44 protein-coding genes and 1 pseudogene (2 of these 45 only partly in view) are annotated in these 57,671 nt (G+C 71.3%); 20 read left to right on the top strand and 25 right to left on the bottom strand.

Annotated elements, in window-relative coordinates:
• Positions 1 to 223: the 3' portion of a methylmalonyl Co-A mutase-associated GTPase MeaB gene (meaB, locus tag ACFY9V_RS14920; RefSeq protein ID WP_391161534.1), read on the top strand. It extends 752 nt beyond the left edge of the window; 223 of the gene's 975 nt are visible here — the last part of the coding sequence; its start codon lies beyond the left edge, outside the window; the stop codon is at positions 221 to 223.
• Positions 224 to 265: 42 nt separating this feature from the next.
• Here the strand turns inward: meaB and ACFY9V_RS14915 are convergent, their stop codons facing one another.
• From ACFY9V_RS14915 to ACFY9V_RS14895, 5 genes are read right to left on the bottom strand one after another with little or no spacing between them, the layout of a single operon-like run.
• Complete coding sequence (locus tag ACFY9V_RS14915; RefSeq protein ID WP_355349659.1) at positions 266 to 754, bottom strand: MarR family transcriptional regulator; 489 nt, start codon at positions 752 to 754, stop codon at positions 266 to 268.
• 55 nt (positions 755 to 809) lie between these two features.
• Positions 810 to 1,589, bottom strand: coding sequence for an AIM24 family protein (locus tag ACFY9V_RS14910; protein WP_391161739.1), 780 nt, complete (start codon positions 1,587 to 1,589; stop codon positions 810 to 812).
• A gap of 11 nt (positions 1,590 to 1,600) precedes the next feature.
• The gene (locus tag ACFY9V_RS14905) at positions 1,601 to 2,251 is read right to left on the bottom strand and encodes an AIM24 family protein (protein WP_355349656.1); all 651 of its coding nucleotides are present in this window, start codon (positions 2,249 to 2,251) and stop codon (positions 1,601 to 1,603) included.
• Entirely contained in the window at positions 2,251 to 2,889 is a 639-nt protein-coding gene (locus tag ACFY9V_RS14900) for an AIM24 family protein (RefSeq protein ID WP_355349653.1), read from the bottom strand. Before ACFY9V_RS14900 ends, ACFY9V_RS14905 begins: the two co-directional genes overlap by 1 nt.
• Positions 2,890 to 2,895: 6 nt before the next feature.
• Positions 2,896 to 3,720 carry a DUF2127 domain-containing protein gene (locus ACFY9V_RS14895; protein ID WP_355349651.1) on the bottom strand — a complete coding sequence of 275 codons (825 nt, stop codon included), beginning with the start codon at positions 3,718 to 3,720 and terminating at the stop codon, positions 2,896 to 2,898.
• 210 nt (positions 3,721 to 3,930) lie between these two features.
• Here ACFY9V_RS14895 and ACFY9V_RS14890 point away from each other — a divergent pair, with 210 nt between their 5' ends.
• Together ACFY9V_RS14890 and ACFY9V_RS14885 are read left to right on the top strand one after the other, a co-directional pair.
• Positions 3,931 to 4,275, top strand: coding sequence for a DUF3817 domain-containing protein (locus tag ACFY9V_RS14890; protein WP_188281912.1), 345 nt, complete (start codon positions 3,931 to 3,933; stop codon positions 4,273 to 4,275).
• The gene (locus tag ACFY9V_RS14885) at positions 4,272 to 4,565 is read left to right on the top strand and encodes an MTH1187 family thiamine-binding protein (RefSeq protein ID WP_391161533.1); all 294 of its coding nucleotides are present in this window, start codon (positions 4,272 to 4,274) and stop codon (positions 4,563 to 4,565) included. The genes ACFY9V_RS14890 and ACFY9V_RS14885 overlap by 4 nt, the downstream gene beginning before the upstream one ends.
• A gap of 85 nt (positions 4,566 to 4,650) precedes the next feature.
• Here ACFY9V_RS14885 and ACFY9V_RS14880 read toward each other — a convergent pair whose 3' ends face one another.
• Positions 4,651 to 5,637, bottom strand: coding sequence for a DUF5937 family protein (locus ACFY9V_RS14880; protein ID WP_355349647.1), 987 nt, complete (start codon positions 5,635 to 5,637; stop codon positions 4,651 to 4,653).
• A 70-nt stretch (positions 5,638 to 5,707) separates the two neighbouring features.
• Here ACFY9V_RS14880 and ACFY9V_RS14875 point away from each other — a divergent pair, with 70 nt between their 5' ends.
• A complete protein-coding gene (locus tag ACFY9V_RS14875) occupies positions 5,708 to 7,054 on the top strand; it encodes an MFS transporter (protein WP_391044621.1) in 1,347 nt (448 codons plus the stop codon).
• A gap of 83 nt (positions 7,055 to 7,137) precedes the next feature.
• On the opposite strand, the gene ACFY9V_RS14870 is transcribed toward ACFY9V_RS14875, so the two are convergent.
• Positions 7,138 to 8,253, bottom strand: a complete 1,116-nt coding sequence (locus ACFY9V_RS14870) for a peptidoglycan bridge formation glycyltransferase FemA/FemB family protein (RefSeq protein WP_355349677.1) — start codon at positions 8,251 to 8,253, stop codon at positions 7,138 to 7,140.
• Positions 8,254 to 8,573: 320 nt separating this feature from the next.
• Between ACFY9V_RS14870 and murJ the strand changes: the two genes are divergently transcribed.
• The 8 genes from murJ to ACFY9V_RS14830 all read left to right on the top strand — a co-directional run bounded on the left by murJ (position 8,574) and on the right by ACFY9V_RS14830 (position 16,637).
• Positions 8,574 to 10,274, top strand: a complete 1,701-nt coding sequence (murJ, locus tag ACFY9V_RS14865; protein WP_391044624.1) for a murein biosynthesis integral membrane protein MurJ — start codon at positions 8,574 to 8,576, stop codon at positions 10,272 to 10,274.
• A 42-nt stretch (positions 10,275 to 10,316) separates the two neighbouring features.
• Positions 10,317 to 10,982, top strand: coding sequence for a SigE family RNA polymerase sigma factor (locus ACFY9V_RS14860; RefSeq protein ID WP_391161532.1), 666 nt, complete (start codon positions 10,317 to 10,319; stop codon positions 10,980 to 10,982).
• On the top strand, positions 10,975 to 12,042 hold the full coding sequence (locus ACFY9V_RS14855) for a hypothetical protein (RefSeq protein WP_391161531.1): 1,068 nt from the start codon (positions 10,975 to 10,977) through the stop codon (positions 12,040 to 12,042). The genes ACFY9V_RS14860 and ACFY9V_RS14855 overlap by 8 nt, the downstream gene beginning before the upstream one ends.
• A gap of 98 nt (positions 12,043 to 12,140) precedes the next feature.
• Positions 12,141 to 13,412: an Ig-like domain-containing protein gene (locus tag ACFY9V_RS14850; protein WP_391161530.1), complete on the top strand. Its 1,272-nt coding sequence runs from the start codon at positions 12,141 to 12,143 to the stop codon at positions 13,410 to 13,412.
• Between the two features lie 46 nt (positions 13,413 to 13,458).
• Positions 13,459 to 13,968, top strand: coding sequence for a MarR family winged helix-turn-helix transcriptional regulator (locus tag ACFY9V_RS14845; RefSeq protein ID WP_188282203.1), 510 nt, complete (start codon positions 13,459 to 13,461; stop codon positions 13,966 to 13,968).
• Positions 13,969 to 14,046: 78 nt separating this feature from the next.
• Positions 14,047 to 14,388, top strand: a complete 342-nt coding sequence (locus ACFY9V_RS14840; RefSeq protein ID WP_355349631.1) for a DUF3817 domain-containing protein — start codon at positions 14,047 to 14,049, stop codon at positions 14,386 to 14,388.
• Positions 14,389 to 14,591: 203 nt separating this feature from the next.
• Entirely contained in the window at positions 14,592 to 16,292 is a 1,701-nt protein-coding gene (locus ACFY9V_RS14835; RefSeq protein ID WP_391044635.1) for a methylmalonyl-CoA mutase family protein, read from the top strand.
• Positions 16,293 to 16,445: 153 nt separating this feature from the next.
• Positions 16,446 to 16,637 carry a DUF397 domain-containing protein gene (locus tag ACFY9V_RS14830; protein ID WP_355349625.1) on the top strand — a complete coding sequence of 64 codons (192 nt, stop codon included), beginning with the start codon at positions 16,446 to 16,448 and terminating at the stop codon, positions 16,635 to 16,637.
• 40 nt (positions 16,638 to 16,677) lie between these two features.
• Here the strand turns inward: ACFY9V_RS14830 and ACFY9V_RS14825 are convergent, their stop codons facing one another.
• Complete coding sequence (locus ACFY9V_RS14825; RefSeq protein WP_391161529.1) at positions 16,678 to 17,325, bottom strand: TetR/AcrR family transcriptional regulator C-terminal ligand-binding domain-containing protein; 648 nt, start codon at positions 17,323 to 17,325, stop codon at positions 16,678 to 16,680.
• Between the two features lie 227 nt (positions 17,326 to 17,552).
• Here ACFY9V_RS14825 and ACFY9V_RS14820 point away from each other — a divergent pair, with 227 nt between their 5' ends.
• The 4 genes from ACFY9V_RS14820 (at position 17,553) to ACFY9V_RS14805 (ending at position 21,888) form a co-directional block, all read left to right on the top strand.
• Positions 17,553 to 18,536, top strand: a complete 984-nt coding sequence (locus ACFY9V_RS14820) for a tetratricopeptide repeat protein (RefSeq protein WP_355349619.1) — start codon at positions 17,553 to 17,555, stop codon at positions 18,534 to 18,536.
• A 673-nt stretch (positions 18,537 to 19,209) separates the two neighbouring features.
• Positions 19,210 to 19,836 carry a DUF6230 family protein gene (locus tag ACFY9V_RS14815; protein WP_355349616.1) on the top strand — a complete coding sequence of 209 codons (627 nt, stop codon included), beginning with the start codon at positions 19,210 to 19,212 and terminating at the stop codon, positions 19,834 to 19,836.
• Positions 19,837 to 19,934: 98 nt separating this feature from the next.
• Positions 19,935 to 20,537: a DUF6114 domain-containing protein gene (locus tag ACFY9V_RS14810; RefSeq protein ID WP_355349613.1), complete on the top strand. Its 603-nt coding sequence runs from the start codon at positions 19,935 to 19,937 to the stop codon at positions 20,535 to 20,537.
• Positions 20,527 to 21,888, top strand: a complete 1,362-nt coding sequence (locus ACFY9V_RS14805) for a hypothetical protein (RefSeq protein WP_391161528.1) — start codon at positions 20,527 to 20,529, stop codon at positions 21,886 to 21,888. Before ACFY9V_RS14810 ends, ACFY9V_RS14805 begins: the two co-directional genes overlap by 11 nt.
• A gap of 95 nt (positions 21,889 to 21,983) precedes the next feature.
• Here ACFY9V_RS14805 and pyk read toward each other — a convergent pair whose 3' ends face one another.
• From pyk to pta, 3 genes are all read right to left on the bottom strand, one after another.
• The gene (pyk, locus tag ACFY9V_RS14800; protein ID WP_355349607.1) at positions 21,984 to 23,402 is read right to left on the bottom strand and encodes a pyruvate kinase; all 1,419 of its coding nucleotides are present in this window, start codon (positions 23,400 to 23,402) and stop codon (positions 21,984 to 21,986) included.
• A gap of 75 nt (positions 23,403 to 23,477) precedes the next feature.
• Complete coding sequence (locus ACFY9V_RS14795; protein WP_391044645.1) at positions 23,478 to 24,626, bottom strand: acetate/propionate family kinase; 1,149 nt, start codon at positions 24,624 to 24,626, stop codon at positions 23,478 to 23,480.
• Complete coding sequence (gene pta, locus ACFY9V_RS14790) at positions 24,623 to 26,704, bottom strand: phosphate acetyltransferase (RefSeq protein WP_355349601.1); 2,082 nt, start codon at positions 26,702 to 26,704, stop codon at positions 24,623 to 24,625. The genes ACFY9V_RS14795 and pta overlap by 4 nt, the downstream gene beginning before the upstream one ends.
• Before the next feature lie 178 nt (positions 26,705 to 26,882).
• Here pta and ACFY9V_RS14785 point away from each other — a divergent pair, with 178 nt between their 5' ends.
• Positions 26,883 to 27,881, top strand: coding sequence for an NAD(P)-dependent oxidoreductase (locus ACFY9V_RS14785; RefSeq protein WP_391161527.1), 999 nt, complete (start codon positions 26,883 to 26,885; stop codon positions 27,879 to 27,881).
• Positions 27,882 to 27,990: 109 nt separating this feature from the next.
• Positions 27,991 to 29,016 (top strand): ATP-dependent 6-phosphofructokinase, encoded by a 1,026-nt coding sequence (locus ACFY9V_RS14780; protein ID WP_355349595.1) that lies wholly within the window; start codon positions 27,991 to 27,993, stop codon positions 29,014 to 29,016.
• Between the two features lie 57 nt (positions 29,017 to 29,073).
• Here the strand turns inward: ACFY9V_RS14780 and ACFY9V_RS14775 are convergent, their stop codons facing one another.
• The 5 genes from ACFY9V_RS14775 to ACFY9V_RS14755 all read right to left on the bottom strand — a co-directional run bounded on the left by ACFY9V_RS14775 (position 29,074) and on the right by ACFY9V_RS14755 (position 38,497).
• On the bottom strand, positions 29,074 to 30,090 hold the full coding sequence (locus ACFY9V_RS14775) for a chitinase (protein ID WP_391161526.1): 1,017 nt from the start codon (positions 30,088 to 30,090) through the stop codon (positions 29,074 to 29,076).
• A 200-nt stretch (positions 30,091 to 30,290) separates the two neighbouring features.
• Positions 30,291 to 32,828 (bottom strand): 1,4-alpha-glucan branching enzyme, encoded by a 2,538-nt coding sequence (gene glgB / locus ACFY9V_RS14770; protein WP_391161525.1) that lies wholly within the window; start codon positions 32,826 to 32,828, stop codon positions 30,291 to 30,293.
• Positions 32,825 to 34,372 (bottom strand): maltokinase, encoded by a 1,548-nt coding sequence (locus tag ACFY9V_RS14765; RefSeq protein WP_391161524.1) that lies wholly within the window; start codon positions 34,370 to 34,372, stop codon positions 32,825 to 32,827. The genes glgB and ACFY9V_RS14765 overlap by 4 nt, the downstream gene beginning before the upstream one ends.
• Positions 34,373 to 34,814: 442 nt before the next feature.
• Complete coding sequence (treS, locus tag ACFY9V_RS14760; protein ID WP_355349586.1) at positions 34,815 to 36,515, bottom strand: maltose alpha-D-glucosyltransferase; 1,701 nt, start codon at positions 36,513 to 36,515, stop codon at positions 34,815 to 34,817.
• On the bottom strand, positions 36,512 to 38,497 hold the full coding sequence (locus tag ACFY9V_RS14755) for a maltotransferase domain-containing protein (protein WP_391161523.1): 1,986 nt from the start codon (positions 38,495 to 38,497) through the stop codon (positions 36,512 to 36,514). Before ACFY9V_RS14755 ends, treS begins: the two co-directional genes overlap by 4 nt.
• Before the next feature lie 721 nt (positions 38,498 to 39,218).
• On the opposite strand from ACFY9V_RS14755, the gene glgP reads away from it, so the two are divergent.
• A complete protein-coding gene (glgP, locus tag ACFY9V_RS14750; RefSeq protein WP_355349580.1) occupies positions 39,219 to 41,828 on the top strand; it encodes an alpha-glucan family phosphorylase in 2,610 nt (869 codons plus the stop codon).
• A gap of 578 nt (positions 41,829 to 42,406) precedes the next feature.
• Here the strand turns inward: glgP and ACFY9V_RS14745 are convergent.
• The 6 genes from ACFY9V_RS14745 to ACFY9V_RS14720 form a co-directional block, all read right to left on the bottom strand.
• A complete protein-coding gene (locus ACFY9V_RS14745) occupies positions 42,407 to 43,951 on the bottom strand; it encodes a DEAD/DEAH box helicase (protein ID WP_391161522.1) in 1,545 nt (514 codons plus the stop codon).
• A 51-nt stretch (positions 43,952 to 44,002) separates the two neighbouring features.
• On the bottom strand, positions 44,003 to 44,206 hold the full coding sequence (locus ACFY9V_RS14740) for a cold-shock protein (RefSeq protein WP_188279682.1): 204 nt from the start codon (positions 44,204 to 44,206) through the stop codon (positions 44,003 to 44,005).
• A gap of 277 nt (positions 44,207 to 44,483) precedes the next feature.
• A complete protein-coding gene (locus ACFY9V_RS14735) occupies positions 44,484 to 46,832 on the bottom strand; it encodes a M4 family metallopeptidase (RefSeq protein ID WP_391044828.1) in 2,349 nt (782 codons plus the stop codon).
• A 571-nt stretch (positions 46,833 to 47,403) separates the two neighbouring features.
• Positions 47,404 to 49,365, bottom strand: a complete 1,962-nt coding sequence (locus ACFY9V_RS14730; RefSeq protein WP_391161520.1) for an ABC transporter transmembrane domain-containing protein — start codon at positions 49,363 to 49,365, stop codon at positions 47,404 to 47,406.
• The gene (locus ACFY9V_RS14725) at positions 49,362 to 51,350 is read right to left on the bottom strand and encodes an ABC transporter transmembrane domain-containing protein (protein WP_391161519.1); all 1,989 of its coding nucleotides are present in this window, start codon (positions 51,348 to 51,350) and stop codon (positions 49,362 to 49,364) included. The genes ACFY9V_RS14730 and ACFY9V_RS14725 overlap by 4 nt, the downstream gene beginning before the upstream one ends.
• 1,120 nt (positions 51,351 to 52,470) lie before the next feature.
• The gene (locus ACFY9V_RS14720; RefSeq protein WP_391161517.1) at positions 52,471 to 52,953 is read right to left on the bottom strand and encodes a hypothetical protein; all 483 of its coding nucleotides are present in this window, start codon (positions 52,951 to 52,953) and stop codon (positions 52,471 to 52,473) included.
• 120 nt (positions 52,954 to 53,073) lie between these two features.
• On the opposite strand from ACFY9V_RS14720, the pseudogene ACFY9V_RS14715 reads away from it, so the two are divergent.
• A pseudogene (locus ACFY9V_RS14715) lies at positions 53,074 to 53,368 on the top strand (transposase family protein); the annotation flags it as partial.
• A 9-nt stretch (positions 53,369 to 53,377) separates the two neighbouring features.
• Here the strand turns inward: ACFY9V_RS14715 and ACFY9V_RS14710 are convergent.
• The 3 genes from ACFY9V_RS14710 to glgX all read right to left on the bottom strand — a co-directional run.
• Positions 53,378 to 53,758: a hypothetical protein gene (locus ACFY9V_RS14710; protein WP_391044665.1), complete on the bottom strand. Its 381-nt coding sequence runs from the start codon at positions 53,756 to 53,758 to the stop codon at positions 53,378 to 53,380.
• A gap of 327 nt (positions 53,759 to 54,085) precedes the next feature.
• A complete protein-coding gene (locus tag ACFY9V_RS14705; protein ID WP_391161738.1) occupies positions 54,086 to 55,357 on the bottom strand; it encodes an MFS transporter in 1,272 nt (423 codons plus the stop codon).
• A gap of 319 nt (positions 55,358 to 55,676) precedes the next feature.
• Positions 55,677 to 57,671, bottom strand: partial view of a glycogen debranching protein GlgX gene (glgX, locus tag ACFY9V_RS14700; RefSeq protein ID WP_391161516.1) — the 3' portion only. Its footprint extends 243 nt past the window's final position; only the last 1,995 of its 2,238 coding nucleotides appear in the window; the start codon falls outside the window, past its right edge; it ends in the stop codon at positions 55,677 to 55,679.

Genomic DNA, 57,671 nt, shown 5'->3' with positions numbered 1-57,671 from the left:
GGAGGAGCGCGGCGTCCTGGCCACCCGCCGCCGGGCCCGCGCCGCCACCGAGGTCGAGCACATCGCCGTCACCGCCCTGCGCTCCCGCATCGGCGACCTCCGCGGCGACCAGCGCCTGGACTCCCTCGCCGAGCGCGTCACCGACGGCACCCTCGACCCCTACGCGGCGGCCGACGAACTGATCGCCGGCCTCACCTCGAACGAGCCCCGGGGCCTCTCCTGAGAACTGAGGCGCTGAGCCCCTGAGGCGCTGAGGCCCGCGGGGCTACTTCTCGCGGACCGTGCGGAGGTGGTCGGCCACCGGGGCCATGGCGCGGCGGTAGGTCGCGAGGTCCTCCGGGGCGATGAGGTCGATGAAGTGCGCGCGGACCGCGGCGACATGACGGGGGGCGACCTGGCGCATGGTGGCCCAGCCCTGGTCGGTGAGGACCGCGTAGAGACCGCGGCGGTCGGACTCGCAGTTCTCGCGGCGGACGAGACCGGCCGCCTCCATGCGGGTGATCTGGTGCGAGAGGCGGCTCTTGGACTGGAGCGTGGAGCGCGCCAGATCGCTCATGCGCAGCCGCCGCTCCTCGGCCTCGGAGAGGTTGACCAGGATCTCGTAGTCGTTGTTGGTCAGGCCGAAGGACTGGAGGTCCCGCTCGAGTTGGTACATGAGCAGCCGGCTGACGTCCAGATGGATGCGCCAGGCGCGCTGCTCGTCCTCGGTGAGCCAAGCCGTAGCGCTTTCAGCTTCTGCTGTCACGGTCTCCATAGAGTGAATTCTACCGGCGGTCACACCGCGGATGATCGTCAGGGTAGCGGGACGGTCACCGTCCGAAACGGCCCTGCCCGGGTGCGCCCGCGCCGGGGACGCCGGGTCCGGCCTGTCCCGGCACTCCGCCGGTGTCGACCTCGGCCATCAGCGTCTCGGTGGACTGGAGCAGCACCTGCCCCGCGCCGACGAACTCGAACTGGTGCTCCTCGCCCGACGCCCCGCCGATCCCGGTCATCGCGCGGATACCGCCGAGGACACCGCGCAGATACGCGTGGTCGTAGTGGTGGCAGGGGGACGGGCAGTCCGCCCAGCCGACCAGCGCCTGCGGGTCGACCCGGATCGGCGGCTCCACGAAGTGCACCGCGCCGTTCGACGCGGCCACGAACTTCCCCGTGCCGATCAGCGTCAGAAAGCCGGGAATGATCGACTGCTTGAGCGCCAGCGTGGGCTCGAAGGCCAGCAGATTCCCCGACCTGATGGTCAGATTGCCGTCCTCCAGATCGTACGAATTGATGTCGTACGACCGGTCGGCGAGCAGCATCTTGCCGCGCCCCTGCGCCACCACCCAGTCCGCGGCGTGCAGCGGCGAGTGGAAACTGGTGGCGACCAGCCGGTCCAGCGGGCCGTGCCCGATCGCGTGGAAGTCGACCTGCCCGTAATAGGCGATCATCTTCCCCTTCTGGAGGAACCACTGCCCGTCCAGCTCCACGCAGAAGGCGTACGGGTTGACGTTGTCGTTCACCGGCAGCGTGTACGGGTCGTACACCACGGGCCCGCCGCTGTCGCCCGGCGCGCCGCCCGGTACGCCGCCCCCCGGAGGGCCCCAGCCCATCGGACCGCCGCTCACAGCTTCTCCTCCGACGCCTGTACGTAGACCATTCCCTGCCCGGACAGCTCCAGTTGGAACGCCTCGCCCGAACCGCGCCCGACCATCTCGCGCCAGCCGAGCGCCGCGGACAGCTTGTTGCGTACGTCGCCGCGGTGGGCGACATACGCCTGCGGGTCGACGTGCACCGGGCGCTGCGGGGCGATGGGCAGTTCGATGACACCGCCGTGCGCCATGACGGCGACCGACCCCTTGCCCTGGAGCGTGGTGGTGAACAGGCCCTGCCCGGTGACCTGACCGCGTATGACGCCCATGACACCGCCCTGCGAACCCATGAACATGGTGCCCTGCCGGAGCGAGCCGTCGAAGGCGAGCAGCCGGTCGGCCTCGACGTACAGCGTCTCGCCCGCGAGGTCGATGGAGTGGATGTGGTGCCCGCCGTGCCCGAACATCACCGAGCCGTCGCCCTCGATGGTCATCAGCGGCGTCGCCTCGTTGGCGACCCGGCGGCCGATCATCGACATCACACCGCCCTGGCCGCCGGTGATGCTCGGCGTGAAGGAGACCTCCCCACGGTACGCCAGCATCGCCCCGCGCTGGCTGAACATCCGCTGACCCGGGGCGATCGCGGCCTCCACCATCTTGGAGTTGATCCTGGTGAACGGCATCAGAGCTGACCCCCGATCGTGGTGCGCTCGCTGGGCTGCACGTACACCAGCCCCTCGCCCTCGAAGCGGATCTGGAAGCTCTCGCCCGACCCCTCGCCGATCACCGTGCGCCAGCCCACCGACTGCTGGAGCTGCTGCCGCAGATTCCCGGTGTGCGCGATGTACGCGCCCGGGTCCACGATCAGCGGCGTCGCGGCCGACACCCGCAGCACGATCGCGGGCCCGTCGGACATCACGGCCGCCTGCCCGGTGCCCTCGACGGTCGTGGTGAACAGGCCGTTGCCCTGCGAGGCGCCGCGCAGCCCGGTGAAGGTGGTGCCGGTGCGCAGCGCGGAGTCGGTGGCCAGCAGATTGCTCGCCTCGACGTACAGCTTCTCGCCGTTCAGCCGGACCAGATTGATCTCGGTGGCCCGGTCGGCGAAGTAGCACGTGCCGTGCCCCTTCACCTCCATGACGGCCATCGACTCACCGGTGATCCGGCGGGTGACCAGGCCGCGCAGGCCCTCGCCGCCGCCGGTCATCTTCTTGAACGTCATCTCGCCCTCATAGGCGACCATCGCGCCGTTCTTCGCCTTGACGGTGTCGCCGGTGAGGTCCACGGCGAGCACCCGGGTGCCCTGGAGCCGGAAGCGTGGCATCGCGGATCAGACGCCGTCCGCCGTGGACCGCTGCCGCACCGGCAGCGGCGGCTTGGGCGCGTGGTCGCCCGGCACCTCGCCCGCGGCCTCCTCGACCTCCAGCAGCGACGCGCTCCGGCGCTCGGCCTCGAACGCCTTGTGGCCGCCGCGCAGCCCGAACAGCCGCTTGCCGAGCAGGATGTAGAGGACGGCCAGCACATTGAGCGTGATCGTGGCGACCTTGAACCAACTGACCCGCTCGGTCAGCTCGTAGCCCTCGATCGGCAGGAACGCGGCGGTCGCCACCACCGCCAGATACTCCGCCCAGCGCTTGCCCCACCACAGGCCGAAGCCCTCGATGATCTCGATCAGCGCGTACGCCAGCAGCAGCGCGGCGACGAGCTGGAGGGTGGAGTGCTTGTAGTCGAAGGTCTTGCGGATGGTGTCGACGACCGGCGAGTGGTCCAGGTCGTAGTGGAAGTGCTCGGCGACCGGCTTGAAGACGGTGAGGTCCTTCTCGAACAGGTCGCGCACCGCGTTCTGCGAGTTGCTGAACCGCCAGACCGCCCAGGCGGCGATCAGGACCAGCAGGCCGCGCAGGATCCGCTCGACGGCGAGGAAGCGCAGGATGAACAGGTCGCGCAGCGCCCGGCCGCGCGGCACCTCGGGGGCGCGGTCGGCGGGGCCGGCGCCGTGCGGGTCGCCGAGGACGAAGTCGCCGCAGCGCAGACAGCGCCACACCGTGCCGACGGCGGTGCTCGCGTGCAGCTTCTGCCGCAGGTGGTTCTCGTCGGGCGCGTAGGTGATGTGCCCCTTGCGGGCGCAGTGCCGCCGGTCCCAGTCCATCGTCATCGTGTCTCGGTCCCCGTTGGGTGGTCGGTCAGGTCGTGCGGATCACGTCGTGCGGGTGGTGCGTACGGGTCGTGTCGTGGACAGGGACGCTATCGCCCGTCCCGCGGTTTCCTACCCCCGGGGCGGACCATCGATACGGGCCGGTGATAATGGGGTGGTCTTGTGATCACGTTCACAAGCCTGTTTCCCGCCACCGACAGTGAGGTTCTCGTGGACCTGAAGACCGCCACCGCCCTGCGCAGACTCCGTCTGATCTCCGCCCCGGAAGCGGTGTCGTTCCTGCTGCTGATGGTCTGCTCGGTGCTCAAGCGGACCACCGACTTCAACGCGGTGCCCGTCATGGGCATGGTGCACGGAGTCCTGTTCGTCCTCTACGTCGTCTTCTGGGCGGACGCCTGGCGCCGCGCCAAGTGGTCGCCGGCCCGCGGCGCCCTCTTCTTCGTGCTGTCCGTCCTGCCCACCGGCGGCTTCTTCGCCGAGCGGATGCTGCGCCGCGAGTCCGAGGAGTCGGTCGTGGCCGCGCGCGGCGCTCAGGGCGAGGCGGTCGGCGCATGATCGTCGCCTTCTCCGTCACCCCGCTGGGCGTCGGCGAGGACGTCGGCGAGTACGTGGCCGACGCCGTCCGCGTGGTCCGCGAGTCCGGGCTGCCGAACCGTACGGACGCGATGTTCACCTCCGTCGAGGGGGAGTGGGACGAGGTGATGGACGTCGTACGGCGGGCCGTCGCCGCGGTCGAGGCGCGTGCGCCCCGGGTGTCGCTGGTCCTCAAGGCCGACATCAGGCCGGGCGTGACGGACGGACTGGCCTCGAAGGTCGAGACGGTGGAGCGCCACCTCTCCGAGTAGCGGAGCGGCGGGGCGGCGGAGTGCCGCGATGGCGGACGCCCGGATGGCGGCGGGCGCCGTCAGCGGCCCGTTGTCCCGCGCGCGCTCAGAACAGCCCGCCGGTCGTGAGCGCGATCCCGAGCGGCGTCCGTTCGTACAGCACCTGGTGTCCGTAGCGCCGGGACGCCAGCAGACCCGCGTCGCGCAGCACCGCCAGATGCGCGGAGACCGACGACAGCGCGAGGGCGTGCCGGTGGGCCAGCGCCGTCGTGGTGCTGGGCGCGTCGAGGTCGCTGAGGATCGCGGCCCGGTTGGCGCCGAGCAGCGCGATCATCGCGGCGGACGCGGTCGGCCCGGTCTCGGCCCACAGCCCGCCGATGCCGCGTGCCGGATAGACGACGGTGGGCTGCCAGGGCGGGTCGAAGGCGTTGCCCGCCTCGGGCCAGAAGAAGACGCTGGGCACCAGCACCAGCCCCTGGCCGCTGAGGTCCGGCAGGTGCGAGGTGTGCCCCGCCGCCGTCAGCGCGCCCTCCGACCAGCTCAGCTTCGGGTGCAGCGCGGTGAACAGCCGCTGCATGCCGCCGTCCGCCAGCCGCCGCGCGTGATAGGCGATGTCCGCCTCGAGCACCGCTCGCAGCCGGGGCCAGTGCGGGGCGAGCAGGGCAGCCCACACATGCTCGTACAAACCGGCCAACTGCCGTACGGTTCCGGCCGGATCGGCGAGCATCGCGCGGCCCCGCTTGCCGTGCTCCGCGCCCGGGGTCTGGGCCAGCGCGGCCTGGATCTGGCGGTGCGCCTCGTCCGGGTCCGTGGCCCGTACGACGTCGAGTTCGTCGTCCAGGGTGCCCAGGGGTGCCTGGGGCGGGGGGTGCAGAAAGTCCGGGGGGTGCCCGTGATCCGGTGCCAGCAGCCACAGCGGAGCCAGGTCGAGACCGGCCGCGGCGGCCCTGACCTGCCGCAACCAGGGCAGGTGGTAGCCGTGTCGGTCCGGCCGGGACAGGGTACGTATCGCCCCCTGGGTCTCCCGCAGCGGTGAGATGGCGAAGCGGCACCGCAGAAGGTCCTCAGCCGCAAATCGCATACGAAACGACATCACGACCCCCAAGATTCGGCTCAGTCCGAAACACTACGATATGCAGTGCTCATGCCACCAGGGTGATGTCATGACAACGGACAGCGAGCACCCCCCACCAGGTGGACGCACCCCATCGCCGACCGGTTCGCAGCCCGCTCCCACCACCCACGGGAAGGGCGACGGCACGCCTCCTACCAGCGGCGCGACCGCCACCGGCGACAGCACCCCCACCGGCTACGGTGCCGTTTTCGCGGTCAGGGAATTCCGCCCGATCTTCGCCGCGCATGTCCTGTCCGTCCTCGGCAGCGTCTTCGCCGAGGTCTCGCTGGCCGTCCTCGTCTTCCGGCAGACCGGCTCCGCCGTCCTCACCGCGCTGATCTTCGCGCTCGGTTTCCTGCCCTACGCGCTCAGCGGCATCCTGCTGTCCGGAATCTCCGACCGGTACCCCACCCGCCGCGTCCTGGTGGCCTGCGATCTGCTCTGCGCGGCCTTCGTCGCGGTGATGGCCGTGCCGGCCACGCCGCTCGCCCTTCTCTTCGTGCTACGCGTGTCCGTCTCGATGATCACGCCGCTGTTCACCGGCACGAGGGCCGCCAGCCTGGCCGACATCCTCCACGGCGACGTCTTCGTGCTCGGCCGCTCCCTGGTGCGGATCGTCGGCCAGAGCTCGCAGATCATCGGCTACGGAATCGGCGGTCTCGTCCTGGTGTGGCTGTCGCCGCGCGCCGCGCTGCTGGTGACGATCGGCACCTTCCTCAGCTCCGCGCTGCTGCTGCGCTTCGGCACCCGCGACCGGCCCGCCCGGGTCACCGGGACCGGCGCCATGATGCGCGACTCGATCGGCTCCGCGGGGCGGCTGTTCCGCAACGCGCGAATCCGCTCGCTGATGCTCATGTGGTGGGTGCCGCCGATGTTCTGCGTCGTCGCCGAGGGCGTCGCCGCGCCCTACGCGGACGCGGCGGGCGCGGGCTCCGCGGGCTTCGGCATCCTGCTCGCCGCGATGCCCGCGGGCACCGTCGTCGGCGAGGTGCTGGCGGGCACGCTGCTCACCCCGTCCGCCCGCGAACGGATCGCCATCCCGCTCGCCGCCGTCTCGATGCTGCCCTTCGTCTGCTTCCTCGTGCACCCCTCGCTGCCGCTGGCGATCGTGCTGCTGCTGATCACCGGGGTCACCACCGCGTACGCGCTCGGCATCGACAAGTGGTTCGTGCACGACGTGCCCGAGGACATGCGCGGCCGGGCCATGTCGCTGCTCGGCGCGGGGATCATGACGCTCCAGGGCGTCGGCATGACGGTCGGCGGCGCCGTCGCGGAGTGGGTGCCGCCCTACGCGGTGATCGCGGGCGCGGGGATACTCGGCACGCTCAGCGTCGTGCCCGTGCTGCGGTCGGTACGCCGCACGCAGCCGATGGGCGCCGCGGCCAGCCCCGCCTGAGCGGCAACGGCCCAGTCGGGGCTACGCGTTGGGCCCGTGGGCCCGTGAGCCCGTGAATTTGTCAGCCCGTGGCCCCCGAGCGTTCAGCGCCGGGTCAGATACGCGTGCATCGCCCGGTGCAGCGTCTTGTTGACCGCGCCCTGGAGCGGCAGCTCCCACTCGCCCACCGTCTCCACCGCCTCCCCGCCGGTGCCCAACTTCCAGCGCAGCAGCCCGTAGGCGCGCGCCGCCGGGTCGAGGCCGTCGGGCACCCCGCGCATGTCGTAGACCGCCGCGCCCATCGCCTGCGCGTCGCACAGCATCCGCCACTGGAGCGCGTTGCTCGGCCGCACCTCGCGGCGGTGGTCGGCGGAGGCACCCGTCTGGTACCAGACCCGGCCGCCGTCCGGCGCGGTCAACAGCGTGTGCGCGGCGAGGAGTTCGCCCTCGTGCCGCGCGGTGTACAGCCGCATGCGGCCCGGCTCCTCGGCGTTGAGCGCCTCGTACTGCCGCCGGTAGTAGTCCAGCGAACGGCCGAGGTCGAAGCCGTCGCGGGCCTCGGTGACCCGCAGCAGCTCGTGGAAGGCCGGCAGCGCCTCCGGGCCCTCGACACCCGTGCGCACACCGCACTTGGCGGCCTTCTTCACGTTGCGCCGCCACTCCTGGTTGAGGCCGGTCCACAGGTCGTCCAGACCGCGCCCGGCCAGCGGTATCTCGAACACCAGCCGCGGCTGCGCGTCCCCACCCTGCCCGTCCTCGCCGCAGCGCCGCCAACCGCCCTCGCGCAGCCGGTCGGAGACCGCCGCGCCCAACGGCTCGACCAGGTCGGGCAGCACGTCACCGACCCGGCGCCCGGGGCCCGACGCGTCCTTCAACGTCCGCGCCGTCCACCGCCGGTACGCCAGCGGCGGCCCCATCCGTACCGCGAACGCCCCCGTACCGCGCAGGTGTTCCAGCAGCGGGTCGAGCCAGCGGTCCAGGCGCGGATCGGCCCAGTCCACCGCGGGGCCCTCCGGGAGGTACGCGAACGACCGCCGTACGCCCGGCAGTTGGCGGTACAGGACCAGCGCGGAGCCGACCGGCCGGTCGTGCTCGTCCAGCCAGGCCAGGCTCTCCGCCTGCCAGCCGGACTTCACCCGCGCCCAGGCGGGCGTCTGGAGGAAGCTCGCGGTGTACGGGCCGGGGCGGCGGACGAAGTCGGCGTGCGCGGAGGCGGGCATCGGCAGCAGCCGCAGAGCACCGGTGCCGGTGCCTTTGTCGCTCGCGGCGCGGTCGGAGCCGGAGCCGGAACGCTGGTGAGTGGTCATCGTCAAGGCGTCGTCCTCCGCGCTGCGGGGCGGGCCGGGGCGGCCCGCTCACGAAGGACACGCCCGGCGCGGCCGTCAGGTGACAGAGACTTTTCCGACACCCGCCGTACCGCCCCGCGACTTCCGTCAGCCGTGACCGCCGGGGCAGACTGCGCGTCTGCCCAGGGGACGGGGACCCGCGCGACCAGCCGGTACCGGGCACAGGACGATCAGCGTGAACAGGGGACCGACGGGTGACTTCAGCAGTGGACGGCTCCACGCACCGCAAGGGGCGGCGGGCGCACGCCCGCGACACCAACTCCCTGCGGCGCAGCGGCGGTCTGATGATGGCCGGGTCGCTGGTGTCCCGCGCCACCGGCTTCCTGCGGCTGGCGACGATCACCGCAGCGCTCGGCACGGCGGCGGCCGGAGACGCCTTCGGGGTCGCCAACACCGTGCCCAACATCATCTACGCGCTGATGATCGGCGGCGCCCTCCAGTCCGTCTTCGTCCCCGAACTCGTCCGCGCCGCCCGCGAGCACGCCGACGGCGGCCAGGCGTACACCGACCGGCTGCTCACCCTGTGCGCGGTCGCGCTGCTCGCCGTCACCGCCCTCGCGGTGCTCGCCGCGCCCTGGCTGGTCAGCGCGTACGCGCCCGGCTTCAGCGGCGGCCAGCGCGACCTGACCGTGTCGCTGGCCCGCTACTGCCTGCCGCAGATCCTCTTCTACGGCCTGTTCACGCTCCTCGGCCAGGTCCTCGGCGCCCGCGACCGGTTCGGCGCCATGATGTGGACCCCGGTGCTCAACAACCTCGTCGTGATCGCCGTCTTCGGCCTGTACCTCGCGGTCGCGAGCGGGGGCATCGGACACCGGGACGCGCTGCTGCTCGGCCTCGGCAGCACCGCGGGCATCGCGGTGCAGGCCCTCGCGCTGCTGCCGTCGCTGCGCGCCACCGGCTTCCGCTGGCACCCGCGGTTCGACTGGCGCGGCGCCGGACTCACCCAGCCGATGCGGGCCGCCGTGTGGACGCTGCTGCTGGTCCTGGTCAACCAGGGCGCGTACTGGGTGGTGACCCGGCTGTCCACCTCCGCCGGACTGCGCGCGCTGGCCTCGGGCCACTCCACCGGCGTCGGCTACGCGGCCTACAGCAACGCGTACAGCCTGTGGGTCGTCCCGCAGGGCATCGTCACCGTGTCGCTGGCCACCGCGCTGCTGCCGCGCATGAGCCGGGCCGCGGCCGACGGCGACCACGCGGCGATCGGCGCCGACCTCACGCGCGGCCTCACCGTCTCCGGCACCGCCGTCGTCCCCGCCGTCTTCGCCTTCCTCACGCTCGCCCCGCAGATCACCGGCGTCGTCTTCCAGCACGGCGCCACCAGCGAGGCGGACGCCCGCGCCATCGCCTGGATGCTGGTCGCCTTCGCCGTCGGCCTGCCCGCCTTCGCGGGCCAGTACCTGCTCGCGCGCGGCTACTACGCGCTCGGCGACACCCGTACGCCCTTCTTCCTCAACGTCCTCATCGCCGCCGTCAACGCCGCGAGCGCCGCCGCCTGTTACGCGCTGCTCCCGGCCCGCTGGGCGGTCACCGGCATGGCCGCCGGATACGCGCTCGCCTGCACGGTCGGCCTGCTGGCCACCGCCGCGCTGCTGCGCCGCCGCCTGGGCTGGCGGCCCCGCGTCCTGGGCCACCACGTACGGCTCACCGCGGCCTTCCTGCCGGGCGCCGCCCTGGCGCTGCTCACCGCCCACGCCGTCACCGCCCGGCTCGGCGGCGGCCCGGCCGGCGACCTCACGGGACTGCTGCTGGGCGCCGCCGCCCTGTGCCTGCCCGCGCTGGTGCTGGCCCGGCCGCTCGGGCTCGACCTCGGACCGGTGTCGCGGCTCACGGGAGGGCCTGCCAAGAGGCGTGGCGCGGGGCCCACGGAAAAAAACTCCCGTCCGCCTGTCACATAAGGCCGCCGCCGCGCGTGTAGTTCTGAGGGAGGGAAGAACCACATGACCGCACAGCCAGAACCGGCGGCGGACTTCGACCAGTTCTACGCCGCCACGGCGAAGCGCATGGTGGCCGTCGTCTACACGATCACCGGGGATCTGGGTGAGGCGGAGGACGCCGTGCAGGAGGCGTACGCCAGGGCATGGCAGCGCTGGCCGAAGCTCACCGCGGAGGGCGACCCCGCGCCCTGGGTGCGTACCGTCGCCGTACGTCTGGCGGTGAGCACCTGGCGCAAGGCCCGCAACCGGGTGCGCGCGCACTTCCGGCACGGGCCGCCGCCCGACGCCCCGGCGCTCGCACCCGACCGGGTCGCGCTGATCGACGCCCTGCGCGCGCTCGGCGACGACCAGCGCACCGCCGTGGTCATGCACCACCTCCTCGACCTGCCGGTGGAGGAGATCGCCCGGCAGACCGGCGTGTCCAGCGCCGCCGTACGGACCCGGCTGAGCCGGGGGAGGAGAGCACTGGGGGCCCTGCTCAAGGACGACCCGGCGGACGACGCGGAGCCCGAACCCGCCGCGTCCGCGTCCGCCGCCCACGACACCGCCGGTCGCGGCGCTCACGACCCCGCCGGTCGGGACGCCGCTACCGCTACCGCCACAGCCGACGACGCACGCCACGCACGTGCGGCGCGCCACCGCACCGAGGAGGTGCCCCTCCATGGCTGACCCGTTCGGCCGCCCGGCCGGTCCCGACCCCCTCGGCACCGCCGCCGACACCCCCGCCGCCGACATGGACACCGACATCGGCTCGCACTCCGACATCGGCTCGGACTCCGACATCGGCTTGCACTCCGACATCGGCTCGGACTCCGCCGATCCGCTGGACGAGCGGCTGCGCGGACTCGCCCGCGACACCGAGCCGTTGGTCGTACTCGCCGGGGCCCCGGCCGCCCGCAGGCTCGGCGAACGGCGGCGCGCCCGCCGCAGGACCGGGGCCGTGTCGCTGGTCGCGGCTCTCGCGGTCGCTGTCGGCACCTGGCAGTTGCTGCCCGGCTCCGACGGCCCGCGCGGCACCGGCGCGCTGCCGGGCACCGTCGCGTCCACCACGCCCCCGCCGGAGCCGCCCGACCCGGCCGCCCTGGCCCACCGCCTCACCGACGAGCTGCTGCCGCCCGGCGCCCTGCCGTTCTTCCCGGTGGCCCCCTGGAAGACCCTCGCCCCGGGCACCGCGCTCAAGCTCATGGGGGCCTGCCCGGTACCGTCTCCCGCCGGAGACGTACGGGCCGGCGCGGTGCGGCTGTACGGCGCGTCGGCGGGGGAGGAGGCGGAGTACCTGCTCTACGCGTTCACCGACGCCGAGGCCGCCCGCTACCGGACGGAACGGTTCGGCGAGGCGGTGAAGGACACGTGCGGTGTCGAGCTGACCACCGACCTCGGCACGACCGGTGAGGCCGCCGACAGTCCGGTCACCTACCAGGGCAGCAGCAGAACGGGCACCGGGGTGCAGATCCTGATGAACCGGCAGGGTGCCTACCTCGCCGTGCTGCTGATCCGCGGGCTGGGGAACCCGCTGGGCTCCGGGAGCGACTATGCCAACAAGCACCCGCAGCCGATCGCCTGCATCGCGGCGTCGCTGAACCGGCTGACGGAGGCCGGCGCGCGACCGAGCGCTTCCATGTCGCCGCCGGACGTCTCCATCGACGGCACCAGCGGCGGGGTCGGCAGCGGGGTCGGCGGCGGGTCCACGATGTCGCGCGGCTTCGTCGGCGACGGGAAGTCGTGCTGAGCCGCCGCGTTCTGTCCTGACCTCATCCGCCGCCGACCTGCCCGCCGCCGAGCCAAACACTCTTCGCCCCGACCACCTCTGACAAGGAACCGACTGCCGTGTACCGCACTCGCATACGCAACCCCCGACCGCGGGCGCTCGCCGTGCCCGCCCTCCTGCTGGCCGTGGCGATGGGCGTCACCGCGTGCGGCGGCCACGACGGCGACAAGGCGGGCGGCTCGTCCGACGGCAAGGGCGCGGGCCGGTCCGCGTCCGCCGACTCCGGCGCGCGGATCACCGTCACACCGGCCAAGGACACCGCGGACGTCGACCCGGCCGCGCCGGTCAAGGTCACCGTCGACGGCGGCACACTCGGCACGGTCACCGTGACCCCCGAGGGCACGTCCAAGGACGGCGTGACGCCGATCGAGGTGACCGGCGCCCTGGACGCCGCCAAGCACACCTGGACCTCCGACCGCACGATGACCCCCGGCACCGCCTACACCGTCCAGGTCACCGCGGCCGACAGCGCGGGCAAGCAGACCCGTACCACCAGCGCCTTCCGCACCCTCACGGCGGCCAAGGTCAACGGCGTCACCCCGACCCCCCTGAACAACGCGGTCGTCGGCGTCGGCCTGCCCGTCTCCCTCGCCTTCGACAAGCCGGTCACCGACAAGGCGGCCAGGGCGGCGGTCGAGAAGGCGCTCACCGTCACCACCAGCCCGGCCGTCCAGGGCAGTTGGGGCTGGATCACCGACCCGCTGACCGGCATCCAGCGGGTGGACTGGCGGCCGGACACGTACTGGACGCCGAACACCAAGGTCACGCTGACCGCCAGGCTCAGCGGCATCGACACCGGGGGCGGGCGCTATCTGCGCCGCGACATCCACGACACGTTCACCATCGGCACCGCCCGGATCTCGTACGTCGACCTCAAGGCGCACACCATGCGGGTCACCGAGAACGGCAAGACCGTCAAGAACTTCAAGATCTCCGGCGGCAAGCCCGCCTTCCCCACCTGGAACGGGCAGATGGTGGTGATCAGCAAGCAGTCCACCGTGCGGATGACGTCCTCGTCGGTCGGCATCGCCACCTCCGAGGACTCGGCGGACTTCTACGACAAGGACGTGAAGTACGCGGTCCACATCACCACCTCCGGCACGTACACCCACGCGGCGCCCTGGAACGACGCGATGATGGGCGTGCAGAACGGCAGCCACGGGTGCATCGGCATGCACACCGCGGACGCCAAGTGGTTCTTCGACCGGTCGGTCCGCGGCGACCTGGTGATCACCTCGGGCTCCACGCGCGCCACCGTCGACAAGGGCAACGGCTTCGGTGAGTGGAACCTCGGCAAGGACGCGTGGCGCCGGCTCAGCGCGCTCGCCTGACGAGACACTTGTGCCCACTATGTGACCGACGGGTAGGCTCTTCGCCGTGTCAAAGCCGCTGAGCCTGCCCTTCGATCCGATCGCCCGCGCCGACGAGCTGTGGACCCGGCACTGGGGCGGGGTCCCCTCGATGGGTGCCATCACCTCGATCATGCGCGCCCAGCAGATCCTGCTCGGCCAGGTCGACGCGGTGGTCAGGCCGTACGGGCTGACCTTCGCGCGGTACGAGGCGCTGGTGCTGCTCACCTTCTCCAAGGCGGGCGAGCTGCCGATGTCCAAGATCGGCGAGCGGCTGATGGTGCACCCGACGTCCGTCACCAACACCGTGGACCGGCTGGTCTCCGCCGGTCTCGTCGCCAAGCGCCCCAACCCCAACGACGGCCGCGGCACCCTCGCCTCGATCACCGACAAGGGCCGCGAGATCGTCGAGTCCGCCACCCGCGACCTGGTCGCCATGGACTTCGGCCTCAGCGCCTACGACGCGGAGGAGTGCGGCGAGATCTTCGCGCTGCTGCGCCCCCTGCGGATAGCGGCGGGCGACTTCGAGGAGTCCTGACCTGCGGTCGGCTGCGCGCGTCCCGTCGTCCCCCGACCCGGATGAGCCCGGCATTTCGGGGCGGCTAGGCTCGATGCCATGAAATCCAGCGTGCTGACCCGCTACCGCGTGATGGCCTACGTGACAGGCGTGCTGCTGATCGCGCTCACCCTGGGCGTGATCGCCAAGTACGTGTTCGACATCAATGGCGCGGGCACCTTCACCAGCGCGGTGGGCTTCGCCCACGGCTGGCTCTATGTCGTTTACCTCGTTATGGCCTTCGACCTGTGCAACAAGGCGAAGTGGCCGATCGGCCGGATGGCCTGGGTGCTGCTGGCGGGCACCGTCCCGACCGCCGCGTTCTTCGTGGAGCGCCGCGTGACGCGTGAGCTGGCGCCGAAGGTGATCCAGCCGGAGAAGCCCGAGCCCGTCAACGCCTGAGCCTGTCGACGCCTGAGCCCGTCGACCGCCTGGGCGCGTCAAGCCCGCGCCCGTCAAGCCTGAGCGCGTCAAGCCCGAGCCCGTCAAGGCCGTCACGTCTGGGCCGTCACGTCTGGGCCCCAGCCCTCTGAGACCCGGCTCACCCCAAGGGTGAGCCGTGTTCCCATCGACATTTACTAGGACGTCCAAGTAAATTCAGGGGTATGGACTCCCAAGGCATCGAGACAGGCCGCCAGCGCTGGCAGGCACGGTACGACTCAGCCCGTAAGCGGGAGGCCGACTTCAGCACGCTCTCGGGCGACCCCGTGGAGCCGGTGTACGGCCCGCCGGCGGGTGCGGACGTCCCCGGGTTCGAGCGGATCGGCTGGCCGGGCGAGTACCCGTTCACACGCGGACTGCACCCGACCGGCTACCGGGGGCGTACGTGGACGATCCGGCAGTTCGCCGGATTCGGCAACGCGCGGCAGACCAACGAGCGCTACAAGATGATCCTGGCCGCGGGCGGCGGCGGCCTCTCCGTCGCCTTCGACATGCCGACCCTGATGGGCCGCGACTCCGACGACCCCCGCTCGCTCGGCGAGGTCGGCCACTGCGGTGTCGCCATCGACACGGCCGCCGACATGGAGGTCCTGTTCGACGACATCCCGCTCGGCGACGTCACCACCTCGATGACCATCTCCGGACCCGCCGTCCCGGTCTTCTGCATGTACCTGGTCGCCGCCGAGCGGCAGGGCATCGACCCGGCCGTGCTCAACGGCACACTCCAGACGGACATCTTCAAGGAGTACATCGCCCAGAAGGAGTGGCTCTTCGAGCCCGCCCCGCACCTGCGGCTGATCGGCGACCTGATGGAGCACTGCGCCGCCTCCATCCCCGCGTACAAGCCGCTGTCCGTCTCCGGCTACCACATCCGCGAGGCCGGGGCGACGGCCGCGCAGGAGCTGGCGTACACCCTGGCCGACGGCTTCGGCTACGTGGAGCTCGGCCTGTCGCGCGGCCTGGACGTCAACACCTTCGCGCCCGGCCTGTCCTTCTTCTTCGACGCGCACCTCGACTTCTTCGAGGAGATCGCCAAATTCCGCGCCGCGCGCCGCATCTGGGCCCGCTGGATGCGCGACGAGTACGGCGCCACCAGCGACAAGGCGCAGTGGCTGCGCTTCCACACCCAGACCGCCGGGGTGTCGCTGACCGCGCAGCAGCCGTACAACAACGTCGTACGTACCGCCGTCGAGGCGCTGTCCGCCGTGCTCGGCGGCACCAACTCGCTGCACACCAACGCCCTCGACGAGACGCTGGCGCTGCCCAGCGAGCAGGCCGCCGAGATCGCGCTGCGCACGCAGCAGGTGCTGATGGAGGAGACCGGCGTCGCCAACGTCGCGGACCCGCTGGGCGGTTCCTGGTACGTCGAGGCGCTGACCGACCGCATCGAGGCCGACGCGGAGAAGATCTTCGACCGGATCAGGGCGCTGGGCGCCAAGGCCGTGCCGAGCGGCGAGCACCCGATCGGGCCGATGACCTCCGGCATCCTGCGCGGCATCGAGGACGGCTACTTCACCGGCGAGATCGCCGAGTCCGCCTTCCAGTACCAGCGCTCCCTCGAAAAGGGCGACAAGCGCGTCGTCGGTGTCAACGTGCACCACGGCTCCGTCACCGGCGACCTGGAGATCCTGCGGGTCAGCCACGAGGTCGAGCGCGACCAGGTCCGCGACCTCGCCTCCCGCCGTACCGCCCGCGACGACGCCGCCGTCCGCACCGCCCTGGACGCCATGCTCACCGCCGCCCGCGACGGCTCCAACATGATCCCGCCCATGCTCGACGCCGTCCGCGCCGAGGCCACCCTCGGCGAGATCTGCGACGCCCTGCGCGCCGAATGGGGCACCTACACCGAGCCCGCCCGCTTCTGACCCGCGCTGGTACGCCGCCGGTCGGGCCGTGGCCTGTCGTCCGTCCGGCGCGCCGTGTAGTCCGTCGTCGTCACGGCCCGTTCCGTTCGCTGTTCGCTGGGTAGCCTCGACATCTCGTGCGCAATCCACCGGCCCTCCAGCGAAAGGACGTTCGTGGCCCTTGAAGCGACCGTCGGCGACGACGGGATGATTCACATCCGCGAAACCGAGCAGCCGGAGATCGTGGCCGTCACCACCCCCGCCAAATGGGAGGCCTTCGTCAAGGGCGTCCGCGCCGGGGAGTTCGACCACTTCGTGGCAGGCGTGGAGACCCCGGAGTGCGGCGCTGTGAACGCGACCCCCTGACGCCGGGGCCGGCCGCCTCCGGCCCCCTGGCTCCGGCCCCCTAGCTCCTGACGCCGGTGAGGCCGGTGGTCAGGAGGAGGGCGAGGCGGTCGGCCCAGTCGGGGTCGACCGGGCCGGCGCTGACCATCACGCGGTGGACGACGGAGCCGGCGATGACGTCGAAGATGAGGTCGGCGTCGCGGCCGGCGAGGGCGGGGTCGCACGGAGCGGGCGGGTCCGGGGGGAGTTCGCCGCGCTGCTGGGCGCGGTGGCGGCCGAGGAGGACGAGGTGCTTCTGGCGGTCGACGATCGCCTCGCGGATGCGCAGCCGCAGGGCGTCGTCGTGGGTGGCCTCGGCGACGACGGCCATCAGGCCCGTTCTGATGGCGGGCCGGTTGAGGAGTTCGGCGAAGCGCAGGACCACGCCGCGGATGTCGGCGTGCAGGCTGCCGAGGTCCGGGAGGTCGAGCTGCTCCTCGAACAGGGCGGCGATGGCGTCGACGACCAGCTCGTTCTTGCCGTTCCAGCGCCGGTAGAGGGTGGTCTTGGCGACGCCCGCGCGGGCCGCCACGTCGCTCAGCGTCAGCTTTCCCCAGCCCAGTTCGACCAGCGCCTCGCGGGTGGCGCCGAGGATCGCGCGGTCCGCCTCGGCACTTCGCGGGCGGCCGGTGCGTCTGTGAGGGGCGGGGGGCTCCACGAGCGGCTCCATAAGGCGGACCATACCGGCCGGTAGGTTACGTGACGAGTGACCGGTATCACATCGGGCGGCTTCCGCCGGGCAGCTCAGGGCAGTTACGCTACGACCCGTAGCGAAACGTGCGACAACCACGGGTGCGGATGGGGATCCGTACCGACAGCACCGCTCAGCACCACCAGATCCGGGGTCTATCCGGGGTCTGTGCACGATCGGCTCCGGTAGGGGGGAGGATTGACCTCATGCAGCCACGGAACATGTCCATGAGCGGCGTGGTCGACCTCGCCGCGGTGAAGGCGGCCGGTGAGGCCAAGGTGAAGGCCGAGCAGGCCAGGGCGCAGCGGCAGGACCCCGCGAACGCCGACGCCCACACCGCTTCGCCGCTCGTCATCGAGGTGACCGAGGAGACCTTCGAGAGCGACGTCCTCCAGCGCTCCGCCGAAGTCCCGGTCGTCATCAGCTTCTGGGCCGACCAGGCCGACGCGAGCAAGCAGCTCAACGCGGTACTGGAACGGCTCACCGCCGAGTACCGCGGGCGCTTCGTCCTCGCCACCGCCGAGGTCTACGCCAACCAGATGCTCTTCCAGCAGTTCGGTGTCCAGGGAGTGCCCGCGGTCTTCGCGGTGCTGGCCGGGCAGGCCATGCCGCTCTTCCAGGGCAGCGCGCCCGAGGACCAGATCACCGAAGTGCTCGACCAGTTGATCGCCGTCGCCGAGCAGCGCTTCGGCATCGTCGGCCCCGAGGTCGACACGGACGCCGCCGCCCAGGGCGCGGCCCCGGCCGCCGAGGCGCCGCCGCGCCCGGCCACCCCGCAGGAGCTGGCGCTGTCCGCCGCGCACGACGCGCTGGACGCCGGTGACCTGGGCGGCGCCATCCAGGCGTACCGCAATGTGCTCTCCGACGAGCCGGGCAACGCCGAGGCCAAGCTGGGCCTGGCCCAGGCCGAGCTGCTCGACCGCGTGCAGGGCGCCGACCAGCAGGCGGTCCGCGAGGCCGCCGCCGCATCACCCTCCGACGTCACCGCGCAGCTCGCCGCCGCCGACCTCGATCTGGTGGGCGGTCATGTGGAGGACGCCTTCTCGCGTCTGGTGGACACCGTGCGCCGCACCGCGGGCGACGACCGCGACGCGGTCCGCGTACGGCTGCTGGAGCTGTTCGAGGTCATCGGCCCCGACGACCCCCGGGTGGTCGCCGCGCGTACGGCGCTGATCAGAGTCCTCTTCTGAGGCGGCCGGGCGGCTGAACGGGACGCTCCGCCGAGCTGACCCTGCGGTCAGTTACCGCCGGTTCCCCGAGTGCCCGCCCCGGTTTTACTCAGAGATTTAGCGATACGGCGACCGCACTTTATCAAACCGTGACAATGAGCGGTCGCCGTTACCTCCGGTAAGAAATCAGCTCCGTTTCGACCGCTGATGTTCTTTATGCCGGATTTACCTGCCCCGGTCTTCCTCACTCTGCGTGAAATCGCCCCGTGCGGGGCGCACGGCCGCGACACCCATCCGTTACTCGCTAGTAATGAGCCCCTTGTGCGGCGCGCCCGAATGGACCACGATCGGCCAAGCTCGGTCCGTTGCCACAGCCCGGCCGCCAGTCGGCGCCACGGTCCGCGGGTCCCCGCCGAGTGGGTGCGTACGGCTCATGCCGCCGCTCCGGGACAGGGGGGTCTTCGCCTACCGGCGGAGCCTGTCCAGCAGGTTGCGCGAGAGCGTGGCCAGTGGTTGTCGCTCGGGGGTGATCGCCGAAGATTCGGACACCGCCGTCCGTACTCCTTGCTTCTTCGTGGGGAGGGACGGTCCGCCGATCACCGGCGCTCTCCTTCCCGAGGACGTAGCACTTCTCCCATCCCAGGCCAGGACCCGAACATCCCGGCCGGAGATGTACGTCCGAGAAGGAGGAAAAATGGAGTCGCTCGTTCGTGGCGGTACCAGATGGCGGCGGTTCGCCGTCGTCATGGTGCCGAGTGTCGCGGCTACGGCCGCGGTGGGTATAGCCATCGCTCAGGGCGCGCTCGCCGCGTCGTTCAGCGTGTCAGGTCAGCAGTTCAAGGTAACGGCGGATCACCTGGACGGCACCGGCTTCGAGCAGTACGGCGCGCTCGACGTTCAGCACGGTGGCAAGTACATTCCGGTCGCGGTCTCGGCGTTCACCGACGCCACCATCAACGGCCTGTGCCAGTCCGTGGTCGTCCCGACGCCGATCGGTGACGTGACCCTGAAGTTGACCGCCGGCAAGGACCCGAAGAAGCCGGTTGTGGCACACAACCTCTACATCGACCTCGACCAGCTCGACGCCGATGCGGAGTTCCGGAACATCAACATCGGTGTCGCGGCCGGTGACAGTCACAAGGGTCCTGGCATCAAGGACAAGGACGCGACGGACCCAGGGTCGTTCGCCCAGGAGGCCGACCGGGCCATCCTCGACGGCGTGCACCAGACCGCCTGGGCCACCAGCGCGGGCACCTTCAAGCTCGCGGGCCTCAGCCTCGGCGTCAAGAAGGGCTCCGGCGCCGGGGTGGAGTGCTACTAAGCACCGCCTGAGTGGTCCGGGTGAGCCGCGCGGGACGCGGCTCACCCGGCGCCACCGATCGATCTCTCAGCAAAGCCAGTCCCAGGGAGCTGTTTCCTATGAGCGCCGAGTCAACAGGACTGAGTGCCCGGATCCGTTATTGGCGGCTGTCGTTCCGCCACTGGCGTTGGGGGCGCCCGTTCTGGGCGGGTCTGCTGACCCTCCTCGCCGGAGTGCCGATCGCCTACTTCCCGTACGCGAACCTCACGCTCGGCCAACTGACCGTCCGGATGGCGACGACCGCGGGCTCCGGCTCGCTGATCATCGGTGTCCTGCTGTTCGTGCTCGGCCTCACCATGTGGTTCCAGAGCGCGGTACGCATCTTCGCCGGTGTCGCGTCGATCCTGCTCGCCCTGGTGTCGCTGGTGGTCTCCAACTTCGGCGGCTTCCTCGTCGGCTTCCTGCCCGCGCTGCTCGGCGGCGCGCTCGCCGTCTCCTGGGCGCCGGGTGTCCCGGCGACCGACGAGCCGGGCGAGAAGGCGGAGCTGCCCGACGGCGCCCCTGAGGGCGGCGGCGACGAGAACGCTCCGCCCACCCTGCCCGCGCAGTCCCAGGGGCCCCACGAGCCCGCTGAGGCGTACGGACAGCCCGAGCCGGTCCACGCCGGAGCGCGGCCCGACGAAGAGAACACCGAGGAGAACGGGAGGCACCGTGCTGGGTGACGACGCTCAGCAGGCCGAGAGCGACGGGTCCCGTAACCGGGCCACCTCGGGACCGCGGCACGCGGCTCCCCGCAAGTCCCTGCTGACCAAGCTGCACGTGCCCGCCGGGAAGGCGGTCGCCCTGGCCGCGATGCCCACGGCCGTGCTGATGGGCATGGGCTTCACGCCGCATCTCGCGCAGGCCGACGAGATGCCCAAGAACCCGTACAAGCCCGGCCCCTGCGTGACCCAGTCGGACACCCCGAGCCCTTCGGCCTCCAAGAGCGCGGCGGACGGCAAGGCCACGGACAAGCCGGGCGGGCAGGAGACGTCGAAGCCGACGACCGGCCCGAGCCCGTCGAGCAGTCCGAGTCCTTCCACGAGCCCGGAGGCGCCCGCGCCGACCGACTCGGCGAAGGCCCCGTCGTCCGACAGCGGCGCCGACAGCAAGACCGAGAACACGTCCCGGGCGACCGGCACGCCGAGCGCGACCCCGAGCCCGACCAAGTCGGTCAACCCGTGGGACCCGCTGGGCCTGGGCGACCTGGTGAGCGGGCTGCTCGGCGGCGGCAAGACCCCGACCGCGACGCCCACCACCCAGGCCCCGCAGCCGGACCCGGCGCCGACGACCGCGAAGCCCGAGCCGAGCACGTCGCCGTCGGCGAGCGCGCCCGCCAAGGGCGACGACCCGGTGGGCACGGCCGGCAAGACCGTCAAGGACACCGTGGACACCGCCGTCGGCGGTCTCGACAAAACGGTGAAGGACGCCAAGGACGCCAAGGACGCCAAGGACGCCAAGGACGCCAAGGACGCGGCCAAGGACGCCAAGGACAAGGCGTCGCCCAGTGCCACCCCGAGCGCGGGCGGCACCGACGACCCGCAGTCCTACCCGTGCCCGGTGTACGACGCGAAGGCGCTCGCCGACGCCGATGTCGAGCAGGGCATACCCCTGCTGCCGGACACCCCGTGGGTCCTGAAGACCACGAAGCTGACCCTGCACGGCCTGTCGTACCACGGCATAGTCAAGGTCAAGACGCACAACGGCACGGTGAAGGACGTCCTGAAGTTCACCGTCTCCGGCATCGACATCGACAATCTGCACCAGATAGTCGACGGCCCCAAGGGCACGAAGACGAACGTCGAGGCGGCCAAGGGCTCCACCTCGAAGTTCACCAACGGCACGGTGACGCTCTACACCGAGTCCCTCAGCGGCAATCTCCTCGGGCTGATCCCCATCACCTTCACCCCGAAGGCGCCCCCGCCGCTGACCCTCCCCGAACTGTTCTTCACCAACGCCACCGTCATCCAGGCGGCCCAGTTCGGCGGCACCCTCCACGTCCCCGGCATGCACATCTACGGCACCCCCGGCTAGCCGAGCCCCCAACGCCGCGCGGCCCGCACCCCTTTCGGAAGGGGCGCGGGCCGCGGGCGGTTGCTGGTCGCTGGTTTCTCCGGGGGAGGGGGCGGTCAGTCGCCGAGGTGGTGGACGCGGACGAGGTTGGTGGTGCCGGGGACGCCCGGAGGGGAGCCGGCGGTGATGATGACGGTGTCGCCCTTGGCGTACTCGGAGAGCTTGAGCATCTCGCGGTCGACGAGCTCGACCATGGCGTCGGTGTTGTCGACGTGCTCGACCACGAAGGACTCCACACCCCAGGTCAGCGCGAGCTGGTTGCGGGTGGCGGGGTCGGTGGTGAAGGCCAGGACCGGCTCCGGCACGCGGTAGCGGGCCAGGCGGCGGGCGGTGTCACCGGACTTGGTGAAGGCGACCAGGGACTTGGCGTCCAGGAAGTCGCCCAGCTCGGCGGCGGCGCGGGCCACGGCGCCGCCCTGGGTGCGGGGCTTCTTGCCGGGGGCCAGCGGCTGGAGCCCGCGGCACAGCAGCTCCTCCTCGGCGGCCACGACGATCCGCGACATCGTCTTGACGGTCTCGATCGGATACTTGCCGACCGACGACTCGGCGGACAGCATGACCGCGTCCGCGCCGTCCAGGATCGCGTTGGCCACGTCGGACGCCTCGGCGCGCGTGGGCCGCGAGTTGGTGATCATCGACTCCATCATCTGGGTCGCCACGATCACCGGCTTGGCGTTGCGCCGGCACATCTCGACCAGCCGCTTCTGCACGACCGGCACCTGCTCCAGCGGGTACTCCACGGCGAGGTCGCCGCGCGCCACCATCACCGCGTCGAACGCCGCGACGACGCTCTCCATGTTCTCGACCGCCTGCGGCTTCTCCACCTTGGCGATGACCGGGACGCGGCGCCCCTCCTCGTCCATGACGCGGTGCACGTCACGGACGTCCTTGGCGTCGCGCACGAAGGACAGCGCGACCATGTCGACGCCCATCCGGAGCGCGAACCGCAGGTCGTCGATGTCCTTCTCGGACAGCGCCGGCACGTTCACCGCGGCGCCCGGCAGGTTGATGCCCTTGTGGTCGGAGATCACGCCGCCCTCGACCACCAGCGTGCGGACCCGCGGGCCCTCGACCTCGATGACGCGCAGCGCCACGTTGCCGTCGTTGATCAGGATCGGGTCGCCCTTGGAGACATCGCCCGGCAGGCCCTTGTACGTGGTACCGCAGATGGACTTGTCGCCCGCGACGTCCTCGACGGTGATGGTGAACTCGTCGCCCGCGATCAACTCGACCGGTCCGTCGGCGAATTTGGCGAGGCGGATCTTGGGACCCTGGAGGTCGGCGAGGACTCCGATCGCCCGGCCGGTCTCGGCGGCGATCTTACGGACGCGCTGGTAGCGCTCCTCGTGCTCGGCGTGGCTGCCGTGACTGAAATTGAAACGGGCCACGTTCATGCCCGCCTCGACCAACGACTTGAGCTGGTCGTAGGAGTCGACGGCGGGACCCAGGGTACAGACGATCTTGGCTCGGCGCATGGGCGCTATCCTATCGGTTTGTTCCGCTCCGGAATATTCCAGGGGCGGTCGTGGCTGCGGGACGGTCAGCCATGCTTATTCGGTCGCCAGTACGTAAGTATCGCGGGCGATCTCCAGCTCTTCGTCAGTGGGCACCACCGCGACGGCCACCCGCGACGCCGCCGCCGAGACCAGCCGGGCCGCAGTGCCGCGAAGCGCGTTGCGTACAGGGTCCATAGTGACACCTAGATTGTCGAGACCCAACAAAGCCGCTTCGCGAACTGCGGCCGAATTCTCGCCGACGCCCGCCGTGAAGGCGATCGCGTCCACCCGGCCCAGCACCGCGCTGAAGGCCCCCACGTAACGGCGGATCCGGTGCGCGTAGACGTCGAAGGCGAGCTGCGCCGCCCGGTCGCCCTCGGCCATCCGGCGGCCGATCTCCCGCATGTCGTTGTCACCGCACAGGCCCAGCAGACCGCTGCGCTTGTTCAGCAGCGTGTCGATCTCGTCGGTGCCCATGCCGGCCACCCGCTCCAGGTGGAACACCACCGCCGGGTCGAGGTCGCCGGAGCGGGTGCCCATGACCAGCCCCTCAAGGGGCGTCAGGCCCATCGAGGTGTCCACGCACACCCCGCCGCGCACCGCGGAGGCCGACGCGCCGTTGCCCAGGTGCAGCACGATCACGTTGACGTCGGCCGGCTCCCTGCCGAGCAGCTCCGCCGTCGCCCGCGAGACGAAGGCGTGCGAGGTGCCGTGGAAACCGTAGCGGCGGATGCCGTACCGGTCGGCGGTCGCCGCGTCGATCGCGTACCGCGCCGCGGCCTCCGGGATCGTCGAGTGGAAGGCCGTGTCGAAGACCGCGACCTGCGGCAGATCGGGCCGCAGCTCACGCGTCACCTTGATACCGGTGATGTTGGCCGGATTGTGCAGAGGTGCCAACGGCACCAGCTCCTCGATCGCGGCCACCACCTCGTCGGTGATCAGCGTCGGCTCGGTGAAACGCGTACCGCCGTGCACCACCCGGTGGCCGATCGCCGCCAGCTCCGGCGAGTCCAGGCCGAGGCCCTGCTCGTCGAGCTGCTCCGCCACGGTGTGCAGCGCCGCCGCGTGGTCGGGCGCACCGCCGCCCTCGCCGATCCGCTCCACCAGACCGGTCGCCAGACGCGCGTGGTCGGCCATGTCCAGCAGTTGGTACTTCACCGACGAGGAGCCGGAGTTGATGACCAGTACACGGGTCGCGCTCACGGGTTCTCTCCCTGGGCCTGGATCGCGGTGATCGCGACCGTCGTGACGATGTCCTGCACCAGCGCGCCGCGCGACAGGTCGTTGACCGGCTTGCGCAGACCCTGGAGCACCGGTCCGACGGCGACCGCGCCCGCCGAGCGCTGCACCGCCTTGTACGTGTTGTTGCCGGTGTTCAGGTCGGGGAAGATCAGCACGGTCGCCTGCCCGGCCACCGCGGACCCCGGCATCTTGGTGGCCGCCACCGAGGGCGCCACCGCCGCGTCGTACTGGATCGGCCCCTCCACCAGCAGGTCGGGCCGCCGCTCGCGGACCAGCTCGGTGGCCGCCCGCACCTTGTCGACGTCCGCGCCCGAGCCCGAGGTGCCGGTCGAGTACGACAGCATCGCGATCCGCGGCTGCACGTCGAAGCGGGCCGCGGTGCCCGCCGCCTGGATGGCGATGTCCGCCAACTGCTCGGCGTCCGGGTCCGGATTGACGGCGCAGTCGCCGTACACCAGCACCTTGTCCGCCAGGCACATGAAGAACACCGAGGAGACGATCGCCGCGTCGGGGCGGGTCTTGATGATCTCGAAGGCCGGGCGGATCGTCGCCGCCGTGGAGTGCACCGCGCCCGACACCATGCCGTCGGCCAGGCCCTCCTGGACCATCAGGGTGCCGAAGTACGACACGTCCGCGACCACGTCGTACGCCAGCTCGTAGCTGACGCCCTTGTGCGCGCGCAGCTGCGCGTACAGCGCGGCGAACCGGTCCCGCAGCGGTGAGGTCTGCGGGTCGACGACGCTCACGCCCGGCTGGTCGAGGGAGATCCCGAGGTCGGCCGCCTTCTTGCGCAGCGTGTCCTCCTCGCCGAGCAGGATCAGGTCGCACACCCCGCGGCGCAGCAGCACCTCGGTGGCCCGCAGAATTCGTTCCTCGCCGCCCTCGGGCAGCACGATCCGCTTGCGCGCCGACCGCGCCCGCTCGATCAGCGCGTGCTCGAACATCATCGGCGTCACCCGCGCCGACCTGGCGACCGACAGCCGCTCGGTCAGCTCCGCGGTGTCCACATGCGTCTCGAACACGCCCAGCGCCGTCTCCGCCTTGCGCGGTGTGCCCGCGCCCAGCTTGCCGTCCAGCGCGAACAGCCCGGCCGCCGTCGGGAAGGAGCCGGTCGCCACCGACAGCACCGGGGTGCCGGGCGCCAGCCGGTTCGCCAGCGCCAGGATGTGCGGCGGCGGCTTCTCGTCCAGCGTCAGCAGCACCCCCGCGATCGGCGGCGACCCCGCCGAGTGCGCCGCCAGCGCCCCGATCACCAGATCCGCCCGGTCGCCGGGCGTCACCACCACACAGCCGGGGGTCAGCGCGGGCAGGAACGTCGGCAGCATCGCGCCGCCGAACACGAAGTCCAGCGCGTCCCTGGACATCCCCGCGTCGTCGCCCAGCAGCACCCGCGCGCCCAGCGTCTCCGCGATCTGCGCCACTGTCGGCGCCGACAGCGCGGGCTCGTCCGGCAGCACGTACACCGGCACGTCCGGGACCCGGCCCAGCCGCTCCGCCGCCTCCGCGACCTCCGCCGGGGCCACCCGGTTCGCGATCATCGCGATCACGTCGCAGCCCAGATTCGTGTACGCGTGATACGCGTTGCGCACCTCGGCGACCACCGACTCCGCCGACTGCTCGAGACCGCCGATCACCGCGAGCACCGACGCGCCGCACTCGTTCGCCAGCCGCGCGTTGACGCCCAGCTCCGCCGGGAGGTTGGTGCCCGCGAAGTCGGACCCCAGGATCAGCACCGTCTCGTACTCCGCCGCCACCCTCAGGTAGCCGTCCACCAACCGGGCGGTCAGCGCCTCCTGGCCCTGCTCGGCCTGGAGCGCCGCCGCCTCCTCGTACCCCATGCCGAAGACGCTCGCCGCGTCCTGGGTCAGCCGGTAGCGGCTGCGCAGCAGCTCGAAAATACGGTCGGGGGTGTCGTGGACCAGCGGGCGGTAGACGCCGACCCGGTCGACCTGGCGGGTCAGCAGCTCCATCACCCCCAGCTCGATCACCTGGCGGCCGTCGCCGCGGCCGATCCCCGTGAGGTAGACGCTGCGCGTCACGCTTGATCCGTCCGTTCTGCCCTGAACCCTTCGCGTACGGCCGTACGCACCCCTGACGCTAACGCTCCCGGGTACCGCCTGCCGCCCAGGGGCACCGGCCCGCCTCCGCGAGGCGTGGCGCGGGGCGCGCGGCGCGCACGTAGAGTGAGGAAGGACTCACGTAAGGAGGGCCGGTCCTGTGGACGTGTTGGCGACTGGGGTGCAGCGCGACGAGCGCCCTCTGCTGGAGGCGGCCTTCGGGGCGCGCCATCAGGTGCGGTGTCTTGAGACGTTCCTCACCAAGGACACCGTGCCGCTGGCGGCGGGGTACGAGGCCGTGTCGACGAGTGTGAACGCGGTGCTGGACGCGCCGGTTCTCGAAGCCCTGGTGCGCGGCGGCACGAAGCTGATCGCGCAGCGCTCGACGGGCTACAACAACATCGACCTGGACCACGCGGAGCGGCTGGGGATGACGGTGGCGCGCGTGGCCCGCTACTCCCCGTATTCGGTGGCGGAGTTCGCCTGGACGCTGGCCTCGGCGCTGAACCGGCGGATCGTCCGGGCCGCGAGCCGCACGCGCGACTTCGACTTCCGGCTCGACGGCCTGCTCGGCCGGGACTTCCACGGCCGTACGGTCGGCGTGGTCGGCACCGGCAAGATCGGCACCGCCTTCACCGCCATCGCCCGCGGCTACGGCATGCGGATTCTCGGCTGGGACATCGCGGTCAACCCCGCCTGCACCGAACTGGGGATGGAGTACGTCGAACTGGACCGGCTCTTCCGGGAGTCGGACCTGATCAGCCTCCATGTGCCGCTGATGCCCTCCACCCACCACCTGGTCGGCGAGCGGCGGCTGGCGCTGATGAAGGACGACGCGATCCTGATCAACTCCAGCCGCGGCGGCCTGATCGACTCCGCCGCGCTGGTCGAGACGCTGCGTGAGGGCAGGCTCGGCGGCGTCGGGCTCGACGTGTACGAGGAGGAGGCCGGGGTCTTCTTCTACGACAAGTCGCTGGAGGTGATGACGGACGACACCCTGGCCCGGCTGCTGACCTTCACGCATGTGCTGATCACCTCGCACCAGGCGTACTTCACGGTGGACGCGATCGACGAGATCGTCGCCGCCACCGTCCGCAATGTGGACGACTATGTGGCGGGCCGGATCACCGAGTGCACGCTGGTCCCGAAGTCCCCGTGACCTGGAGCCCCGCTCCGGGGTGACCAGGCGCTGTGATCCACTGGATACCGACAGCGCGTGACAGCACGCGCCACAGCAGCAGCCGACGACCGTCTGGAGAGACAGGCCCATGCGTATCGGAGTCCTCACCGCCGGCGGCGACTGCCCCGGCCTCAACGCCGTCATCCGGTCGGTCGTGCACCGCGCGCTGACCGGGTACGACGACGAGGTCATCGGCTTCGAGGACGGCTTCGTCGGCCTGCTGGAGGGCCGCTTCCGGCCGCTCGACCTCAACTCGGTGAGCGGCATCCTCGCCCGCGGCGGCACCATCCTCGGCTCGGCCCGGCTGGAGCGCGCCCGGCTGCGCGAGGCGGCGGACAACGCGGACGAGATGTGCGCCGAGTACGGCATCGACGTGCTGATCCCGATCGGCGGCGAGGGCACGCTGACCGCCGCCCGGATGCTCTCCGACGCCGGGATGCCGGTCGTGGGCGTGCCCAAGACCATCGACAACGACATCAACGGCACCGACCGCACCTTCGGCTTCGACACCGCCGTGACCGTCGCCACCGAGGCCATAGACCGGCTGAAGACCACCGCGGAGTCCCACCAGCGCGTGATGGTGGTCGAGGTGATGGGCCGGCACGCCGGGTGGATCGCCCTGGAGGCGGGCATGGCGGGCGGCGCGCACGGCATCTGCATCCCCGAACGCCCCTTCGAGCCGTCCCAGTTGGTGGCGATGGTCGAGGAACGCTTCGCGCGCGGCAAGAAATTCGCCGTCATCTGCGTCGCCGAGGGCGCCCACCCGGCCAAGGGCAGCATGGACTACGGCGTCGGCGAGATCGACAAGTACGGGCACGAGCGCTTCGCCGGCATCGGCGCCACGCTGGCCATGGAGCTGGAGGAGCGGCTGGGCAAGGAGGCCCGCCCGGTCATCCTCGGCCACGTCCAGCGCGGCGGCGTACCGACCGCGTACGACCGGGTGCTGGCCAACCGCTTCGGCTGGCACGCGGTGGAGGCGGCCCACAAGGGCGCCTTCGGTCACATGACCTCGCTCCAGGGCACGACGATCGGCCTGGTCCCGCTGGCCGACGCCGTCACCCAGCTCAAGACCGTCCCCGAGGAGCGCATGGAAGAGGCGGAGTCGGTCTTCTGACCCCGCCCCTTCCGCTGCTGCCTCGCCCGAGGCCGGCTGAGGCCGTCTGACGCGGCCTCAGCCGGTGTACGCGGCCAGGGCCTTGGTGAAGTCGTACGTGTTCTGCGTGATGCCGCTGCACGAGTCGCCCGCGGACTCGCCGGAGCCGCACTTGCGGTCCCGGTTGAGGGCCCAGAAGCTGACGCGGGCCAGGTGGTGGCTGGTCGCGTAGGACACGATCGACTTGAAGTCCGCGAGCGAGACGGTCTCGCCCGCGCTGTCGGTCTTGCCGTTCATCGAGGACAGGCCGACCTTGCGGTAGGCGGCGTCGGAGGACAGCCCGTACGCGCTGGCGACGGCGTTCTTCAGGCCGTCCACCGCGGACTTGGTGGTGGCCAGCATGTCGGTGGTGCCGCCCTGGTCGTAGTCGAAGGGCATGACGGCCCAGGCGTCGATGTTCAGCCCGGCGGCGGCGCCCTTCTTGATCAGGTCCTTGCCCGCGGAGTCGGGCCCGGTCGGCGTGGTGCCGAAGGTGACGTAGATCTTCAGGGCGCTGTTGTTCGCGCGGACCGTCTTGAGCGCGTCGACCACCCGCTGCCGCACGGTCGCGTTGCTGAACTCGCCCGCCTCGATGTCGATGTCGATCGACTTCAGGGAGTAGGCGTCGATCACCTTCTGGTACGCCCCGGCGAGCGCGGACGCCGATGTGCACTTCTGGCCCAGCTTGTTGCCGCTGTAGCCGCCGAAGGAGACGGTGACGTCACCGCCCGCGTTCCTGATCGCGTTGATCGTGGACTGGTCGGTGCCGCCGGTCAGCGCGCGGCTGCCGTCCCACTTCGGGTTGCAGCCGCCGTCGGAGAGCATGAAGGCCATCGTGAACTGCTTGATGCCGGTCGCCGACATCACCGACGTGGCCGAGGGCGGGTTGCCCCAGCCCAGGTAGAGATAGGGCGCCGAGATGCCGCTGGGCAGCGCGGTCGCCGCCGCGTGGGCGGAACCGGCCGCCGTGCCGAGGCCGAGCGCGAGGGCGGCGGTCAGCCCGGTGGCGGCGGCGAGGGCGGTCCTGCGGAGGCGGGGGGTTGCGGAGGACGACATGGGGGGACACTCCTTGCCTGAGCGGGGAGTCGAGCTTCCGGAAGGGCCCGGAAAGGCGTTGCCGGAACGGTAGTAGCGCTGGCGTGTCCGCAACAAGGGTTTTGGTTAGGAAACTTTCCTGTCCTGCTGGTGGGGCGCAAACGGCCCCCGCGGGCCGGGCCGTCGCCCGGCCCGCGGGGGCCGTGTCGGTCACGCGAGGGCTACGCCGGGCGCAGCCAGAGGGTCGCCAGCGGGGGAAGGGTCAGCGAGATGCTGTGGGGCTGGCCGTTCCAGGGCGTCGGCTCGCTCTTGACGGGCTCGGCGACCACGACGCCGCTGCCGCCGTAGCGGGCCTCGTCGGTGTTCAGCACCTGCTTCCAGACGACGTCGGGGGAGCCGAGGCGGTAGTTCTCGCGGACGACGGGGGAGAAGTTGCTGACGCACAGCAGCGGGTCACCCGCCTCGTCGTAGCGGAGGAAGGAGAAGGTGTTGTCCTCCACCGCGCCGCCGTCGATCCAGGTGAAACCGCTGGGGTCGGTGTCGAGCTGCCACAGCGCGGGCGCGGCCGTGTACGCCGCGTTCAGGTCGCGGACCAGGTCGCGTACGCCCCTGTGGTCGGCCGCGGCCGGGTAACTCTCGTCCAGCAGCCACCAGTCGGGGCCGTTCTCGTGCGACCACTCGGCGCCCTGCGCGAACTCCTGCCCCATGAAGAGCAGTTGCTTGCCGGGGTGCGCCCACATGAAGCCCAGGTACGCCCGTACGGTGGCCCGCTGCTGCCACCAGTCGCCGGGCATCTTCGCCACCAACGAGCCCTTGCCGTGCACCACTTCGTCGTGCGAGATGGGCAGCACGTAGTTCTCCGAGTACGCGTACACCATGGAGAACGTCATCTCGTTGTGGTGGTACTTGCGGTGCACCGGCTCGTGCGAGACGTAGTCCAGCGAGTCGTGCATCCAGCCCATGTTCCACTTCAGGCCGAAGCCGAGGCCGCCGAAGCCGGCCGGGCCGACCAGGTGGGTGGGCCGGGTGACCCCGTCCCAGGCCGTCGACTCCTCGGCGATGGTGACGGTGCCGGGACAGCGCCGGTAGACGGTCGCGTTCATCTCCTGGAGGAACGCCACCGCGTCCAGATTCTCCCGGCCGCCGTACGCGTTGGGCAGCCAGTCGCCGCCCTCGCGGGAGTAGTCGAGGTAGAGCATCGAGGCCACCGCGTCCACCCGCAGCCCGTCGATGTGGAACTCCTCGCACCAGTACACGGCGTTCGCCACCAGAAAGTTGCGCACCTCGGTACGGCCGAAGTCGAACTCCAGGGTGCCCCAGTCCGGGTGTTCCGCCCGGCGCGGGTCGGCGGGCTCGTACAGCGGCGCGCCGTCGAACCGGGCCAGCGCCCAGTCGTCCTTGGGGAAGTGCGCGGGCACCCAGTCCATGATCACGCCGATCCCGGCCGCGTGCAGGGCGTCCACCAGGTACCGGAAGTCGTCGGGCGAGCCGAGCCGCGAGGTCGGCGCGTAGTACGACGTCACCTGGTAGCCCCAGGAGCCGCCGAAGGGGTGCTCGGCGACCGGCATCAACTCCACGTGCGTGAAGCCGAGTTCCTTCACGTACGCGGGCAACTGCTCGGCCAGCTCACGGTAGGTCAGCCCCGGCCGCCACGAGGCCAGGTGCAGTTCGTAGACCGAGAACGGCGCCCGGTGCACCGGGAGTTCGCCCCTGCGGGCCATCCACTCCTGGTCGGCCCACTCGTACGCCGACTCCGTGACGACCGACGCGGTCGCGGGCGGCACCTCGGTGGCCCGCGCCATCGGGTCGGCCTTCATCCCGCGCGAGCCGTCGGGCCGGGTGATCTCGTACTTGTACGCCGTCCCGGCGCCGACGCCCGGCACGAACAGCTCCCACACCCCGGTCGCGCCCAGCGAGCGCATCGGGAAGCCGGTGCCGTCCCAGTAGTTGAACTCCCCGGCCACGCGCACCCCGCGCGCGTTCGGCGCCCACACCGCGAAGCGCGTACCGGTCACGCCGCCGTGCGTCATCGGCCGGGAGCCCAGCGCCTTCCACAGCTCCTCGTGCCGCCCCTCCCCGATCAGATGCAGGTCCAGCTCCCCGAGGGACGGCAGGAAGCGGTACGGGTCCTCCACGATGTGCTCGCCGTCGTCGTACGTGACGGCCAGCCGGTACTCCGGCACGTCGGTGCGGGGCAGCACCGCGGAGAAGAGGCCGTCGGCCTCGTCGGTGAGGTCGAACCGCTCGCCGTCCACGACGGCCGCCACCGCCCGTGCGAACGGCCGCAGCGCCCTGATCCGGACGCCGCCGTCCACCGGGTGCGCCCCCAGCACTCCGTGCGGGTCGTGGTGCGCGCCGTCCAGCAGCCGCCGGCGGTCGTCGCCGACCAGGCTTCCGGGTTCCGGCCCGAAGGAGGGCTCGGGGTCGGCCCCGGACCTCCCGCCGGTAGTGGGCTGCTCGCGCTCACGCGGCGGCAGCCGCACGTCGGACTCGGCCCCGCGCCCCTGAGGGGCGCTCTCGGCGAGCCGGCCGGTCGCGGCCGGGCCCGCGCCGGGCACCGTGACCGCCGGGGCCACAGGGCCCGCGCCCGGCACCGGGGCGGCCGGTACCGCCGGGGCGTCGGACGGTGGGGCAGGCGGGGTCGTATCCGCGAGCGGGGCCGGCCCCGGAGCCGTGCCGGAGGCGGCCGGGTGGGGGGTGCCGCGGTCGTAGCCGCGCGCCTGGGCCTCGGGGAGGAAACGGTCGTCGGGGCGTGTCACGGGCTGGACTCCTCAGAAGGGGCGGCGTCAGAAGTGGCGGCGGCCAGGCGGGCCAGGGCGGAGAGCGGGATGGGGAGCCAGGCGGGGCGGTGCCGCGCCTCGTACCGGGCCTCGTAGACCGCCTTGTCGGTCTCGAAGGCCCGTATCAGCACGGGCTGTTCGCGCGGGTCCACCCCGGACACGGCGGCGTACCCGGCGCAGAAGGCGTCCCGGTGGCGGGCGGCCCAGGGACCGTTGCCGCTGTGGTGGGCGGCGTAGTCGAAGGACCGCAGCATGCCCGCCACGTCCTGGACCGGCGGCGCCGCCCGGCGCCGTTCGGCCAGCGGCCGGGCGGGCTCGCCCTCGAAGTCGATCAGCACCCACTCGCCGTCCGGACCGCGCAGCGCCTGCCCCAGGTGCAGGTCGCCGTGGATCCGCTGGGCGGTCACCGCGTTGCCGGGGGCCGCGCCGAGCCGCGCGAGGTCGTCGAAGGCCGAGCGCAGCGCCGCGACGTGCGGCCGTACGGCCGGGACCTCCTTCGCGGTCTCGTCCAGCCGCCGGGTCATCGCCGAGGCGATACGTTCCAGCGCTGGGCCGTCCAGGGTACGGACCGGCAGCGCGTCGGCCAGGGCGCCGTGCACCTCGGCCGTGGCGCGGCCGAGCGCCGCCGCCTCGCCGGTGAAGTCGCCGTCCTCGGCGACCGAGGCCAGGGCCAGGGCCCAGCCGTCGGACGAGCCGGGCAGGAAGCGCTGGAGCACACCGAGCGTGGTCGGCTCCGTCGTGCCCGCCGCCGCGCCCTGCGGGCCCATGACGCCCTCCGGCGGCAGCGCCTCGAACCAGGCGACCGGCTCCGCGACCCGACGCGAGCCCTTGTGGGCCAGCGCGAGCGACAGCTCCAGGTCCGGGTTGGTACCGGGGGAGACGCGGCGGAACAGCTTGAGGATGTAGGCGTCCCCGTACACGACCGAGGTGTTGGACTGCTCGGCGGTGGAGACGCGCGGGGTCAGCCCCGGCGGGAACTCCTCCTGCGGCTCGACGCTGAAGCGCAGCCGCCCGGTGGTGCCGGGCGCGCGGAGCCGTTCGAGCAGCAGCGCGGCCAGCCGGGGGTCGTGCGGCGCGTCGTAGAGCGTCAGGCCGTCGTACGGGCCGCCGACGGCCGGGCCGAGCGCGGCCCGTACCAGCGCCGACGGCAGCAGCGGGTGCGCGCCGAGCAGCAGTTGGTAGCAGTCGGCGGGGCGGCCGGGCTGCTCGACGTCCACCAGGACGTGCAGCAGCCCCAGCGGGCCGAGCCGGCCGCCGGGAGGCATCAGCTCGGTGGCCGCGGCCAGCCGGAAGCCGCCGATGGGCAGGCCCTTGCCGGCGAACCAGCGCTGTTTGGGCAGCCAGGAGCGCAGCAGCGGTTCGAGCGACCGCAGCAGGCCGGGCGCCAGCGGCCGCCCGGCGACGGGCGGCACACCGCTCGCGGACGGCACGTCCGGGCCCGTCGGCGAAGCGGCGGCCGAGGCCGCGGCCGAGGCGGCGGCCGGGGCGGATGAGGAAGCCGCGGCCGAGCGCGCGTCCGTCACGGGGCGTGACCCCGACACGGATGGTGAACTCGATGGTGAATTCGATACGGACGGTGAGGTGGATCCGGATGGTGAGGTGGGTACGGAAGGAGCACGGGTCCAGGAGCGGTCCGACATGACGTCCTTTCCCCGGGGAGTCGCGCACCCGGCCGCTTCGACGCGCGGCGGGGGCGCCAGCCTCCCGGATGACGGGTTCGGGCTGTCCGGCGACACGGGGAGCCTGCCCCGGGCGGGTGACAGGAAACCGCCGTACGGCCCGCCCGCGTGACGATCATGTGTCAGCGAGCCGACGTACGACGGAATGCGCCCCGCGGGTGCTGCTGGGGTACTCCGGATACTGCCAGGGGTCCGGGATGCCCGCTACTCGGAGCGGGGGCCGGCCGCGGGGGCGGTGCGCCACCCGCGTCGGCTGCGGGGGGCCGGTCGCTCCGGCCCCCCGCCGTCACACCTGCTCGCGGCGGAGCCGGAACCAGTAGAAGCCGTGGCCCGCGAGGGTGAGCAGGTACGGCAGTTGACCGATCGCGGGGAAGCGCACCCCGCCGATCAGCTCCACCGGGTGCCGCCCGGCGAAGCTCCGCAGATCCAGCTCGGTGGGCTGGGCGAACCGCGAGAAGTTGTTCACGCACAGCACGAGGTCGTCGCCGGACTCGCGCAGGAACGCCAGCACGGCCGGGTTGCTCGACGGCAGCTCGGTGTAGGAACCGAGCCCGAAGGCACGGTTCTGCTTGCGGATCTCGATCATCCGCCGCGTCCAGTGCAGCAGCGAGCTGGGTGAGCTCATCTGCGCCTCGACATTGGTGACCTGGTACCCGTAGACCGGGTCCATGATCGTGGGCAGGTAGAGCCGTCCGGGGTCGCTGGACGAGAAGCCCGCGTTGCGGTCGGGGGTCCACTGCATCGGCGTACGGACCGCGTCCCGGTCACCGAGCCAGATGTTGTCGCCCATGCCGATCTCGTCGCCGTAGTACAGGATCGGGGATCCCGGCAGGGAGAGCAGCAGCGCGGTGAACAGCTCGATCTGGTTGCGGTCGTTGTCCAGCAGCGGTGCCAGCCGCCTGCGGATGCCGATGTTGGCGCGCATCCGCGGGTCCTTGGCGTACTCCGCGTACATGTAGTCGCGTTCCTCGTCGGTCACCATTTCGAGGGTCAGCTCGTCGTGGTTCCGCAGGAAGATGCCCCACTGGCAACTCGCCGGGATGGCGGGAGTCTTCGCCAGGATTTCCGACACCGGGTAGCGCGATTCCCGCCTGACCGCCATGAAGATGCGCGGCATGACGGGGAAGTGGAACGCCATATGGCATTCGTCGCCGCCCTTGCGGAAGTCGCCGAAGTAGTCGACGACGTCCTCGGGCCACTGATTGGCCTCGGCCAGCAGCACGGTGTCGGGGTAGTGCGCGTCGATCTCGGAGCGCACCTTCTTCAGGAACTGGTGGGTACGCGGCAGGTTCTCGCAGTTGGTGCCCTCCTCCTGGAAGAGATAGGGCACCGCGTCCAGCCGGAAACCGTCGATCCCGAGGTCGAGCCAGAAGCGCAGCGCGGCCAGGATCTCCTCCTGCACCCGCGGGTTCTCGTAGTTGAGATCCGGCTGGTGGGAGAAGAACCGGTGCCAGTAGTACTGCTTGCGCACCGGGTCGAACGTCCAGTTCGAGGTCTCGGTGTCGACGAAGATGATGCGGGCGCCGTCGTACTGCTTGTCGTCGTCCGCCCAGGTGTAGAAGTCCCCGTACGGTCCCTCCGGGTCGCTGCGAGACTGCTGGAACCACTCGTGCTGGTCGCTCGTGTGGTTCATGACGAAGTCGATGATCACGCGCATGCCGCGCTGGTGCGCGGCGTCCACGAATTCCACGAAGTCCGCCAGGTCGCCGAATTCCGGCAGCACGGCCGTGTAGTCGGCCACGTCGTATCCGCCGTCCCGCAGCGGTGACGCGAAGAACGGCGGCAACCAGAGGCAGTCCACGCCGAGCCACTGGAGATAGTCCAGCTTGGCGGTGATGCCTTTCAGGTCGCCTACGCCGTCTCCGTTGCTGTCCTGGAAGGACCGGACGAGGACTTCGTAGAACACCGCCCGTTTGAACCAGTCGGGATCACGGTCCTTGGCCGGTGTGTCCTCGAAGGTGTCAGGGACGGGTTCGTTGACGATCAACTGAGTGACCCTCCGATCGAAGGAGACGGTCGCAGCGACAGGACATGCGCGGGCGCGCGGCCCGGCTCAAGGCGCACATAGTTGTCTCTGCCCCAGTGGTAGGTGTCCCCGGTGAGCTCGTCGCGCACCGGGTATGACTCGTGCCAGGAGAGCCCGAGTGCCGGCATGTTCAACGAGACGGTGGCCTCCTGGGTGTGGAACGGGTCCAGGTTGACGACCACCAGTACGACATCGTCGTCGCGGCGCTTGGAGTAGGCCAGTACCGCGCTGTTGTCCACTGGGTGAAATGTGATGTCCCGTAGCTGCTGGAGCGCCGGGTGACGGCGGCGCAGCCGGTTGAGCGTGGTGATCAGCGGGGCGAGCGAGCGGCCCTCGGCCTCGGCCGCCGCCCAGTCCCGCGGCCGGAGTTCGTACTTCTCCGAGTGCAGGTACTCCTCACTGCCGGGCTTGGCAGGGGTGCCCTCACACAGTTCGAAGCCCGCGTAGACGCCCCAGGTGGGCGAGAGCGTCGCGGCGAGCACCGCCCGCGCCTCGAAGGCCGGACGGCCGCCGTGCTGGAGGAAGGCGTGCAGGATGTCGGGGGTGTTCACGAAGAAGTTGGGCCGCATCCACGCTGCCGCCTCCCCGCTCAACTCCCGCATGTAGTCGGTCAGTTCGCTCTTGTCGTTACGCCAGGTGAAGTACGTGTACGACTGCTGGAAACCGATCTGGCCGAGGGTGGCCATCATCGCGGGACGGGTGAACGCCTCCGCCAGGAAGATCACGTCCGGGTCGGTGCGGTTGATGTCCGCGATGACCTTCTCCCAGAACACCACCGGCTTGGTGTGCGGATTGTCCACCCGGAAGATCCGCACCCCGTGCGCCATCCAGTGCCGCAGCACCCGCAGGGTCTCCCTGACGATGCCCGCGAAGTCCTCGTCGAAGGCGATCGGGTAGATGTCCTGGTACTTCTTCGGCGGATTCTCCGCGTACGCGATCGTGCCGTCCGCGCGGTGCGCGAACCACTCCGGGTGCTTGGCCACCCACGGGTGGTCGGGCGAGCACTGGAGCGCGAAGTCCAGCGCCACCTCCATCCGCAGCTCGCGGGCCCGCTCCACGAAGTGGTCGAAGTCCGCCAGGGTGCCCAGGTCCGGGTGGACGGCGTCGTGCCCGCCCTCGGGGGAGCCGATCGCCCACGGCGAGCCGACGTCGTCGGGGCCGGGCGTCAGGCTGTTGTTCGGGCCCTTGCGGAAAGCTGTGCCGATCGGGTGAATGGGCGGCAGATAGACCACGTCGAACCCCATCGCGGCCACCGCGGGCAGCCGCTCGGCCGCGGTACGGAAGGTGCCCGAGCGCGGCGGGGCGCCCTCTTCGAGCACCGCCCCCTCCGAGCGGGGGAACAGCTCGTACCAGGACCCGTACAGCGCCCGCTCCCGCTCCACGTGCAGCGGCAGCGGCCGGGAGGCGCTGACCAGCTCGCGCAGCGGATACCGGTCGAGTGCGCCGACCACGTCGTCCGCCAGCGCCGCCGCGTGCCGGGCGGCGGGGGTGCGCGAGGCGTCCCGCAGCGCGTCCACCGCGGCCAGCACACCCGCCCTGCCGTCGCCCTTGGGCACCCCGGCCGCCGCCCGCTCGTGCAGCAGCGCGCCCTCGGCCAGCACCAGTTCGGTGTCGATCCCGGCGGGGATCTTGATGCCCGCCGCGTGCCGCCAGGTCGCCACCGGGTCGGACCAGGCCTCCACGCAGTACGTCCAGCGCCCCTCGGCCGTCGGGGTGACGCGCGCGCCCCACCGGTCGGTGCCGGGCTCCAGTTCGCGCATCGGCGTCCACGGCCCCGACCTGCCGGTCGGGTCCCGCAGCACCACGTTCGCGGCCACCGCGTCGTGCCCCTCCCGGAACACGGTGGCGGTCACCTCGAAGGTCTCTCCTGCCACCGCCTTCGCCGGGCGGCGGCCACAGTCCACCAACGGACGGACATCGACGACGGGAATACGACCGATCATTGCCTCACCTGACAGCGCTGTGGATGGGACGGCGGAGATGGGGGGCGCCGGACAGCGGCCCACGGCGGCGGCGAGCAGCGTCGCGACGGGCCGCTCCCTCGCGGGCCCCCGCTCTTTTTAGCTGTTCCGGGCAGTGCGGGCTTGCCTGCATGGCCGCTCCAGTCCGCGTTCACTCGTGTGGAGGTGATAGGTGACGATCCGGGACGATTGCTGCCATGACTGTGGTGCCGTACGTGTGGTGCCGTGGGACCTGACGGTGCGTTGTGACGCTGTGTGGTGCAGTCTCGTGCTCCGCGCGAAGCCCCGCAATCGGAGCCTGCCCACGCTCCGCGAGACGAAAGCACCTCACCGAAGCGTTTCGGGAGCGCGTCACGAATGCTCAATCCGCCACCCCCGACCTGCCCCTGACGCCATTGTGGGGCCGACCACGGGCGCGCCTGACACGCGCCCCCGAGAGCGCCCCCGCGCACGCCCCCACCGTACGCGAAGCACCCGACACGCCCGCGTACGGCCGTACCCTCACGTCACCCGGAACCCCCAGGGCGACGGCGGTCACGCGCCGGGCCGGTGACCCCCGACCGGGCCCGTACGACCTGCCCCGCCCACCGGCGTGATCCGCACTGCGACCGGTCGCTTCCGTGAGCCGCCGTTCGCGCGTTTGAACCACCGGATCGTGGACACTGGCCGCAGGCCCCCCGCCATCGGGTCTACGGTCGAATACGTGAAGGCAATCCGTCGATTCACCGTGCGCACCGTCCTGCCGGAACCTCTGCGCCCGCTCGGGGAGCTGGCCCAGAACCTACGCTGGTCATGGCACCCGGAGACCCGGGAGCTGTTCCAGAGCGTCGACCCCGTGGGCTGGCGGGCCGCCCAAGGCGACCCCGTGCGGCTGCTCGGCGCCGTGTCCAAGGAACGGCTCGCCGCGCTCGCCGGGGACCGGCGCTTTCTGCGCCGCCTGGCCGCCGCGGCGGAGGAACTGGCCGACTACACCAGCAACCCCCGCTGGTATCAGGAACAGAGCGACCTGCCCGCAGCCATCGCCTACTTCTCACCCGAATTCGGCATCACCGCCGCGCTGCCGCAGTATTCCGGCGGCCTCGGCATCCTCGCCGGCGACCACCTGAAGGCCGCGAGCGACCTCGGTGCCCCGATCATCGGCGTCGGCCTGCTCTACCGGCACGGCTACTTCCGCCAGACCCTCTCCCGCGAGGGCTGGCAGCAGGAGCAGTACCCCGTCCTCGACCCCAACGAACTGCCCGTCACCCTGCTCCGCGAGACGAACGGCGCCCCCGCCGAGGTCTCCCTCGTCCTGCCCGGCGGCCGATCGCTGCGCGCCCAGATCTGGAAGGCCCAGGTCGGACGCGTCCCGCTGCTGCTCCTCGACTCCGACGTCGAGGCCAACGAACCCGCCGAGCGCGACGTCACCGACCGGCTCTACGGCGGCGGCAGCGAGCACCGGCTGCTCCAGGAGATGCTGCTGGGCATCGGCGGCGTCCGCGCCGTCCGCGCCTACTGCCGGATCACCGGCCACGCCGAACCCGAGGTGTTCCACACCAACGAGGGCCACGCCGGTTTCCTCGGCCTGGAGCGCATCCGTGAACTGGCCCTCGAAGGGCTCGACTTCGACGCGGCGCTGGAGGCCGTACGGGCCGGGACGGTGTTCACCACGCACACCCCCGTCCCCGCGGGCATCGACCGCTTCGACCGCGAACTGGTCGGCCGCCACCTCGGCGACGGCGGCGAGCTGCCCGGCGTCGACATAGGCCGCGTCCTCGAACTGGGCATGGAGACCTACCCCGGCGGCGACCCCAACCTGTTCAACATGGCGGTGATGGGCCTGCGGCTGGCCCAGCGCGCCAACGGCGTCTCCACCCTGCACGGCTCCGTCAGCCGCGAGATGTTCGCCGGGCTCTGGCCGGGATTCGACCCGGAGGACGTGCCGATCACATCCATCACCAACGGCGTGCACGCGCCCACCTGGGTCGCCCCCGAGGTGTTCCGGCTCGGCGCCCGGCAGATCGGCACCCAGCGCGCCGAGGACGCCCTGATGGTCGGCGGCGCCGACCGCTGGGAGGCCATCGCCGACATCCCCGACGCCGCCGTCTGGGAACTCCGCCGCGAACTGCGCGAACAGCTCGTGGAGGACGTACGGCGCCGGGTCCGCGAGTCCTGGCGGCAGCGCGGCGCGGGAGAGGCAGAACTGGGCTGGACCGACAGCGTCCTCGACCCCGACGTGCTCACCATCGGCTTCGCGCGCCGGGTCCCGTCGTACAAGCGGCTCACCCTCATGCTGCGCGACCAGGACCGGCTGATGGACCTGCTGCTGCACGCCGAGCGGCCGATCCAGATCGTGGTCGCGGGCAAGGCGCACCCGGCCGACGACAGCGGCAAGCGGCTGGTCCAGGAGCTGGTCAGGTTCACCGACGACCCCCGGGTCAGGCACCGCATCGTCTTCCTGCCGGACTACGACATGCGGATGGCGCGGCTGCTCTACCCCGGCTGCGACGTCTGGCTCAACAATCCGCTGCGTCCGCTGGAGGCCTGCGGCACCTCGGGGATGAAGGCCGCGCTCAACGGCTGCCTCAACCTGTCGGTGCTCGACGGCTGGTGGGACGAGTGGTTCGACGGCGACAACGGCTGGGCGATCCCCACCGCCGACGGCGTCGTCGACGAGGACCGCCGCGACGAGCTGGAGGCCGCCGCGCTCTACGACCTGCTGGAGAAGCAGGTCGCGCCGCGCTTCTACGACCAGGGCGCGCAGGGCCTGCCCGGCCGCTGGATCGAGATGGTCCGGCACACCCTCACCACCCTCGGCCCGAAGGTGGTGGCCGGCCGGATGGTCCAGGACTACGTCCGCACGCTGTACGCGCCCGCCGCCCGTTCGCACCGCGCCGTACACGGGGAGGAGGCCGGGGCGCTGGCCGCCTGGAAGCGGCGGGTACGGCAGCAGTGGCCGCGGGTCTCGGTCCAGCACGTGGAGACCGGCTCGGTCGGCGGCACCCCGGAGCTGGGCTCCACGCTCACCCTCCGGGTGGAGGTCGCCCTCGGCGAGCTGGACCCGACGGACGTCGACGTCCAGCTCCTGTCCGGCCGCGTCGACGCCGCCGACCGGCTCGCCGATCCCACCGTCGCCTCGCTCAAGCCCACCTCCCGCACCGACAGCGCGGGGCGCTACCACTACGAAGGGCCTCTCACCCTCGACCGCACCGGCCCCTTCGGCTACACCGTCCGCGTCCTCCCCACCCACCCCCACCTGGCCACTCCCGCCGAGCTCGGCCTGATGGCCATCCCCCCGGAAACGGAGGGCATGACCGCCGGCCTCCTCCGCTAGCCGCCCTCCGACCGGGGCCCGCCTCCCCAGCGGGGCTGGCCTCGGGCCGGGGGCTTGCCTCCGGCGTGGGGTTGGCCTTCCGGCCGGGGGGCCCGCCTCCGGCCTGCCCAGCTCGTGCGGTGCAGAGGGCCGGAGGCTTCGGGTCGCCGTGTCGGCCTGCGGCCGGGGGCTCGCCTCTGGCGTGGGGCTGGCCTTCCGGCCCGGGCTTCGCCCAGCGCCTCCGGCCTGCCCGGCTCGTGCGGTGCCGGGGGCCGGTGGCTCCGGTTCGCCGTGTCGGCCTGCGGCCGGGGCTCGCCTTCGGCGTGGGAACCGTTGCGGCCCCGATCCGCCGGTCGGCCTGCGGCCGGGGCTCGCCTCCGGCGTGGGGTCGGCCTTCCGACCGGGGCTTCGCCCGGTGTCTCCGGCCTGCTCGGCTCGTGCGGTGCAGGGGGCCGGAAGGTTCGGGTCGCCGATTCGGCCTGCGGCCGGGGGCTGTTTCGGAGCCGCCCGCCCGCCCGGCGGCCGAGGTGGTGCGGCGGAGAGGGGGAAGCGCCCCCGCCGAGGGGATCGGCGGGGGCGCTTCGGTGTGCGGGGTGGGGTCAGGCCGCGCGGCCTGAGCTGCCGGTGTCGCCGCCGCGGGCGCGGCGGCCCACCGCGCCGCCGCGGCCGGCGGCGGCGCCGGGGCCGGTGCGGCGGCCGCGGCCGGCGGCGCCCTCGTTGGCGGTGGCGCCGGTACGGCGGGATGCGGCCTTCTTGGCGGGCTGCTGACGCTCACCGGCGGTAGCGGCGCCGCCGCGTCCACTGCCGCCGCGACGGCGGCGGGACGGGGCCGCGCCGGGAGCCTTGGCCTTGGGCGCCGGGACCTCGGCGGCGGGCAGCGTGACCGGGGTGCCGGACGGCTGCCGGGCACCGGTGATCCTGACCAGATCCGCGTCGCCCGGACGGACCCGGGCGGTGTGCGGCCGGATACCGGCCTGCGTCATGAGCCGGGCGTTCTCGCGCCGCTGCTCGGGCAGCACCAGCGTGACGACCGTGCCGGACTCACCGGCCCGCGCCGTACGCCCGCCGCGGTGCAGATAGTCCTTGGCCTCGGTCGGCGGATCGACGTTCACGACCAGGTCGAGACCCTCGATGTGAATCCCGCGCGCCGCGACATTCGTGGCCACCAGCGCGTCGGCCGTCCCCGTACGGAACTGGTCGAGCGCCCGGTTCCGCTGCGGCTGCGACTTGCCGCCGTGCAGCGCCACCGCCCGCACCCCGAGGCCCAGCAGGTGCTTGGTGAGCCGGTCGGCGCCGCGCTTGGTGCCGACGAACATGATCACGCCGCCCTGCCGGGCGGCGATCTCCGCGGTCACCGCCCGCTTGGTCGCCTCGTCGACGTGCAGCACGTGGTGCTCCATCGTCGTCACCGTCGCGGACGACGGGTCCACCGAGTGCGTGACCGGATTTTTCAGGAACCGCTTGACCAGCTTGTCGACATTGCGGTCCAGCGTCGCCGAGAACAGCATCCGCTGCCCGCCCGGCTTGACCTGCTCCAGCAGCCGCGTGACCTGCGGCAGGAACCCCATGTCGGCCATCTGGTCGGCCTCGTCCAGTACCGTCACGCCGACCTGGTCCAGCGAGCAGGCGTGCCGTTCGATCAGGTCGAAGAGCCGGCCGGGGGTCGCGACCAGGATCTCGGCCCCGCCGCGCAGCGCGGCGATCTGCTTGGTGATGGAGGCGCCGCCGACCACCGCGGTGGTCCGCAGCCCGAGCACCTTCGCGTACGGCGCGAGCGCGTCGGTCACCTGGGTGGCCAGCTCGCGGGTGGGCACCAGCACCAGCGCCAGCGGACGCTTGGCGTCGGCGCGGCGGCCGAGCGCCTTGACGCGGGTCAGCATCGGCAGGCCGAAGGCCAGCGTCTTGCCGGAGCCGGTACGGCCGCGGCCGAGCACGTCACGGCCGGCGAGCGAGTCCGGCAGCGTCGCGGCCTGGATCGGGAACGGTTCTGTCACCCCGTCGGCGTCCAGGGCGGCGACCAGCGCCGGGTCGAGCGGAAGCTCGGAGAACAGCTTTACGGGGGACACGGGTGACAAAAGCGGGATTCCTTCCTCGGGCCGCCACGGCGGGAGCCATTGCGGCGGCTGCACGCGAGAGGCCCGCACCGTGCGGTGCGGGCCTCCCGTTACCGAGCGTCGCGGCCCGGTTACTCTGAATTAGAGCGGACGGATGTTCTCCGCCTGCGGGCCCTTCTGGCCCTGCGTGACGTCGAACTCGACCTTCTGGCCCTCAAGCAGCTCACGGAAGCCCTGGGACTGAATGTTCGAGTAGTGGGCGAACACGTCCGGGCCGCCACCCTCCTGCTCGATGAAGCCGAAGCCCTTTTCCGAGTTGAACCACTTCACGGTTCCGGTAGCCATAACAATCTCCCTATGGTGGGGCAGTTTCCAAACCCGCACTGTACGGATATGGGTCGCTGTAGATGATCACCCCACACCGGAGAAATCCGGCAAAACAAAAGTGCGCCCGGAATCGCAATCATCCAGGCGCACAAAAAGTTCTGGGTACCACAACTGCAACGCGACCAGCATACCAGAGTCCTGCGGCCTCCGGTCGATCTTGTCCCGGCGAGTTCCTCCGCCCGGGTCCTGCGGCGGGTGGGGACCCGCCGCAGGACTCAGACACGAGCCGTACGGGCTAGCTGACGTTGACCGCCGCGTCGTCGATCAGGAACGACGTCGCGAGGGAGGCGTCCTCGGTGCCGGTGAACTTCAGGCTGACGGTCTGGCCCTTGTAGGAGGACAGGTCGACCGAGCGCTGGACGTAGCCGGTGCCCTTGTTGACGTTGGAGTAGGTGACCAGGGTCGTGCTGCCCGCCGTGAGGGTGAGCTTGTCGTACGCCGTGGTCGTGGAGGTCTCCTGGCTGCTGATGTAGAGCCAGTAGGTGAAGGTGGCGCTGGTGCACGAGGCGGGGATCGTGACCGACTGGGCGAGCGTGTCGGTGTGCGTGGTCCCGTAGCCGTTCAGCCACGCCTTGTACGAGCCGCCGTGGGACGCGGCGCCGGTGCTGTTGTCGATCACGCCCGACGTCGTCGTCCAGCCGGTGTTGCCGCTCTCGAAGCCCGGGTTGGTCAGGAGCTGCGCCGCGGTGCAGCCGCCGCCGCCCGCGCTGGTGACCGTCCAGGTGAAGGTGGCCGTACCGGTGGCGTTGGTGGAGTCCTTCGCCGTGACCGTCACGCTGGAGCTGCCGGTCGCGGTCGGGGTGCCCGAGATCAGGCCGCTGGAGGCGTTGATCGACAGACCGGCCGGCAGGCCCGTCGCGGTGTAGGTCAGCGCGCCGCCGTTGGTGGTGCTCGCCTGGATCTGGAGGCTGGCCGCCGTGTTCACCACGGTGGACTTGGCGCCCGGGTTGGTGACGGTGACGCCGCTGGGCGTGGTGACCCGGCTGCCGACGTTGATCGCCGCCCAGGTGTTGGCGACCGTGTTGTACGTGGCGCTGTTGGCGCCCCACAGGTCGGCCGCCGCGAGCAGCGACTGGGTGCGGGCCGACGCGTAGTTGGTGGTCGAGGTGAAGCGCTCGGTGAGCGCCTTGTACCAGAGCTTGAGGGCGTTGTCCCGGCCGATGCCGGGCACCGACAGACCGTCGGAGGTCGGGCTGTTGTAGCTCACACCGCCGATGACCTTGGCGCCGCTGCCCTCGGAGAGCAGGTAGAAGAAGTGGTTGGCCGGGCCCGACGAGTAGTGCACGTCGAGGCCGCCCAGGCTGGAGGACCAGTAGTCCTTCGAGCCGCCGTCCTTGCTCGGCTGGTCCATGTACCGCAACGGCGTGCCGTTGCCGTTGATGTTGATCTTCTCGCCGATGAGGTAGTCACCCGGGTCGGAGGTGTTGTTGGCGTAGAACTCCACGCCGGTGCCGAAGATGTCCGAGGTGGCCTCGTTCAGACCGCCGGACTCACCCGAGTAGTTCAGCCCCGCGGTGTTGGAGGTGACGCCGTGGCTCATCTCGTGGCCCGCGACGTCGAGCGCGGTCAGCGGGTGCGTGTTGCCGCTGCCGTCGCCGTACGTCATGCAGAAGCAGGAGTCGTCCCAGAAGGCGTTGACGTAGCTGTTGCCGTAGTGGGCGCGGGAGTACGCGGCCACACCGTCGCCGCGTATGCCGCTGCGGCCGAAGGTGTTCTTGTAGAAGTCCCAGGTCTCCTGGGCGCCGTAGGCCGCGTCCACACCGGCGGTGGTGGCGGTCGACGGGTTGCCGTCGCCCCACGTGTCGCTGGACTGCGAGAACAGCGTGCCGGTGCCGGAGGTGCCGTGGTTCAGGTTGTACGTCTTGTGGCCGCCGCGGCCGCCGTCGGTCAGCGTGTACGTCGACCCGGACTGCGTGGTGCCGATGGTGACCTGGCCGCTGTACTCACTGTTGCCGATGCCGGTCTCGATGCCCTGGTACTCGTACAGGCGGTTGCCGGTGCTCGCGTCGGTGATGACGTGGAGCTGGTTCGGCGTGCCGTCCTCCTGGAAGCCGCCGATGACGGACTCCCAGGCCAGTACGGGCGTACCGGACGCGGCCCAGATGACCTTGTGCGGCGCGCCGACCGCGGCCGGGGAGGCCGCGCCGTCCGCCTTCGCGCGGGCGAGCGCCGTGGTCTTCGCCGAGTCCGCGCTCTTGACCGCGGTCGTGCTGGCCACCGCCACCGAGGCGTTGGTCGCCTTGTCGACACCGGTGGTCGCCCCTGCGGCGTCCTGGTGCACGATCAAGTCGCCGCCGAGGACCGGCAAACCCTGGTACGTACGCTCGTAGCGGGTGTGGACGGTGCCGTCGGTGTCCTTGGTGACGGACTTGACGACCAGCTTCTCACCCGAGCTCAGGTGCAGCGAGGACGCGGTGGCCGCGCTCTTGGTCTGCGCCTGCGAGACGAGGGTGGCCTGCTGGGCCGGGGAGAGCGATGCGGGCAGCGCACCCGCTCGCGGCTGAACATGTGTACTGGCCTGGGCCGTTGCCTGCCCGGGTACGCCTGCTGAGGCCGTACCCGCGGGCAGTGCGACCGCCAGCATCGCTGCACCGGCAATCAGCACTCCTGCTGCTGTTGCCTTGCGGGGGGATCTGCGCACTCGTCACTCCTTCTGCGGCGACCGCGGATGGGCGGTCGGTGACAGTCCGGACAGGTGGGGTTGGTGATCTGTCCGGGTAGAGCTGTGGCACTGCTGTAGTGCTGTGGCGTTGCTGTGGAACGGGGCACAGAGTGGCATCCTTTACCGGTACATGTCAGTGGCGTGGGGCAAACTTGGCCGAAAACAGTCCGTTGTTCGGTGAGCGGTGTTCGCATAGCGGTCATTTGTCATCGCGGTGTTGCGCGGAGAAGAAGTTTTTCTGCGGGCGAATGGGGTCAAGAGGGGGCCAATCCGGCCCTCTGGATCAGGCGCAGTTGGTGTCCCGGCAATACGAACCGCCCTTCGCGCGTGGCGCGAAGGGCGGTTCGTTGGCGCGGGCCGGGCGGTGCGGCGCCGCGGGGCGGGGCGGTGCGCCGATCCGGACGGGGTGATTCGCCGACACCAGCGGGGTGGTGCGCCGACGCGGGCGGGTGCCGCGTCGGCGTGGACGGCCTCGTCGTAGGGGCGCTGACGGTCAGACCAGGCTGTCCCGCCACGCCTGGTGGAGTCCGGCGAAGTGGCCGTCGTCCGCGATGAGTTCGTCCGGGGTGCCGTCCTCGACGATCCTGCCGTCGCGCATGACCAGGACCCGGTCGGCGATCTCCACGGTCGACAGCCGGTGCGCGATGATCACCGCCGTACGCCCGTTGAGCACGGTGTGCATCGCGTGCTGGACGGCCTTCTCGCCCGGCACGTCCAGCGAGGACGTCGCCTCGTCCAGGATAAGCACGCCGGGGTCGGCGAGCAACGCCCGCGCGAAGGCGACCAGTTGGCGCTGGCCCGCGGAGATACGGCCGCCGCGCTTGCGTACGTCCGTGTCGTAGCCGTCCGGCAGCGCCGCGATGAAGTCATGGGCGCCGATGGCCTTCGCGGCGGCCTCCACATCCTCGCGGGAGGCGTCCGGCCGGCCGATCGCGATGTTCTCCGCGACCGTCCCGGAGAACAGGAACGCCTCCTGCGTCACCATCACGACCCCGCGCCGCAGATCGGTCTGCGTGAGATCGCTCAACTCCACGCCGTCCAGCAGCACTCGGCCGCTGGTGGGGTCGTAGAACCTGGCCAGCAGTTTGGCGAGCGTCGACTTGCCCGCGCCGGTCGCGCCCACCACGGCGACGGTCTGCCCCGCGGGCAGCCGCAGCGAGAACCGCGGCAGCACCTCGCCGCCCGTGCGGTACGCGAAGCGCACCTCGTCGAAGACGACCTCGCGGCCCGGCAGTTCGCCCGCCCGCTCCGGCAGCGGCACCGCGCGCTCGGGCGCGGGCTCCGGCACGGTCGGCCGCTGGGCCAGCAGCCCGGCGATCTTCTCCAGTGAAGCCGCCGCGGACTGATAGGAGTTGAGGAACATGCCGAGCCGGTCGATCGGGTCGTAGAGCCGCCGCAGATACAGCACGAAGGCGGCGAGCACACCGAGCGCCATCCCGCCGTCCGCCACCCGGTACGCGCCCCACATCACGATCGCGGCGATCGTGACGTTGGCGATCACGCGGGAGCCGACGACGTAACGCGCCATCTCCAGGATCGCGTCGCCGTTGGCCCGCTCATGGCGGTGGTTCAGTTCGAGGAACGCCTCGTCGTTCGGCTCCTCGCGGCGGAACGCCTTCACCGGGCGGATGCCGTTCATCGTCTCGGTGAACTTCACGATGACGGCCGCGATGGCCGTGGACCGCTTGCGGTAGGCGACCATCGAGCGCCGCTGGTACACGCGGATCGCCACGTACAGCGGGGCGTACGACACCAGGGCCGCCAGTCCCAGCTCCCAGTCGAGGAAGATCAGCAGCGCGGTGATGTAGACCGCCGACAGCACGACCTCGATCAGCTCGTCCAGGCCGTCGTTGAGCAGTTCGCGGATCGACTCGACGTCCGAGGTGGAGCGGGAGATCAGCCGGCCCGAGGTGTAGCGCTCGTGGAAGTCCAGGCTGAGGGTCTGGGCGTGCCGGAAGATCCGGCCGCGCAGGTCGACCAGCACGTCCTGGCTGACGCGGGCGGCGACTCGGATGAAGAAGCGCTGGAGCGTGCCGGAGGCGATGCCGCAGCCCATGTAGCCGCAGGCGACCGCGATCAGCGCGCCGTGCCGGCCGTCGCGCACCGCCGGGATGGCGTGGTCGATGGCGTACGCCACCAGGAGCGGGCCCGCCTGCACGGCCGCCTGCTGGACCAGCAGCAGGATCGCGGCCAGCCAGACGCGGGCGCGGTGCGGGCCGAGGAGCGAGCGCAGGAGGGTGAACTGGGCGTTCTTCGGGGCGGGCAGGACGTCTTTGGCGAAGGGGTCGTCGGGCGGGAGCGGCGCGGCGGTGGGCTCGTCGAAGTCGTACTCCTCGGTGGCGCCGGCTTCTGTCGCGTCCTCTTTCGTCGCGTCCTCTTTCGTCGCGCTCTCTTTCGCCGCCCTCTCTTTCGTCGAGCCCTGTTCTGTCGAGCCCTGTTCTGTCGCGGAGGTCATCGGGCGTCGCTCCTCTCCCGCGCGGCGGAAGCCTCGTCGGCCTCCCCGGTCCGTTCTTCGGCGCCGTGCTGCTCCGGCAGGTCCGGGTGCCCCTCGGCGTCCGGCTCTTCGTCGGCGCCTGACTCTTCGTCGGCGCCCGGCTCTTCGTCGGCGCCCGACATCAGGTGGCGGTAGACCGCGCTGTCCCGCAGCAGTTCGGCGTGCGTGCCGACGGCCGTGATCCGGCCGTCCTCCAGCAGCGCCACCCGGTCCGCGAGCATCACCGTGGACGGGCGGTGCGCGACGACCAGCGCGGTCGTGTCGGCCAGCACCTCGCGCAGCGCGGCCTCGACCAGCGCCTCGGTGTGCACGTCGAGCGCCGACAGCGGGTCGTCCAGGACCAGGAACTGCGGGCGGCCGACCACCGCGCGGGCCAGCGCGAGCCGTTGCCGCTGCCCGCCGGAAAGGCTCAGTCCCTGCTCGCCGACCTGCGTGTCCAGGCCCTGCGGCAGCCGCTCCACGAAGCCGCACTGCGCGACGGCCAGGGCTCGTACGATGTCCGCCTCGTCGGCGCCCTCAGGGCCCGCGCCCATCGCCACGTTCTCCCGTACGGTCGCGGAGAACAGCGTCGGCTCCTCGAAGGCGACGGCGAGCAGTTCGCGCAGCCGCTTGACCGGCAGGTCGGCGATGTCCGCGCCGTCCAGGGTGATCCGGCCGCCGGTCGCCTGGTGCAGCCGGGGGAGCAGCGCGGTCAGCGTCGTCTTGCCGCTGCCGGTGGCGCCGACCAGCGCCATCGTCTCGCCGGGGCCGATGTGCAGGTCGACGCCCTTGAGGAGGTCGGGGCCCGCGTCGGGGGCGTCGGGGTAACGGAAGCGGACGGCGTGCATGCGCAGGCCGTCGCTCGGTCGTCCGACTCCGGTGCCGTCCGTGGCACTCGCGGCGCTTCCGTCGTTCTCGCTCCCGCTGGTGCTGCCGGTGCTGCCGGTCCTGCCGCTGCTGTCGGGTTCGGGGGTGTCCATCGCCTCGAAGTACCGGTCGGCGGCGGTGGCCGCCTCGTTGCTCATCGCGAGCAGGAAGCCGATCGACTCGACCGGCCAGCGCAGCGCGAGCGCGGTCGACAGGAACGCCACCAGGGTGCCCGCCGACAGCTTGCCGTCCGCGACCTGGAGCACACCGCACACCAGCGCGGCGCCGATCGCCACCTCGGGCAGCGTCATGATCACGGCCCAGATGTCCGAGAGGAGCCGCGCCTTGCGCATCTCGGTACGCCACAGCCCCCGGGTCTGCGCGCGGAAGGCCCGCGCCTGGCTGCGGTGCCGGCCGAACGCCTTGATGATCCGGATGCCCAGCACCGACTCCTCGACCAGCGTGGCCAGATCGCCCGCCTGGTCCTGCGCGCGGCGGGCGGCCAGCGCGTACCGCGTCTCGAAGACGGAACACATGATCATCAGCGGCACGGCGGGCGCCAGCAGCACCAGGCCGAGCAGCCAGGACTGCGCGAACAGGATCGCGAAGCCGATCAGCACGGTGACGGTGTTGACCACCAGGAAGACCAGCGGGAAGGCGAGGAACATCCGCAGGATCTGGAGGTCCATCGTCGCCCGCGAGAGCAACTGCCCCGACGCCCAGCGGTCGTGGAACTCCACCGGCAGCCGCTGGAGATGCCGGTACAGATCCGCCCGCATCGCCGCCTCGACCCCGGCCAGCGGCCGGGCCACCAGCCACCGCCTGATCCCGAACAGCAGCGCCTCCAGCAGCCCGAGCAGCAGGATCAGCCCGCCGCCGAGCCACACCCCGGCCGGATCGTGGTCCGAGACCGGCCCGTCCACCATCCACTTCAGCACCAGCGGAATCAGCAGCGCCACGCACGACGCGCCCGCGCCCACCACCGCGGACACCCCCAACCGCACCCGTACCGCCCGCACATAAGGCCAAAGGCGCAGCAGCGACCGAATCGCTGATCTCGAACGGACGGCGGGCGCGGGGTCAGTGGTCGTGGCAGACATCCCTCCCGACATTAGGCGCGACCACCGACACCGCTCACCCTGTTTTCCGCCGCGCCCACGCCCCTCCGATCTCTTCCCGCCACAGGCACGGGGCCGCCCCCGCGATCACCTGTCGCACACCATGCGAATCCTTGAAGAATTCATTACCTCCCCATGACCCGAGGCCCCCGGACCAGACGGCGAGGCCGCCCTCCGCGTGGTCCCCGCGCCGGGGGCGGGTGAGGCCGTCGGGACTCGGCGGTGGCACCAGCCCGCTGGCGACCGTCACGGTGGACGGCAAGTCGTACGGCACCACCGCTCCGTGGACGCTCCCGGCGCCGACCCTGACCGGGCCACGGCCACTTGCGCCTCCGTGCTGCCCGACGTGGACCTCGTGGTCTCCGCGGTCGCGGACGGATTCGCCGAGAACGTGGTCGTCAAGTCGCGCGCGGCCGCGCAGAATCCGCAGTTGGCGGCCCTCCGGTTTCCCGTCACGCTGAATGAGAGTCGTATTCCGGCGGCAAATGAGTATCGCGGTCGAGCCGGAAGTGCGGCCACGGAGAAAGCGAAGTGTCGAACTTGTACCGCGGGTATACGGGTACCCATGGGGGACATGGCAGTACCCTGCTCGTGTGGCGGAAGCTGTGCGGAACGCTGGTGCGGGCAAGGTGTGGCATGAGATGCCAATTGCACCGGCACGACTGGGATGCGTACCGGTGCGGGTGCGGGGAGACGGCGAGGCGCATTCCGGAGACCTTATCGTGGCTGTTCGACGCTGCTGTGCCCGGTGACATCTTTGATCACGGCTTGGATGGCCATCTGGAAGTCCAGTCAATGCTTTTCGAGGCCGCGGTCCCAGCGGTTTCCGTAAATTTGGCCGGCTTGGGTATGGGGTAAAGCCATTCGTGTGAAGTCATCTTATGGTTACTCTGCTCCGGTTGGTTTCTGGAGAATCACATTCGAGTGAAGTTGCAGTTGGACGTCCTGATCTGGGTGAGGAGTACATTGCCGCGGCTCAATCGGGCATTTGGCTGCTAGAACGAAGGACAGATAACCAGGATTAAGGGCTGTCCCGCTCAATGGTCAGAGTGAGCAGCAGGTCTATGGCACCGGGGCTGGCTCAGGTTTCGAGGCGGCCCGGTCACCTGGCCGATCGTCGAAGCGCTTCCCGCCACTCGTCCTTCACATCGCTGGACTCATCCAGCGCGGGATCGCGCCTTCCGCCTGGCGCATAGGCCGGGGACCGCTCTGCGCGGAGCGGCACGTGGGCGCAGTACCAGGCCCGCTCGGCCCCCGCCTGCTCGGCGTCCGTGCCTGTCCGTAGATAGTCGAGTAGTGCGCTCATGACACGGCGTCGTCCGAAGGCGTAGACGGCTGGTTCGGCGAACCAGCGGCAGAAGCTAGGGTCCGGGTCGTAGACCGCTGCGGCCATCAACGCGGCGAAGAACTCTTCGGGTAGGTAGGCGCGTTGGAGCAGTGGCTTGCGCACCGCATGGGCCAGGTGCCGTGCCCGGCGGGTTTCCGGCACGTCGGCCGCGTTCCCGAGATCCATCAGCCGCGCCACCTCGGTGGCGCATGACAGGAATGTGCGTGCAGCTGCCTCGTTGTGCTCTTCGTCATCCATGGCGGCATTTTGGACCGACTCAGGCCGGGAGGTATGGGGCGGTGGTTGTTTCTCTGCCGAGTGAAACGATCGCAAGGTCACCGTGCCTCATCGTCGGCGGGACCCTGGTGCCCACCCTCCCGTGGCTGGGGGGAGTCCGGGGCCAAGGCTGCCGTCGGCACCGCTATGACTATCGTCACGGCGGCTACCAGGACACCGGTCTGGTCATCCCGCACCGCCGCCGTAAGGGCGAAGAACTTCGCCCCGGAAGGAGAAGCACAACCGCTCCCACAAACAGGTCCGCGCCCGCGTTGAGCACACCTTCGCCCGGATGAAGAGCTGGAAGATCCTCCGCGACTGCCGCCTCAAAGGCGATGGCGTGTACCGAGCTGTGCTCGGCGTCGCCCGGCTTCACAATCTTGCTCCGACCCGGTGACTGAGGGGGTCAATCCAGTGCAGGCATGTCAGAACCGGTCGGCCTCGGCGGCCTTTGGTGACCGCATTCCAGCCGAGTCCCGTTGGCGTCGGTCACTGTGTACTCAAGGACAATCCTGGTCGGATCGCCGTTCTCGTAGGGCCACACGGTGATGCCTCCCTCCCAGACAAGGGTGGAGAACCAGACATCGAGCCCTTCGGCTTCAGGTGCGACCGTGAAGACCTCCCCAGGCTTGAGGTAGAAGTCCTCGCCGTACGGCTCGATGAACAGACAGAGATCCCTTTCGCCAGCGTTCTCCACGGGAAGCTCACTGCGCCCCACTGTTCCCCCCAGCCCCCTACCGATGAACCGCTCCACCGTATCCGCCACACCGGCATCGCCGTCACCCAAGCCTTACAAACTCTCTGCGGGACAGTCCTTAGTTGAGGGAACGCGTGACGGGGGCGTTCACGTTTCGGCGGTTCGAGTTGACGACCGGAAGCGGGTCGTACGACCTGGCCGTGCCCACCGATGACGTGGAGACGGTGCGAGGGGACGCTTCTCGTGGTCGGTGGCGCAATGGTCGTCGAACTCGCCCCAGCAGGGCGGCGGTTCCTCGCCGCGCTGACCGACCTCGTTGTGGCCAGAGTGAGCCTGGTTGTACCGGTCGTCCGGGGCAACGGAATGGCCTCGCCGGGGCGGGTGGTGAGGGGCCGGTCGTGATCCGCCGGACAGGCCCTAAGGCGTTGGGACTCGGCGGAGGTTGCGGATGGCGGGGACGGAGAGGAGGAGGGTGCAGACGATGAGGGTGACCACGGCGCCGGTCTGGAGGACGTGGCGGGCGCCGAAGGCGGCGGAGGCGGGGCCGGCGAGGGACTGGCCGACCGGCATCATGGCGATGGAGCCGGCGACCTCGTAGGCGTGGATGCGGTTGAGGATCTCGCCGGGGACCTGGGTCTGGACGCTGGTGGCCCAGTTGACGCCCCAGTAGGCCCAGCAGATGCCGGATCCGAAGACGCAGGCGGCGATCGCGGGGACCGGGAGGTCGAAGCCGACCGAGGCGGGCATCAGGGCGGTGCCGAAGAGGGCGATGGAGCCCGCGCGCAAGGGGCGGTCCGCGCGTACGCGCATGGCGATCAGCGCGCCGACCGCGGTGCCGCCGCCGAGGGCGGAGTTGACGAGGCCGTAGGCGCCCGCGCCGTGCTCGGGGATGATCTGACCGGCGGCGAGCGGTATGTAGGGGCCGAAGACAAAGATCATGTAGCCCATCCAGATCACGATCACCCCCCACATCCAGGTGCGCGCGCGGAACTCCCGCCAGCCCTCCGCGAGATCGGCCTTGAACGTGCCAGTGCCAGTGCCAGTGCCAGTGCCAGTGCCCGACCCCGACCCCGTCCCGGCACCCGTCTTCGCCGGAAGCGGTCGCAGCCGCAGCGCGATCAGACACAGCGCGCTGACCAGATACGTGGACGCGTGGACGGCGAAGACGACGCCCGGTGAGGTGAAGCCGACCAGGACACCGGCGACCGCGGGCCCGGCCAGCCCCGCGACGGACTCGGCGGTACGGGTCACACCGTTGGCGCCCTGCACATCGGTGGCGACCCGCACGACCGTACTGGCCACGCCCGGCTGGAACATGGCCGCCGCCGTGCCGTTGACGACGGCGATCAGCGCCATCTCCCACAGCGTGATGTGGTGGGTGAGGAAGAGCACCGCCGCGGTGGACTGCGTGCCGACGCGTACGAGATCGGCGCCGATCATCAGCCGCCGCGCGTTGAAGCGGTCCGCGAAGACCCCGCCGAAGATCACGAATCCGGCGAAGCACGCGGTGGACGCGGCCATCACCAGGCCGATGTCACCGGCCGAGTAGCCGTACTGGATCAGGCCCGCGGACAGCGCGACCGGCAGCATCGTGTCGCCGAGCATGGCGACGGAGCGGGCGGTGAAGTAGAACCGGAAATTCGCCGACCACAGCCGCTCCTTGCCAGGAAGCGGGGACGTGCGCGGCAGGTCTACCGGGGAGGTACGCGGGAGGTCCACCGCGGCGTCGGACAATGGCATGAGATTCGGCTGCGAAAGCGGCTCGGCGGCATCGGCCCCGGCGCGGTCGGGGCTGGGCGCGGAAGAGGTCACCAGGACATAGTGGACTGGACCATTCGGTGTCGTCCACACCGGTCCACACCGGTCCACGCCATCCCCCGCGCCGGTCAACGCACCGGTCCACGCCATCCCCCGCACCGGTCAACCCCCCGGTCAACGCACCGGCCCCCGCCACCCCCCACCCCGGCCCCCGCCACCCCCCGCCGCCCGCCCGCTCCGGTGACCGAACTCACCCGCTGAGCAGCTCTTCCCGCCCCTCCCCGCCGCCGCACGCCCGGTACAGCCGTACGGACCTCTCCGCCACCGCCACCTCCGAACCAGCCGCCGCACGCGCCCCCTCCGGCGCCGCCGTCTGCTCCTCCAGAGCGGTGTCGACGAGCAGTTCGTACGCCGCCGCCCACGGCGACCCCGGCAGCGTGAAAGCGGCGGGCCGCGACCCCGCGTGCGCGATCAGCAGGAAGCTGTCGTCCACGACCGCCTCCCCCCGCGCGTTCCGCTGCGGAATCTCCTGCCCCGACAGGAACATCCCCAGCGTCGAGCCCGGCGCGAACCAGTCCTCGTCCGTCATCTCCTCGCCGCGCGGCCCGAACCAGGCCAGATCGCGCAGCCCCTCCGGCGCCTGCGCGAGCCCGGAGAAGAAGCCGCCGCGCCGCAGCACCGGATGGGCCCTGCGCAGGGCGATCAGCCGCGCCGCGAGATCGGACAGCGACCGCCAGGCCGGATCGTCCGCCAGCGACCAGTCGATCCAGCTCACCTCGTTGTCCTGGCAGTACGCGTTGTTGTTGCCGCCCTGCGTCCGCCCCATCTCGTCGCCCGCGACCAGCATCGGCACCCCGGTGGACAGCAGCAGTGTGGAGAGCAGGTTGCGGATCTGGCGGCGGCGCAGCGCGCTGATGCCGGGGTCGTCGGTCGGCCCCTCGGCACCGCAGTTCCACGACCGGTTGCCGTCGGTGCCGTCCCGCCCGTCCTCGCCGTTGGCCTCGTTGTGCTTGCGCTCGTAGCTCACCAGGTCGCGCAGGGTGAAACCGTCGTGCGCGGTGACGAAGTTGACCGAGGCGTAAGGCCGCCGCCCGCCCCAGTCGTACAGGTCGCTCGACCCGGACAGCCGGTACGCCAGATCGCGTACGTCCCCGGCCGCGCCCCGCCAGAAGTCCCGTACGGTGTCGCGGAACCGGTCGTTCCACTCCGTCCACAGCGGCGGGAAGGCGCCCACCTGGTAGCCGCCGGAGCCCACGTCCCACGGCTCGGCGATCAGTTTGACCCGGCGCAGCACCGGGTCCTGGGCGATCACCGTGAGGAAGGGGGAGAGCATGTCCACGTCGTGCGTCGAGCGGGCCAGCGCCGCCGCCAGGTCGAACCGGAAGCCGTCCACGCCCATTTCGGTCACCCAGTAGCGCAGGCTGTCGGTGATCAGCCGCAGCACGTGCGGCTGGACGACGCTGAGGGTGTTGCCGCAGCCGGTGTAGTCGGCGTAGCGCCGCGCGTCCTGCTGGAGCCGGTAGTAACCGCGGTTGTCGATACCGCGCAGCGACAGCGTGGGGCCGCCCTCGCCGCCCTCGGCGGTGTGGTTGTAGACCACGTCGAGGATCACCTCGATGCCCGCCGCGTGCAGCGCCCGCACCATCCGCTTGAACTCGCCGACCTGTTCGCCGCGCGTGCCGCTCGCGCTGTACGCGGCGTGCGGCGCGAAGTAGCCGATCGAGTTGTAACCCCAGTAGTTGCGCAGCCCCTTGCGCTCCAGGTGCTCCTCGTGCGCGAAGTGGTGCACCGGCAGTAGCTCGACGGCGGTCACCCCGAGCCGGGTCAGATGGGCGATGGCCGCCGGGTGCGCGAGACCGGCGTACGTACCGCGCAGCTCCGGCGGAATGTCCGGGTGCGCCCGGGTGAAACCGCGCACGTGCAACTCGTAGATCACCGAGTCCGACCAGGGCGTCTTCGGCCGGTGGTCGTCCTCCCAGTCGTCGTCATCGTCGACCACGACGCCCTTGGGGACGTACGGCGCCGAGTCGCGGTTGTCGCGCACGGTGTCGGCGACCTGCCGCTCGGGCCAGTCGCGCACGTGCCCGTACACCTCGGGGACCAGCGTGAAGTCGCCGTCCACCGCCCGCGCGTACGGGTCGAGCAGCAGCTTCGCCGGATTCCAGCGGGCGCCGGTCCACGGGTCCCAGCGACCGCCGACCCGGTAGCCGTACCGCTGGCCCGGCAGCGCGTCCGGTACGAAGCC

Source organism: Streptomyces sp. NPDC008317 (assembly GCF_042955955.1).
In the GTDB taxonomy this organism is placed as follows: domain Bacteria; phylum Actinomycetota; class Actinomycetes; order Streptomycetales; family Streptomycetaceae; genus Actinacidiphila.
This window is presented reverse-complemented; position numbering and strand designations above follow the sequence as displayed.

Coding starts and splice junctions, on each gene's coding strand:
- ACFY9V_RS14725 (WP_391161519.1), bottom strand. CDS start 51,350: ATGTCTGCCACGACCACTGACCCCGCGCCCGCCGTCCGTTCGAGATCA.
- ACFY9V_RS14825 (WP_391161529.1), bottom strand. CDS start 17,325: ATGGAGCCGCTCGTGGAGCCCCCCGCCCCTCACAGACGCACCGGCCGC.
- ACFY9V_RS14820 (WP_355349619.1), top strand. CDS start 17,553: ATGCAGCCACGGAACATGTCCATGAGCGGCGTGGTCGACCTCGCCGCG.
- ACFY9V_RS14880 (WP_355349647.1), bottom strand. CDS start 5,637: ATGTCGTTTCGTATGCGATTTGCGGCTGAGGACCTTCTGCGGTGCCGC.
- ACFY9V_RS14870 (WP_355349677.1), bottom strand. CDS start 8,253: ATGCCCGCCTCCGCGCACGCCGACTTCGTCCGCCGCCCCGGCCCGTAC.
- ACFY9V_RS14860 (WP_391161532.1), top strand. CDS start 10,317: ATGACCGCACAGCCAGAACCGGCGGCGGACTTCGACCAGTTCTACGCC.
- ACFY9V_RS14905 (WP_355349656.1), bottom strand. CDS start 2,251: ATGCCGTTCACCAGGATCAACTCCAAGATGGTGGAGGCCGCGATCGCC.
- ACFY9V_RS14755 (WP_391161523.1), bottom strand. CDS start 38,497: ATGATCGGTCGTATTCCCGTCGTCGATGTCCGTCCGTTGGTGGACTGT.
- ACFY9V_RS14815 (WP_355349616.1), top strand. CDS start 19,210: ATGGAGTCGCTCGTTCGTGGCGGTACCAGATGGCGGCGGTTCGCCGTC.
- ACFY9V_RS14840 (WP_355349631.1), top strand. CDS start 14,047: ATGAAATCCAGCGTGCTGACCCGCTACCGCGTGATGGCCTACGTGACA.
- ACFY9V_RS14720 (WP_391161517.1), bottom strand. CDS start 52,953: ATGGATGACGAAGAGCACAACGAGGCAGCTGCACGCACATTCCTGTCA.
- ACFY9V_RS14835 (WP_391044635.1), top strand. CDS start 14,592: ATGGACTCCCAAGGCATCGAGACAGGCCGCCAGCGCTGGCAGGCACGG.
- ACFY9V_RS14810 (WP_355349613.1), top strand. CDS start 19,935: ATGAGCGCCGAGTCAACAGGACTGAGTGCCCGGATCCGTTATTGGCGG.
- ACFY9V_RS14885 (WP_391161533.1), top strand. CDS start 4,272: ATGATCGTCGCCTTCTCCGTCACCCCGCTGGGCGTCGGCGAGGACGTC.
- ACFY9V_RS14855 (WP_391161531.1), top strand. CDS start 10,975: ATGGCTGACCCGTTCGGCCGCCCGGCCGGTCCCGACCCCCTCGGCACC.
- ACFY9V_RS14915 (WP_355349659.1), bottom strand. CDS start 754: ATGGAGACCGTGACAGCAGAAGCTGAAAGCGCTACGGCTTGGCTCACC.
- ACFY9V_RS14735 (WP_391044828.1), bottom strand. CDS start 46,832: ATGCTGGCGGTCGCACTGCCCGCGGGTACGGCCTCAGCAGGCGTACCC.
- ACFY9V_RS14775 (WP_391161526.1), bottom strand. CDS start 30,090: ATGTCGTCCTCCGCAACCCCCCGCCTCCGCAGGACCGCCCTCGCCGCC.
- ACFY9V_RS14780 (WP_355349595.1), top strand. CDS start 27,991: ATGCGTATCGGAGTCCTCACCGCCGGCGGCGACTGCCCCGGCCTCAAC.
- ACFY9V_RS14875 (WP_391044621.1), top strand. CDS start 5,708: ATGACAACGGACAGCGAGCACCCCCCACCAGGTGGACGCACCCCATCG.
- ACFY9V_RS14730 (WP_391161520.1), bottom strand. CDS start 49,365: ATGACCTCCGCGACAGAACAGGGCTCGACAGAACAGGGCTCGACGAAA.
- ACFY9V_RS14910 (WP_391161739.1), bottom strand. CDS start 1,589: ATGGGCTGGGGCCCTCCGGGGGGCGGCGTACCGGGCGGCGCGCCGGGC.
- ACFY9V_RS14740 (WP_188279682.1), bottom strand. CDS start 44,206: ATGGCTACCGGAACCGTGAAGTGGTTCAACTCGGAAAAGGGCTTCGGC.
- ACFY9V_RS14895 (WP_355349651.1), bottom strand. CDS start 3,720: ATGACGATGGACTGGGACCGGCGGCACTGCGCCCGCAAGGGGCACATC.
- pyk (WP_355349607.1), bottom strand. CDS start 23,402: ATGCGCCGAGCCAAGATCGTCTGTACCCTGGGTCCCGCCGTCGACTCC.
- ACFY9V_RS14900 (WP_355349653.1), bottom strand. CDS start 2,889: ATGCCACGCTTCCGGCTCCAGGGCACCCGGGTGCTCGCCGTGGACCTC.